Annotated in this window: 52 protein-coding genes; 21 read left to right on the forward strand and 31 right to left on the reverse strand. The window is 64.0% G+C overall.

The window, feature by feature from the left end; genetic code table 11:
* The 5 genes from KA184_01410 to KA184_01430 form a co-directional block, all read left to right on the forward strand.
* A partial coding sequence (locus KA184_01410) for a VapC toxin family PIN domain ribonuclease (GenBank protein ID MBP8128207.1) occupies nucleotides 1-407 on the forward strand: 407 nt, incomplete at its 5' end.
* A 273-nt stretch (nucleotides 408-680) separates the two neighbouring features.
* On the forward strand, nucleotides 681-1,451 hold the full coding sequence (locus KA184_01415) for a class I SAM-dependent methyltransferase (GenBank protein MBP8128208.1): 771 nt from the start codon (nucleotides 681-683) through the stop codon (nucleotides 1,449-1,451).
* Nucleotides 1,452-1,942: 491 nt separating this feature from the next.
* Entirely contained in the window at nucleotides 1,943-3,628 is a 1,686-nt protein-coding gene (locus KA184_01420; GenBank protein ID MBP8128209.1) for a hypothetical protein, read from the forward strand.
* Between the two features lie 241 nt (nucleotides 3,629-3,869).
* Complete coding sequence (locus KA184_01425) at nucleotides 3,870-4,484, forward strand: hypothetical protein (protein ID MBP8128210.1); 615 nt, start codon at nucleotides 3,870-3,872, stop codon at nucleotides 4,482-4,484.
* A gap of 428 nt (nucleotides 4,485-4,912) precedes the next feature.
* Nucleotides 4,913-6,469 (forward strand): hypothetical protein, encoded by a 1,557-nt coding sequence (locus KA184_01430; protein ID MBP8128211.1) that lies wholly within the window; start codon nucleotides 4,913-4,915, stop codon nucleotides 6,467-6,469.
* Nucleotides 6,470-6,512: 43 nt separating this feature from the next.
* Here KA184_01430 and KA184_01435 read toward each other — a convergent pair whose 3' ends face one another.
* Nucleotides 6,513-7,994, reverse strand: coding sequence for a Gfo/Idh/MocA family oxidoreductase (locus KA184_01435; GenBank protein ID MBP8128212.1), 1,482 nt, complete (start codon nucleotides 7,992-7,994; stop codon nucleotides 6,513-6,515).
* 127 nt (nucleotides 7,995-8,121) lie between these two features.
* On the reverse strand, nucleotides 8,122-9,084 hold the full coding sequence (locus tag KA184_01440; protein MBP8128213.1) for a radical SAM protein: 963 nt from the start codon (nucleotides 9,082-9,084) through the stop codon (nucleotides 8,122-8,124).
* Nucleotides 9,085-9,235: 151 nt separating this feature from the next.
* Between KA184_01440 and KA184_01445 the strand changes: the two genes are divergently transcribed.
* Together KA184_01445 and KA184_01450 are read left to right on the forward strand one after the other, a co-directional pair.
* A complete protein-coding gene (locus KA184_01445; protein ID MBP8128214.1) occupies nucleotides 9,236-9,673 on the forward strand; it encodes a thioesterase family protein in 438 nt (145 codons plus the stop codon).
* Nucleotides 9,674-10,009: 336 nt separating this feature from the next.
* Complete coding sequence (locus tag KA184_01450) at nucleotides 10,010-11,830, forward strand: metallophosphoesterase (protein ID MBP8128215.1); 1,821 nt, start codon at nucleotides 10,010-10,012, stop codon at nucleotides 11,828-11,830.
* 29 nt (nucleotides 11,831-11,859) lie between these two features.
* Here KA184_01450 and lexA read toward each other — a convergent pair whose 3' ends face one another.
* The 4 genes from lexA to KA184_01470 form a co-directional block, all read right to left on the reverse strand.
* Nucleotides 11,860-12,477, reverse strand: coding sequence for a transcriptional repressor LexA (gene lexA, locus KA184_01455; protein ID MBP8128216.1), 618 nt, complete (start codon nucleotides 12,475-12,477; stop codon nucleotides 11,860-11,862).
* 167 nt (nucleotides 12,478-12,644) lie between these two features.
* On the reverse strand, nucleotides 12,645-13,673 hold the full coding sequence (locus tag KA184_01460; protein MBP8128217.1) for a hypothetical protein: 1,029 nt from the start codon (nucleotides 13,671-13,673) through the stop codon (nucleotides 12,645-12,647).
* The gene (locus KA184_01465; protein ID MBP8128218.1) at nucleotides 13,670-14,434 is read right to left on the reverse strand and encodes an ABC transporter permease; all 765 of its coding nucleotides are present in this window, start codon (nucleotides 14,432-14,434) and stop codon (nucleotides 13,670-13,672) included. Before KA184_01465 ends, KA184_01460 begins: the two co-directional genes overlap by 4 nt.
* Nucleotides 14,431-15,363 (reverse strand): ABC transporter ATP-binding protein, encoded by a 933-nt coding sequence (locus tag KA184_01470; GenBank protein MBP8128219.1) that lies wholly within the window; start codon nucleotides 15,361-15,363, stop codon nucleotides 14,431-14,433. The genes KA184_01465 and KA184_01470 overlap by 4 nt, the downstream gene beginning before the upstream one ends.
* A gap of 254 nt (nucleotides 15,364-15,617) precedes the next feature.
* Between KA184_01470 and rpsD the strand changes: the two genes are divergently transcribed.
* The gene (gene rpsD, locus KA184_01475) at nucleotides 15,618-16,226 is read left to right on the forward strand and encodes a 30S ribosomal protein S4 (protein ID MBP8128220.1); all 609 of its coding nucleotides are present in this window, start codon (nucleotides 15,618-15,620) and stop codon (nucleotides 16,224-16,226) included.
* 100 nt (nucleotides 16,227-16,326) lie between these two features.
* Entirely contained in the window at nucleotides 16,327-17,604 is a 1,278-nt protein-coding gene (locus KA184_01480; protein MBP8128221.1) for an adenylosuccinate synthase, read from the forward strand.
* 81 nt (nucleotides 17,605-17,685) lie between these two features.
* On the opposite strand, the gene KA184_01485 is transcribed toward KA184_01480, so the two are convergent.
* Nucleotides 17,686-18,960: an L-rhamnose isomerase gene (locus KA184_01485; protein MBP8128222.1), complete on the reverse strand. Its 1,275-nt coding sequence runs from the start codon at nucleotides 18,958-18,960 to the stop codon at nucleotides 17,686-17,688.
* 238 nt (nucleotides 18,961-19,198) lie between these two features.
* Between KA184_01485 and KA184_01490 the strand changes: the two genes are divergently transcribed.
* On the forward strand, nucleotides 19,199-22,300 hold the full coding sequence (locus KA184_01490; protein MBP8128223.1) for a carboxypeptidase regulatory-like domain-containing protein: 3,102 nt from the start codon (nucleotides 19,199-19,201) through the stop codon (nucleotides 22,298-22,300).
* 103 nt (nucleotides 22,301-22,403) lie between these two features.
* Here KA184_01490 and KA184_01495 read toward each other — a convergent pair whose 3' ends face one another.
* Together KA184_01495 and KA184_01500 are read right to left on the reverse strand one after the other, a co-directional pair.
* Nucleotides 22,404-23,522 carry an IMP cyclohydrolase gene (locus KA184_01495; GenBank protein ID MBP8128224.1) on the reverse strand — a complete coding sequence of 373 codons (1,119 nt, stop codon included), beginning with the start codon at nucleotides 23,520-23,522 and terminating at the stop codon, nucleotides 22,404-22,406.
* A 295-nt stretch (nucleotides 23,523-23,817) separates the two neighbouring features.
* Complete coding sequence (locus KA184_01500) at nucleotides 23,818-24,798, reverse strand: prepilin-type N-terminal cleavage/methylation domain-containing protein (GenBank protein MBP8128225.1); 981 nt, start codon at nucleotides 24,796-24,798, stop codon at nucleotides 23,818-23,820.
* Between the two features lie 462 nt (nucleotides 24,799-25,260).
* Between KA184_01500 and KA184_01505 the strand changes: the two genes are divergently transcribed.
* Nucleotides 25,261-26,331, forward strand: coding sequence for a LacI family DNA-binding transcriptional regulator (locus KA184_01505; protein MBP8128226.1), 1,071 nt, complete (start codon nucleotides 25,261-25,263; stop codon nucleotides 26,329-26,331).
* Nucleotides 26,332-26,343: 12 nt separating this feature from the next.
* On the opposite strand, the gene KA184_01510 is transcribed toward KA184_01505, so the two are convergent.
* Nucleotides 26,344-27,159, reverse strand: a complete 816-nt coding sequence (locus KA184_01510; GenBank protein MBP8128227.1) for a hypothetical protein — start codon at nucleotides 27,157-27,159, stop codon at nucleotides 26,344-26,346.
* A gap of 303 nt (nucleotides 27,160-27,462) precedes the next feature.
* Here KA184_01510 and KA184_01515 point away from each other — a divergent pair, with 303 nt between their 5' ends.
* Complete coding sequence (locus KA184_01515; protein ID MBP8128228.1) at nucleotides 27,463-27,636, forward strand: hypothetical protein; 174 nt, start codon at nucleotides 27,463-27,465, stop codon at nucleotides 27,634-27,636.
* Nucleotides 27,637-27,695: 59 nt separating this feature from the next.
* Nucleotides 27,696-28,298 (forward strand): hypothetical protein, encoded by a 603-nt coding sequence (locus tag KA184_01520; protein ID MBP8128229.1) that lies wholly within the window; start codon nucleotides 27,696-27,698, stop codon nucleotides 28,296-28,298.
* 92 nt (nucleotides 28,299-28,390) lie between these two features.
* On the opposite strand, the gene KA184_01525 is transcribed toward KA184_01520, so the two are convergent.
* From KA184_01525 to KA184_01545, 5 genes are all read right to left on the reverse strand, one after another.
* The gene (locus KA184_01525; protein MBP8128230.1) at nucleotides 28,391-29,146 is read right to left on the reverse strand and encodes a hypothetical protein; all 756 of its coding nucleotides are present in this window, start codon (nucleotides 29,144-29,146) and stop codon (nucleotides 28,391-28,393) included.
* A 10-nt stretch (nucleotides 29,147-29,156) separates the two neighbouring features.
* The gene (floA, locus tag KA184_01530; GenBank protein ID MBP8128231.1) at nucleotides 29,157-30,176 is read right to left on the reverse strand and encodes a flotillin-like protein FloA; all 1,020 of its coding nucleotides are present in this window, start codon (nucleotides 30,174-30,176) and stop codon (nucleotides 29,157-29,159) included.
* Between the two features lie 108 nt (nucleotides 30,177-30,284).
* Nucleotides 30,285-30,776, reverse strand: a complete 492-nt coding sequence (locus KA184_01535) for a hypothetical protein (protein MBP8128232.1) — start codon at nucleotides 30,774-30,776, stop codon at nucleotides 30,285-30,287.
* Nucleotides 30,773-31,075, reverse strand: a complete 303-nt coding sequence (locus KA184_01540) for a hypothetical protein (protein ID MBP8128233.1) — start codon at nucleotides 31,073-31,075, stop codon at nucleotides 30,773-30,775. The genes KA184_01535 and KA184_01540 overlap by 4 nt, the downstream gene beginning before the upstream one ends.
* Nucleotides 31,075-32,574, reverse strand: a complete 1,500-nt coding sequence (locus KA184_01545; GenBank protein ID MBP8128234.1) for an ATP-dependent Clp protease proteolytic subunit — start codon at nucleotides 32,572-32,574, stop codon at nucleotides 31,075-31,077. The genes KA184_01540 and KA184_01545 overlap by 1 nt, the downstream gene beginning before the upstream one ends.
* 274 nt (nucleotides 32,575-32,848) lie before the next feature.
* Here KA184_01545 and KA184_01550 point away from each other — a divergent pair, with 274 nt between their 5' ends.
* From KA184_01550 to KA184_01560, 3 genes are all read left to right on the forward strand, one after another.
* Nucleotides 32,849-34,408: a trypsin-like peptidase domain-containing protein gene (locus KA184_01550; GenBank protein ID MBP8128235.1), complete on the forward strand. Its 1,560-nt coding sequence runs from the start codon at nucleotides 32,849-32,851 to the stop codon at nucleotides 34,406-34,408.
* A 140-nt stretch (nucleotides 34,409-34,548) separates the two neighbouring features.
* Entirely contained in the window at nucleotides 34,549-36,153 is a 1,605-nt protein-coding gene (locus tag KA184_01555; GenBank protein MBP8128236.1) for a hypothetical protein, read from the forward strand.
* Between the two features lie 52 nt (nucleotides 36,154-36,205).
* Nucleotides 36,206-36,964, forward strand: coding sequence for a glucose 1-dehydrogenase (locus tag KA184_01560; protein MBP8128237.1), 759 nt, complete (start codon nucleotides 36,206-36,208; stop codon nucleotides 36,962-36,964).
* 9 nt (nucleotides 36,965-36,973) lie between these two features.
* Here KA184_01560 and KA184_01565 read toward each other — a convergent pair whose 3' ends face one another.
* The 3 genes from KA184_01565 to KA184_01575 form a co-directional block, all read right to left on the reverse strand.
* Nucleotides 36,974-37,666 (reverse strand): DUF1080 domain-containing protein, encoded by a 693-nt coding sequence (locus tag KA184_01565; GenBank protein MBP8128238.1) that lies wholly within the window; start codon nucleotides 37,664-37,666, stop codon nucleotides 36,974-36,976.
* 61 nt (nucleotides 37,667-37,727) lie between these two features.
* Nucleotides 37,728-38,837, reverse strand: coding sequence for a peptidyl-prolyl cis-trans isomerase (locus KA184_01570; GenBank protein ID MBP8128239.1), 1,110 nt, complete (start codon nucleotides 38,835-38,837; stop codon nucleotides 37,728-37,730).
* A gap of 112 nt (nucleotides 38,838-38,949) precedes the next feature.
* A complete protein-coding gene (locus tag KA184_01575) occupies nucleotides 38,950-39,570 on the reverse strand; it encodes an SRPBCC family protein (protein ID MBP8128240.1) in 621 nt (206 codons plus the stop codon).
* Between the two features lie 278 nt (nucleotides 39,571-39,848).
* Between KA184_01575 and KA184_01580 the strand changes: the two genes are divergently transcribed.
* Nucleotides 39,849-41,384: a hypothetical protein gene (locus KA184_01580; GenBank protein MBP8128241.1), complete on the forward strand. Its 1,536-nt coding sequence runs from the start codon at nucleotides 39,849-39,851 to the stop codon at nucleotides 41,382-41,384.
* Nucleotides 41,385-41,400: 16 nt separating this feature from the next.
* Here the strand turns inward: KA184_01580 and KA184_01585 are convergent, their stop codons facing one another.
* The 11 genes from KA184_01585 to KA184_01635 all read right to left on the reverse strand — a co-directional run bounded on the left by KA184_01585 (nucleotide 41,401) and on the right by KA184_01635 (nucleotide 50,417).
* Nucleotides 41,401-41,994 (reverse strand): aminodeoxychorismate/anthranilate synthase component II, encoded by a 594-nt coding sequence (locus tag KA184_01585; GenBank protein ID MBP8128242.1) that lies wholly within the window; start codon nucleotides 41,992-41,994, stop codon nucleotides 41,401-41,403.
* Nucleotides 41,991-43,475, reverse strand: a complete 1,485-nt coding sequence (trpE, locus tag KA184_01590; GenBank protein MBP8128243.1) for an anthranilate synthase component I — start codon at nucleotides 43,473-43,475, stop codon at nucleotides 41,991-41,993. The genes KA184_01585 and trpE overlap by 4 nt, the downstream gene beginning before the upstream one ends.
* A 6-nt stretch (nucleotides 43,476-43,481) precedes the next feature.
* On the reverse strand, nucleotides 43,482-43,847 hold the full coding sequence (hisI, locus tag KA184_01595) for a phosphoribosyl-AMP cyclohydrolase (protein ID MBP8128244.1): 366 nt from the start codon (nucleotides 43,845-43,847) through the stop codon (nucleotides 43,482-43,484).
* A gap of 289 nt (nucleotides 43,848-44,136) precedes the next feature.
* On the reverse strand, nucleotides 44,137-44,877 hold the full coding sequence (locus KA184_01600) for a DUF1295 domain-containing protein (protein ID MBP8128245.1): 741 nt from the start codon (nucleotides 44,875-44,877) through the stop codon (nucleotides 44,137-44,139).
* Nucleotides 44,878-44,913: 36 nt separating this feature from the next.
* Complete coding sequence (hisF, locus tag KA184_01605; GenBank protein MBP8128246.1) at nucleotides 44,914-45,681, reverse strand: imidazole glycerol phosphate synthase subunit HisF; 768 nt, start codon at nucleotides 45,679-45,681, stop codon at nucleotides 44,914-44,916.
* Between the two features lie 28 nt (nucleotides 45,682-45,709).
* Nucleotides 45,710-46,612 (reverse strand): hypothetical protein, encoded by a 903-nt coding sequence (locus tag KA184_01610; GenBank protein ID MBP8128247.1) that lies wholly within the window; start codon nucleotides 46,610-46,612, stop codon nucleotides 45,710-45,712.
* A 29-nt stretch (nucleotides 46,613-46,641) separates the two neighbouring features.
* Nucleotides 46,642-46,929 (reverse strand): Asp23/Gls24 family envelope stress response protein, encoded by a 288-nt coding sequence (locus KA184_01615; protein ID MBP8128248.1) that lies wholly within the window; start codon nucleotides 46,927-46,929, stop codon nucleotides 46,642-46,644.
* A 14-nt stretch (nucleotides 46,930-46,943) separates the two neighbouring features.
* Nucleotides 46,944-48,287 carry an acetyl-CoA carboxylase biotin carboxylase subunit gene (gene accC, locus KA184_01620; GenBank protein ID MBP8128249.1) on the reverse strand — a complete coding sequence of 448 codons (1,344 nt, stop codon included), beginning with the start codon at nucleotides 48,285-48,287 and terminating at the stop codon, nucleotides 46,944-46,946.
* Between the two features lie 6 nt (nucleotides 48,288-48,293).
* Nucleotides 48,294-48,749: an acetyl-CoA carboxylase biotin carboxyl carrier protein gene (accB, locus tag KA184_01625; protein MBP8128250.1), complete on the reverse strand. Its 456-nt coding sequence runs from the start codon at nucleotides 48,747-48,749 to the stop codon at nucleotides 48,294-48,296.
* Nucleotides 48,750-48,786: 37 nt separating this feature from the next.
* Complete coding sequence (efp, locus tag KA184_01630; protein MBP8128251.1) at nucleotides 48,787-49,347, reverse strand: elongation factor P; 561 nt, start codon at nucleotides 49,345-49,347, stop codon at nucleotides 48,787-48,789.
* Nucleotides 49,344-50,417, reverse strand: a complete 1,074-nt coding sequence (locus KA184_01635) for an aminopeptidase P family protein (protein ID MBP8128252.1) — start codon at nucleotides 50,415-50,417, stop codon at nucleotides 49,344-49,346. Before KA184_01635 ends, efp begins: the two co-directional genes overlap by 4 nt.
* Nucleotides 50,418-50,738: 321 nt before the next feature.
* On the opposite strand from KA184_01635, the gene KA184_01640 reads away from it, so the two are divergent.
* From KA184_01640 to ychF, 3 genes are all read left to right on the forward strand, one after another.
* Nucleotides 50,739-51,224 carry a DUF2384 domain-containing protein gene (locus KA184_01640; GenBank protein ID MBP8128253.1) on the forward strand — a complete coding sequence of 162 codons (486 nt, stop codon included), beginning with the start codon at nucleotides 50,739-50,741 and terminating at the stop codon, nucleotides 51,222-51,224.
* Nucleotides 51,221-51,691, forward strand: coding sequence for an RES family NAD+ phosphorylase (locus KA184_01645; GenBank protein ID MBP8128254.1), 471 nt, complete (start codon nucleotides 51,221-51,223; stop codon nucleotides 51,689-51,691). The genes KA184_01640 and KA184_01645 overlap by 4 nt, the downstream gene beginning before the upstream one ends.
* Before the next feature lie 125 nt (nucleotides 51,692-51,816).
* The gene (gene ychF / locus KA184_01650) at nucleotides 51,817-52,878 is read left to right on the forward strand and encodes a redox-regulated ATPase YchF (protein ID MBP8128255.1); all 1,062 of its coding nucleotides are present in this window, start codon (nucleotides 51,817-51,819) and stop codon (nucleotides 52,876-52,878) included.
* A gap of 51 nt (nucleotides 52,879-52,929) precedes the next feature.
* On the opposite strand, the gene KA184_01655 is transcribed toward ychF, so the two are convergent.
* Complete coding sequence (locus tag KA184_01655; GenBank protein ID MBP8128256.1) at nucleotides 52,930-53,805, reverse strand: hypothetical protein; 876 nt, start codon at nucleotides 53,803-53,805, stop codon at nucleotides 52,930-52,932.
* 93 nt (nucleotides 53,806-53,898) lie between these two features.
* On the reverse strand, nucleotides 53,899-54,375 hold the full coding sequence (locus KA184_01660) for a hypothetical protein (protein ID MBP8128257.1): 477 nt from the start codon (nucleotides 54,373-54,375) through the stop codon (nucleotides 53,899-53,901).
* Between the two features lie 498 nt (nucleotides 54,376-54,873).
* Between KA184_01660 and aceB the strand changes: the two genes are divergently transcribed.
* The coding region (aceB, locus tag KA184_01665) for a malate synthase A (protein ID MBP8128258.1) at nucleotides 54,874-56,331 on the forward strand (1,458 nt) is incomplete at its 3' end.

Below are 56,331 nucleotides of genomic sequence, written 5' to 3' on the forward strand. Positions count from 1 at the left end.
TGGTCTATGCCCATCGGGAAGACGTGGACTGGCATGGCGCCGCCTACGCATGCATCAAGCAACTGGCGGAAGGCACGACGCCGTGGGCCATCCCGTGGCCATGCATCCACGAGTTTCTCGCCATTGCCACGCATCCGCGAATTTACGCGCCGCCCACGCCAACGGACAAGGCGCTCGAACAGGTCGACGCTTGGATGGAGTCGCCGAGTCTGGTCCTGCTGGGCGAAACAGACGGATATTGGCCCTACCTGCGCAAACTCGTTCAGAGCGGGCGTATTGCGGGTCCCATGGTGCATGACGCCCGCGTGGCGTCTCTCTGTATGCAACATGGGGTGCGCGAAATCTGGACTGCGGACCGGGACTTCGGCCGTTTCCCAGGGGTACGCGTGCGCAATCCATTGCTTTGAATCATGATGTTCGCCCACGCTCGAATCACGACGGAGCGCCCGCTGTATTCGCGGTTCCAAGTGCTACCTCGGCGCTGACAACCGTGATTTCCTGCTGGCGCCGGTGAGGGGGCTGACGAACTGAATCGACAAAGTGCGCATGGCCGCGCGAGTATAAGGAAGGGGTGTCGTTGCGGCTTTAACTTCCCTATTATCGGGTTGGCCCGATGCCCCGTGCGCCAACGGGGCCGCCGTCAGAAGGAAGAGCATGGAAACTTGTCTGGGAGAGAGACAATGAGCGAAAAGCAGTGGTATGAGCTCTTATTTGAAGACTACGGGCGAACGTACGACAAGGAACCCTATACGCAAGGCACGCAGGGAGAGTGCGATTTCATCGAGAAGGAACTTCGGTTTGACAAGTCGCTGAAGCTTCTCGATGTCGGCTGCGGGACCGGAAGGCACGCGATTGAACTCGCTAAACGCGGCTATCAGGTGACGGGAATCGATCTGTCCGAATCGCAGCTTGCGAGAGCGCGTGAAAAGGCCACCGAACAACAGGTGAGCGTCGAGTTCTTGCGGCACGATGCACGGGACTTGCCCTTTCACGCTGAATTTGATGCGGCCATCATGCTTTGCGAAGGTGGATTCTCGTTGATGGAAACGGACGAGATGAACTTCGAGATACTGAAGAGCGTGACACGCGCCCTGAAAGACAGGGCGACGTTCCTGTTCACCGCGCTCAACGGCCTGTTCCCGTTGTGCCACAGTATGGAGGCATTTTATGCCGAAGCGAAACTGGAGGGCACTAGCGCCTGCAGGAAGAACCGCTTTGACCTGATGACATTTCGCGATTTCAATATCGCGGAATTCGTGGACGATTCCGGCAACAAGAAAACCCTCTCCTGCAACCAGCGCTACTACGTGCCGAGTGAGATCACCTGGCTGCTGAAGACGCTCGGCTACGCCCGCATCGAAATCTTCGGCGCCAAACTGGGCGCCTTCTCCAGAGACCATTCTCTGACCCCGGAGAATTTCGAGATGCTCGTCGTCGGACACAGGCAGTGATTCGGGATACAAACCAGGCGGTAAGGAATGCACGGCGGCAGAGCGCGCGCTGGCGCCTGATTGGCAGAGGCGAAGGGATTCAAGGGAGACTCCTGGACGAGGACATTCGTGCCGAAGGATTGCTCGCGGGCAGGCCGTCCGGCGAAAGCCGGGCTTCGTTCCAGAAATGGCTCGAAAAGCGCGGAACGGATTGACCTTCTCGCTTCGCGGTGCGATGCGCCACATCAGCCCCGACATGGGGGTTTCCTCCCGGCTTTGGCGTGGGGGCTGGAGAGGTGGTTCATTGCGCTCATGGCCGCGTGAGTTGATTGTGGACACGGCATCGCCCGTGCCGGCATTCCTGCGGTAGGCGCGCGGTCTTCAGCGTGCAGCAGCATCGGGTCAACACATCACGAAAAGCGGTTGAATCTTGTCGAAAGGAATGTGTACAAGGGAGCTTCCAAAGGGACTGTTGCACGATGAGTTGAGGTTGTGTTTCCGGGAGACGGACCATGAGTCTGTTCTGGGTGCCTTTATGTCTTGCGTTTTCCGCAACTCCGTCCGTGCCGTTCTCCGGCGCCGTGGATGCCCGGACTTTCGGGGCAAAGGGCGATGGCGTTACCGATGACACGGCGGCCCTCCAGGCGGCGCTGGATGCCTGTGCCGCACAGGGCGGCGGGGTCGCGTTCCTGCCCGGCGGCGTGTATGTCGTTCGGGGCAATCTGACCGTCCCGGAGTATGTGACATTACAGGGTGCGCTGGGCGGTCCGAGCGCGATGCGCGATCCGAAAGGGACCGTGCTGCACGCGTATGCGGGGCGAGGCGATGAGCAGGGCGCGCCGTTTCTCGCCATGAAGACCGGGTCCGGCATAAGAAGCCTGGCGATTCAGTATCCGGAGCAGACCGGGTCAGAGGTCGTTCCCTATCCGTGGTGTATCGCGGGAAGCGGCGAGGATATTTCCGTCGTCGATTGCATGCTGGTAAACCCGTATCAGGGCGTGGACTTCGGAACTCAGGCTTGTCCGCGGCATTTCATCAGCCGTCTGTATGGTTACCCGTTGCGGCGCGGGATTTTCGTGGACCAGTGTTTTGACATCGGGCGTATTGAAAATGTGCATCTGTGGCCGTTCTGGCGCACGAGCGAGAATCCGAAACAGGTCATGCAGTTTGTGCAGGAACACGGGGAAGCTTTCATCTTCGCCATGACCGACTGGCAGTATGTGGCCAATACCTTCTGCTGGGGCTACCGATACGGCTATCGTTTTACGGAGAACGGGCGCGGCGTCTGCAACGGCAACTTCGTGGGTATTGGCGCCGATGCATGCCACGTGTCCGTGCTTATCGACAACAGCGCCGCCTACGGGCTGCTGATCACCAACGGGGAATTTGTTGCCCTGTACGGAGAACATCCCACGCAGATTGTGGTAGGCCCGGACAATTCCGGGAGTATCCAGTTCAACAATTGCGCCTTTTGGGGCCCTTCGTATCAATGCGCGAAAGTGTCCGGGAAAGGATACATAAGTTTCCAGCAGTGCCACTTCCTGGAATGGGATTTTCAGGAAGGCGCGGCACCCGGCGTGGACGTGGTTTCGGGCATGGTCAACATTCAGGGGTGCCGGTTTGGAAAGGGCGCGAAATCCGTGCGACTGGGTAAGGCCGTGCGCGGCGCAGTCGTGACAGGGAATCTTCTTGCCGCAGCGGATATGGTGGAAATCGAGCCGGGCGCCACGGCGACCGTGGAAGCGAACGGCGTGGAGCGCCCGCCTCAAGAGCCCATTGCGGGCTCACGCGTAATCAGCGTGCTGGGCCCGAACGTCCGTCTGACGGAAGAATGGTGGGATTATGCGGGCCGCGGCACCTACATCGGGGTCGCTTATTTCAGCGTGCACAAGGACATCACGAATTCGTTTACCTGGCTGTTGGACGTGCAAGCGCCGGGAACCCACACCCTGTCCGCGTGGGTGCCCAAATGGGTGGCGCCCGTCAGCGGGCTAGGCCGCGCCATATACCGTGTGCGGCATGCGGGCGGCGATGCGACGGTGGAAGTGAATCAATCGGAACATGCCGAGTCCTGGGTGAACCTGGGCCAATATACGTTCGATGCGGAAAGCAGGGTGACCCTGGAAAACGCGGCGGGCGAAACCGTGCTCGCCGACTGCCTGCTGCTTACCCCTGCGGTAAAATCCACAACGCTTTGAGGGGTCGGTCGACGCAGACTATCTCCTGCTAAGTCCTCCTGCCACAACATCGGGGCTACGGGTTCCTGCCATGCAAAGACACTGTCGTGAATGCTTGCCGAAACCACACAAGAGGCATAGAATGGCGCTGTGCAGCATTGTGTTCGGGGTTGCCGCAGTGGCGGGAAGCGTGCGGCGGTCCGTGCGGGACGATTCAGAGCCGGACAATACGGCCGTTGAGGCTGTCAGAGGAGGCTGGTCTATGTGGACCCACGCGCGGCGGCTTTTGTGCGGCTTTCTTGGTCTGATCGTGCTGGCCTTGACGCCGGGGTGCATCATTAAAGTGCCCATCACGGACACGCAGTCGGTGCTCCTGCCGCAAGGCACATTCGACGCGTCCATCGGCGGACCGGGTCAGCAGGTGTTTCATCTCACGGTCCCGATTACGTCGTTGTGCAGCCTGCCGACGGCAAACGACGTTATCACCGAATTCCTTGAAAGCGGGCAGGGGCTGCCTGTGGCGCGGTTCCTGCTCGAAGCGGACCACGCCTGGGCAAAATCGTTCACATTCAAGTTTGACGGCGCCAATTTCGAACACAACGCGGAATTGACCGTGCGCGTCGTTGGGCCGGACGGCGAATGGGCGCGGCGCACCGTCACGGAAATCCTCCCGATTGCCGGACTGACGCTGAGCGCCACGCCCACCTCGCAGATCGACATATTACAGGCACAATTGCCGCCCGGCGAATGTCTGGACTTCGAGTTCATACTCACCGGCAGAAACCCGAGCGCGGACGTTTCGGTCGAGGTGCGCATGGAACTGGACGTGGAACTGCACACGCGCGGCTTCATTGATGCGGGGCTGTTCCTGCAATAAGACGTTTGCGCCGGTGACGAAAAGTAAGAGGTGTTCCGAATGAACGCTTCAACCACATGAGCGTCACGATACGCAGCCTCAGTGTGGATAACAACGAGTGTCGCGTTTTGCCTGCGGGGAGGACGCAATGTCACGATGGGGAACTCCGAGCTGCAGCTGTCTTCGCGGACCCAGAGAAGCGGCGAGCGTTAATCATCGGAATTTCAAACGGTGTGGATTGGCGAACAACCGTGTTCCATGTTCCCGACAGTTTGCGACCGGAATCCTCGTTCCCGCCAATGTATCTGTCTCGACCTCTCAATTCCGTTTTCTGCTAATCTGACGCGGGCCAGGCTGACGAGAATCACCTTGAGGTGTATGGTTAAGGCGGCCAAGGCTTCGGAATCCGGTTTCTGTTGTGGGCCGGTTCACCGTGGAGAGAAGGACGCATGATTGTTGTCAACTCGAGTGTAGGACCGCGACGCGCGGTGGGCCGCATCGCGTGGGCGTTGGTTGCCATCGCCGCTCTGGGCTTGCCCCTTACCCCGCCCGCCGCCGCGCTCCTTTACCGGGCGCCGGAGGGCACCATCAAGGACAACTGCGTCGTATGGAATAATGGGACCTACTACCTGTTTGCCATGTACCGGTATGAGCAGAAAGCCCGGGACCAAGATCAATGGCGCAGCGTGTGGTTGGCAACCTCGACGGATGGCGTCCACTGGAAAGATGTCGGCCCGGTTATCAAGGATGCGCCGTTCGGCATCTATGCCATGCGGGTGTGGCGCGTTGGCGACCGCTTTGTGATGAATCACGGGAGCTTCACGGGCGAGGCGCAGGACGTCCTGCGTCTTTGGGAATCGCCGGACCTCGTCCGATGGGAGTACCTTGGGCCGGACTACGACGTGCGGCGGCCTGACGGCGGACGCATTGACCACATGGACGTGATTACGGCAGAAGAAGACGGAAAGACGGTCTACTACGGCTACGCGGTGGGCGGCGTGCTTCGTTCCGAGGATGGCTTAAAGTGGCATTGGCTTGGTGAACTGCCGCTGTCGGGAGATATTTCCTTCCGTGTGGTGCAGGAACCTGGCGGCTGCCAGCGGTTTGGCGACACGTACTATCTCCTGGTCGGCGGATTCTTGCCCGGCGGTTTCGAATATGCCGTGGCAACATACATCGCAAACCACCCCACCGGTCCTTTCTACCCCGACTACCCAGCGTTTCGGCTAAACGGCTATTCCGGACGCGAGCTCGTAGCTCTGTGGGCCGGTTATTGCCGGTTACCCGACGAGACACTCTTCACCAATTACGTGCTGGATCCGGGCGGACAATTCTGGTGGCACGCGCCGCTCAAGTCGACCGTGGTAGATGATGCGGGTCACTTGCACATGGGTTATTGGCATGGCAATGAAGCGCTGAAAGGAACCTGCCTCTCAGAGACATCGGCCAATCCTCACCGCGTCTTTCCGGACTCGCCCGGAATCACGACGTTCTCCGAGAAAGAGGTGGCCATTGCGGCCCCGGCCTTTCCCCACGTGCGCTGGATCACGCCCGACAAGCCGAACATCGTGTGTGCTTTCGCCGGTCCCGTCTTGGATTTCGACGCGGGCTGCATCGTCGAGGGGACGATGCGGGTATCCGGAACAGACGGCATAGCTTTCCCCGCAGCCGGAATCGCGTTGGAACAGACGAACCAGGAAGCCGTTGCCATCCTGTTTGGTACATGGGGACAAACGCTGATTGGCAGGCTGAGCTACCACGACGCGCCACATTTCGATCCCGCGGACATCACGGGCTTTGGCTGCGCAACAGTCGCTGGAATGCCCGCCGGCAAAACATGTTCATACCGGCTGCTCATTCGAAAAGGCATCTTCGAAGTCTATCTCGACGACCTCCTGGTTCAGACCTGCTCCGGTGACAATCTGACGGGCCGGATAGGCTTTATTGTCCAGGATGGGAAAGGAACTTTCGCCTGGCCACGGATATGGACAATGAGCCTGCCGTAGCCCAACGCTTCCAGACGTGGCGCCTATTAGAAGGATGGGAGTTCTACAGGCTCCAGCCTTCGCGGAAACTTGGGCCTATGAATCGGTTCGCTTCGGGGGCATTCGTAAACTCCATGTTGCTGAAGTTCCAGGTCAGTTTCATGTCCGCGCGAATTGCCGCAACGCCCAGCAATACGATTTCCGCGAGCGGTCCGCCATAGTCGAAGTTCGCACCCGCCGCTTCGCCGCCCTTGCAGGCGTTCACCCACTCTTTGTAATGGCCTATCGACCGCGGGAGGGTCTTGGGCGGCCGCTTGTAGTCCTTCATCCTCGATTCGGGAAGCAACTGTGGATCGCTTCCGTAACAGCCGCACATCAGTTTCCCCTTTTCACCAATAAACAACACGCCGCCATCGGCGTCGCCCATCTTCCGGCCCTGTTCCAGTTCATCGGGCCTCGGCGGCATCAGGCCGCCGTCATACCAACGCAAATCGACCGGCGGCATGTCGCCGCGCGCGGGAAAGGTCCACCGCACCAGCGCCGCGGCGGTTGCCGTTTCCGGATGCACCTTTCCTCCGGGAATCTCCGTGCTCAGCGGAGTCGCGCCAGAGTTCAATCGGACCGAACTCGCTTCGACGGTTTCGGGGGCGCCGATCTGAAGCGCCCACACGACGGGATCGAGCATGTGACACCCCATGTCTCCGAGTGCGCCGCACCCGAAATCCCACCATCCGCGCCAAATGAACGGCAGATACGCAGGATGGTAGGGCCGACTCGGCGCCGGACCCAGCCACAGGTCCCAATCCAGCCCCGGCGGAACCGGCGGCATCTCTTTCGGACGATCGATCCCGTAGGGCCACCATCCTCCCGGCCGGTTTGTCCACGCGCACACCTCGTGAACCCGGCCGATGGCGCCATCCCAAATCCATTCACAAAGCTGGCGGATATCTTCCTTGGCGTGGCCCCAGTTCCCCATTTGCGTCGCCACGTTCGCGGCCCGCGCGGCCTCCGTCATGGTGCGCGCTTCGACCAGCGAATGCGCCAGCGGTTTCTCGCAGAAGACATGTTTGCCCTTCTTGATCGCGGCCATCGCCGCCACGGCATGGATATGATCGGGCGTCGTGATCACGACCGCGTCGATGTCATCTCGCTCGTCCAGCATCTGCCGAAAATCCACGTAGGCCGCGCAGCCGCCGCTTGCGTTGCCCTTGTAGTCGTAGTAGTCGTTCACCAGTTTACGCCCCGCTTCACGTCCAGCCACACCGCGCCCGAGGTAGGGACCCTCTTCAAAGACATCGCACACCGCCACGACCCGCACGTCACGGTCCTGTAGAAACGTCTGGAGGTTGTACATGCCCTGCCAGCCCACGCCGACGAACGCCATGTTGATCTTCTCGCTGGGCGGAGTCTGGCCGAGGCCCAGAACATGCGGGGGCAATACTGTGAACGATGTCGCGGCCGCTGTGCGGTGCAAGAAACTGCGCCGCGAAATCCGTCCGTCTTTCGATAGCGCGCGATCTGCGCTTTTTGCGTCGTGAATGTACATACCCCGTCTCCTTTTTTGATGCCGCCCACGCGATTTCACAATTGCTTGTGTTCAGAGTGCATACGCCCAGTCACCAAAATCAAAAATGCGCATTCTCCCGTCAATGCTGACGGAGCCCAAGACCCAATCAGACATCGAACGGCTCGCATCTCTCAAAATCGGGCAAATAATAATCGCTGCTGTCGAGGCCTTGCACGAGCAGGTGCTCGAAGCCCAGGCCGGCGGCGTACATCACAATATCCCGGTATTCTTTGCGCGAAACCCTTGAGCGTAATTCGGGAAACTCGTCGGCCCGGTGCCGCGGTGCGTATTGGCTCATCAAACTGAGCGTCACGTTCTCCATGTGCTCGTCCTTGAGCCAGAGCAGAAATTCGTAGCTGCCTGAGATGTTCTCAGGAAGAATCAAATGACGAATGATGACGCCACGCCACGCCATGCCGCCTTCGGTCTGCAATGGCCCCGCCTGCCGGTACATCTCTTTAATGGCCTCTTTGGCCACGTCCGGATAGGCCTTCGCTTTCGAGTATTTCCGGGCGCACGCCGCGTCCATATACTTGAGATCGGGTAAATAGATATCGATGATCCCGTCGAGCAGCTGGAGCAGTTCGACGCTGTCATAGCCGTTCGTGTTGTAGACAAGGGGCAGCCGCAACCCGTCCCGGAACGCGGTGCCCAACCCCAGCAATATCGGATAGATGTAATGCGTGGGCGTCACGAGATTGATGTTCCCCGCGCCCCGCTCCTGCAATTCGAGGAACACGCCCGCCAGCGCCGTGTACGATACGTCTTCGCCCAGTCCCATCTGGCTTATCTGGTAGTTCTGGCAGAACACGCAGCGCAGGTTGCAGTGCGTGAAGAAGACCGTCCCCGACCCGCCCGAACCCACCAGCGGCGGCTCTTCGCCAAAATGCAGCGTCGCGGATGCGTACCGGACGTGGAATCGGTCGCGCGACGTCGTGCGGCACACGCCCGGCGCATTCTCCAGCCGGGCCGCTTGGCAACGATGCCCGCACAGGCAACACTCGCGCAGCAGCCCCTCGACCGCCGGAAGCACCGAGTCGATGCGCTCCGCCTTCTGGGCGCCGTCCATCGAAAACACTCCATGACCCTGACATGCCGCTGTTCAGAATAACCGAAGCGCGTGAGGGATGCATAGCCTGCCGCGTTGACGCCCGTGCCCCGCGCTGGTAGCATCGCGGCGCGGGTTCAGCCGCTGTTTCGAAACCGGACGGGGTCACATGATGAGCAGCACCTTCGAGCACGAATTCACGGCAGGCTGGGGCGACATGGACTTCAACGGGCACATGCGCAACACGGCATACCTGGACCTGAGCGGCACCGTTCGCATGATGTACTTTGAAGCTTGCGGATTCCCGATGCAGGCGTTCGAGGAACTCCAGTTCGGCCCGGTGATTTTCAAGGACGAAATTGAGTACCTCAAGGAACTCCGGCTGCTCGAGCGTGTGCGTGTCACACTCGAACTCGCGGCACTGAGCAAGAACGCGGGCCGGTTCCGCATCCGCAACCGCTTCTTCCACACAGACGGCCGCCCGGTGGCGGTCGTCACAAGCGCGGGTGGTTGGCTCAGCTTCCGCGAACGCAAACTCGTCCCGCCGCCGGACGCCCTGGCCGAGGTTCTGCGCGGCCTGCCCCGGGCCGGGGACTTCGAGGAGATATGAGGAAGTCGTTGCGCAACCGCATGCGAGGATACCTCTCCCGGGAAGCGCGACCAGGCGCGGCACTTGCCTGTGTCATATTTCGAAATACGCAAGAACGATTGCCGGTCCGCGGAAAAATGGCCCGCTTGCCATATTCCTCGTGGAAACGAAAGGCGTGCCCAGCGGATTTGCGGCCTGCCCGAGGCGTGTATGGCTGAGGTGACGGCCAAACCGCAGACCCGTATCGCGTGAGGGAAGACCGCGCAACCACCCCGATTTTCCCCACGCGTGCCGGACGGTGTAGGCTACATCTCCGGTAATGTGATTGCTGTGGCTAATTCCACGAGGCCAGAGACCATGCGTGCATCTCCTTGTCTGTACCCTGTGTTGATTCTGATCTTCGCCGCCATGTGTGCCGGCACAGCCGGTCACGCCGCGTTGATCGAGCAGTCGCTCGAGAGGTTGCGCCAATCGCCGCCCGTCTGCCCGGATGCTTTTGATTTCGTGGTCGTGGCGGACTCGAACACGCTCGAACCGCTCGAACAGGCGGAGGTGTTCAAGCAGATCCTCCGCGAGGTCAATGTCTTGAAACCCGGCTTCGTGTTCGAAGCCGGCGACATCATCCTGGGCGGCGCGGCGGAAGGCGTGCCCCCGCAGTGGGACGTTTTCGAGCAGACCATCGCGGCGTGCGAACCGCCATACCTGGCCATACCGGGCAACCACGACATCAGCGACGCGGCCACGGAGCGCATCTGGCTCGAACGCATGGGGCCGGCGCACTACACGTTCGCGTACGGCAACTCGTTGTTTATCGGATTGAACAGTGAAGAGGTGGGCGCGCTGGACCGTATTTCGGATGAGCAAGTGGCATGGCTCAAAGAGCAGCTTGCGGCGGCAACAGCCACAAACATCTTCGTGTTCCTGCACAGACCCTTGTTCGCGAACGAGGGCGACCCCGAAACGGCCGGCTCCGTGTGGGAAGCGCAGTGGGCGAATGTGGCGGAAACGTTCCGCGGCTATCCAGTCCGCGCGGTCTTTGCCGGCCACGAGCATATCTACCGCGACTGCGGCGTACGCGACGGCGTGCATTATGTAATCTGCGGCGGCGCGTCCGTGTACGGCATGAGAGGAAACGCGGACGAGGGGAAGTTCAACCATTATCTTCGCGTCCAGGTGCGCGGCGGCCAGTTCAGCTGGGCCGTCATCCAGCCGGGTTCGATCCTTCCCCAGGATGCGGTCACGAGCGAGCGCATCGACGAATTGTTCCGCATCCGCAACAAATGGCTCGTCTCGGAAGAGATCTACGCCCCGCTCGGCGAACCGGTCGACCGCGACCTGCGCGTCACAATCAGCAACCCGCACGAGCGCGTTCTGACCTCTTTCTTGCGGTGGACCGTTCCCGAAGGGTGGTCGGTCATGCCCGAGCAGAGGGACTACGAAATCCCCGCTCATAGCGCGGCGCAACTCGTATTCCATGTGCAAAGCGAAGCAGCGGGCGCCGCGCGGTTCCCCGTGCCCGTGCTGCGCACCTTATACACTCAAACGCAACACGGCCCCGCGGTCGAGGTCGCGCACGACCTGCGCTTCGTCCCCGTCTTGTCCGCGCGGCGTGCAAGCAGCCCTGTCGCCCCCGACGGCGTGCTGAGCGAATGGGAAGGCGCGCAATTCGCGCCGTCCGCGTATCCCGCCGGTTTCACCGGCGCGGCTCTCGACGACCTGGCCTGCGAAACGGCGTTCCTCTGGGACGAAGATTGGCTCTATATGGCGGTGCGCGTGCGCGACAACGAGTTTCATCAGCCCTACGCGGGCGACATCGTCTGGAAGGCGGACAATGTCGAGATGTTTCTCGACGGCTGGAGTTGGGGGCTCAGCCTGACCGCGCACGGGCCGGAAGTCTTCCTGTATCACGGCATCAACGTCTCCGCCGAGACGGTGAATACCGACGTGAAGCTAAGCGTGAAACGCGATGGAACCGGAACCTTCTACGAGGCGGCATTCCCTGAGTCGCATCTTGCGCCGTTGAAACTCGCGCCGGGCGCCAGCTTCCGGTTCAATTCGCTCATGAACGACCTCGACCCCTCGGGCCCGGAAACGGACCGGCACTGGCTGCAACTCGCGCCTGAGACAGGCTCCCCGGGCAACCCGCCGCCTCGCGTCAAGGTCGTGCTCGAACCCTGAAAACGATGAGAGGGAGAACACCGGGCCAATCAGCGCAGCTGACGCTGCAGCCCGACCGCCACGCCCTGAATCTGTACGTCGTGAGCGGGATAGCGCAAGGGCTGCATCGTCGGGTGCGCGGGGCGCAACTCCACCTGGTCGCCCGCGGGATGAAAATACTTCACCGTCGCCTCATCGCCAATCAGCGCCACGACAATGTCCCCCGTTCGCGGCCGACGCTGCTGGTCGACCACCAGAATGTCGCCGTCCAGGATACCCGCTTCGGTCATGCTGTCGCCGTTTACGCGCAGGCAGAACGCCTTGCGCCGCGCAAGCGATGACGCGACCGGCACGTAGTCTTCGATGTTCTCCGCCGCGTACAACGGCGGACCCGCCGCGACGCGCCCCACGAGCGGCAACGCCCCGATGTTGTGCTGATACAAGCCCGCCGCCGCCTGCTCGGTGACGCGAATGCCGCGCGCTTTCGAACTGCGTTCCAGGTACCCTTTTTTTTCCAGCGCCACAAGGTGGTCCCGGGCCGCATTCGTGGATGTCAGGCCGAATTCGTCGCAGATTTCCGACATCGTCGGCGGGAGCCCATGGTCGCGGACGCATTCGATCACGAACTCGAGTACGTTGCGCTGCCGTTTCGTGAGCCCTTTCGCCATGACAGGTTCCTCGATAAAGACTGAATTTCTTTACAGGGATATTCTTTCAGATTTATTCAGCGGTGTCAAGAGGCGGTCAGCAAGCTGACCGAAAAAGAGCGGCAGCAAACTGCAGTATCTCCACACGAAACGCGGCAATACGTTGGCGAAAGCAGAAAACAGCCTGCTTAACGCAGGGCCCCCGAGGCGGGCTCATATTCCCAGGTCCGGCCAGGGTAAGGGTGTTCGGGCAGGAGCGCCAGATAACCCGGCTGGACCAGTTCTTCGAGAGACGAGGCCCAGCGGCCCGTGTCGCGCCGGAATTTCTCGATGGCGTTGCGGATGGCCGTCTCGCGGCGGCGCGTGTCTTCATCAAGCAGCGTCGTATTGCGCACAACGCCGTCCGCGTCGATGAAAAAACGACCGCCCAGCGGGTCCACCGGCAATTGGGTGATCACCCCCGCGCGCAACAGCTCCTCGAGGTCCTTCACGGGCTGGCGAGTCCGGCGCGCGTAGGCCGCGGCCTGTTCCGTCAGGGCGCGGCAGTACTCGCGGATGGCGAGTTCCTCGAGTTTGCGCGCGGCCATGTCGCGGAGCAGCCGGTCTTCGCTCTGCGCCAGCTTCTCCCACATCTCGCGTTCGAGGGCCGTGTCGCTGATATCGCCCGCCGCGCGCAGCTTGTCCACCAGGTCCGCGACATATGCCGGCGCGCGGCCCGTATCGGCGCTCATGGCGAGATAGCGCCGGGCCCGTTCACGCGAACCCGGTTCGTCCTTGCGGTTGAGCAGATAGATCATCGCCATCTCGTAGGGCAATTCCCAGGCATCCGGGACCTGCACCGACCCCTTCTCCAGCAGATGCAGCCCGGCATCGTCGTCTGCGCGCAACGACGCCAGAAAGATGCCACCGTAGCGATACACGTCCTTGAAGTAGGGGTCGAGACGGACACACGTGTTCAGCATATGGTCCAACCACGTGAACGCCCGGTCCCCCTTCAACTGCGTCGCGGTGTATTGGATGCAGCGCAGCCACAGAAAATCGGCGATTATGCTGTCCATGCCGCACGTGAAATGGTTGAGCAGCTTCTCGTTCGGCAGGTAGAGCAGTTCGTCCTCGACGGACGCGCGCGCCGCGTCGATTCGCACTTGCGCCCCGACGGCCAGCGCGGCCAACAAAGCCGCGCACGCCAGCGCGGCCCATCGCGCGCCCCGCTTCATACATCCTTTTCCTTGAAGGCCAGCGCGGCCAGGATCAGCAGCACGACGGTATACGCGAGGCCATAGGCCAGCGTCCACGCCACGTACGCCAGCGAAACGGGCACGCCATTCGCCGCCTCCGCGCGGATATCGAAATTGCTCAGGTTCGGGATTACGTAATAGGCGATTTCGAGGGCCTCTTTCGCGGCGGTGCCGTCGAACTGCGGCGGCAGGTCGTGAAACACGCCCGTGGCGTGGCCGAACGCATACACCGAGAACACGATAACCGCGCCGAGTATGGGCGACGTGAGCGTCGACAACAACACGGCGAACGCCGTGACCAGCAGCAATTTCCAGTAGATAAGCAGGACGGCGAGGAAGAACATCGCGTCGAGACTGCCGCCCAGCAACAGCACATAGACCGCGGACACGCCCGTCATGATGGCTGTCACGGCCAGCAGAAGTCCCATCAATCCGAAATACTTGCCCAGGATGAACTCGTACCGGTGTATCGGCTGCGAGATGATCGTGTACAGCGTGCGCTTGTCGATTTCCTTGTAGACGAGACTGGTGCCGACGAAAATGGCGATCAGCACGCCGAACAACGAAATCGCCGCCAGCGTGATGTCCTTCACGATCTTGATGTCCTGGCCGATGCTGATCCACCCGAGCGCCTTCGACCCCAGAATCGTGACGCCCGCGAAGAACAGCAGCACGTACAGTACCTTGTCGCGCACCGATTCGCGGAACGTGTTCTGGGCAACGGCAAGGATGCGGTTCACGGCGCGTCATCCTTCTCCTGCGCTTCGATGAAGTAATCTTCCAGCGACTTGCGCACCGGGCTGTACTCGACGAGCCGCCCGCCCGCCCCGTGCACGGCCCTGACGAGGTCATTCGCGGCGTCCTGCCCGTCCACAACGAAGATGTGCAGGTCGTCAATGGTCCGGTGCGACACGGCGCGCCCGGCCTGCGCTTGGGCCGCATCGGCGCTCAGTCCTGAGACAACCACCTCGACCTGGTTCAACCGTTCGCCAAGCAGTTCATCGAGCCGGCCCTCGCGCGTGAGCCGTCCGCGCACGAGGATGCCGGCCCGGTCGCAAATCTGTTCAACGTCGCCCAGCACGTGCGAGCTGAAAAAAAGCGTCTTCTTCGCGTCGCGCATCCGCAGGATCAACTCGCGGATCGAGCGCCGGCCCAGCGGGTCCAGCCCGCTCATCGGCTCGTCCAGGATCAGGATCGGCGGGTCGCCCACCAGCGCCACGGCGAAGCCCAGCCGTTGCCGCATGCCTTTCGAGAACCCCTTGACACGCCGGTCGGCGATGCCGCGCAACTCGAGCAGGTCCGCGAGCTTGTCCCATTCGCGCGCGCGGGCCGGCGCATCCAGCCCTTGCAGCCGGGCGTAGAAATCGATGGTCTCGCGCGGCGTCAGGTACTCGTAAAAATAGGGCTGTTCCGGCAGATACCCGATGAGGCCCCGCGCCTTGCGCGTCCGCGCGTCCTCGCCCAGCACGTGCGCCGTGCCCGACGTAGGCCGCAGCAGGCTGCACAGGATCTTGATGGTCGTGGTCTTGCCCGCGCCGTTGCGCCCCAGAAAACCGTACACCTCCCCCTCGCGCACGTTCAGGTCCACGGCGTCCAGCGCACACACCCGCGATTTCCCCACTGCACGGTAGACCTTGCCCAATCCTCGCGTCAGAATCGCCGGCATCATCCTTTGACTCCACTACGTGCCTCCGCAGGCCCGCTGGTCCCGTTCAGATTTTATCCAGACCCGCCGCGCTTGTCCAGAGAGACGAAATGTTTGACACGGGCCGCGGCCATATACTAGGATATAGCGCCACGTGTCCGTGGGGCATGTGTGTCTGTTTTTCGCCAACCCGGATAGGTGCAGGCCGTTCCCGTGACGTGCGCGGCGCGTGCGGTGCGTCCTGATGTCAACGACAAGAGAGAAAGAGAAGCGGATTTATGGCCAGGTACCTTGGACCAAAACACAAACTGTGCCGCAGGCTTGGTTCCTGCATCTGGGGCAGCCCGAAATGCCCTTCGGCCAAGCGGGCATACGGGCCCGGCGTGCACGGGCCGAACAAACGGGGCAAACTCTCCGTATACGGCCAGCAATTGCAGGACAAGCAGAAGATCCGGCTGCATTATGGCCTGCTGGAACGCCAGATGCGCAAGACTTTCGCGGAAGCCCAGCGCATGGGCGGCGTCACCGGCACGAATTTGCTGATGCTGCTCGAATCGCGGGCGGACAGCGTGGTCTACCGGATCGGTTTCGCGCCGACCATGTCGGCGGCGCGCCAATTGGTGACGCACGGACACATCCTCGTGAACGGCAAGAAGATCAGCAAACCGGCTTTCCAGGTGAAACCGGGGATGACCATCTCGGTCCGCGAGCGCAGCCGGAAGATGCCGATGATTGCCGAGGGCGTCGAGAACCCGCCCGTGCAGATGCCGGAATACCTCGAACGGGCCGCCAAGTCCTTCGACGGGCGCATGATTGCCGTGCCGAACCTCGAGACCATTCCGTTCAAGGCGGACACGGCGGGCGTAATCGGGTTCTACTCGCGGTAGAACGCCCCGTATAGCGCGCAGCTTTTCGGCGGGCCGTTTTCACTTTCGGCCCGCTTGTTTTTTGCGGACGCGGCCCGGCCGCGCAATGAGGGTGCAACATATGAGCATCGAGGTCGTAGTGGGTGCAAACTGGGGCGACGAGGGCAAGGGCCGCATGGTGGACTACCTCGCCCAGAGCGCCGACATTGTCGTGCGGTACCAAGGCGGCAACAACGCGGGGCACACGGTCGTCAACGAATTCGGCGAGTTCAAACTGCACCTGCTGCCGTCCGGCGTATTCAACCCGAAAGCACTGAACATCCTCGGGCCGGGAATGGTAATCGACATCGAGGCGTTCGCCGACGAGATCGACGTCATCCGCAAACGCGGTATCGAGCCGAACCTGCGCGTGTCCGAGCGCGCCACCATCTGCTTCCCCTTCCACCGGCTCCAGGACGGCTGGGAAGAAGAACGCCTCGGCAAGAAGGCCTACGGCTCAACCCGGCGCGGCATCGCCCCCGCCTACGGCGACCGCACCATGAAAAAAGCGATCCAGATAGGCGAGCTGCTGTACCCCGACTGGCTCGAACAGCACCTGCGCGAAATCGTCGATTGGAAGAAGCTCACCGCGACCGGCGTGTACGGCAAAGACGACTCCTTCACCTTCGAAGAAACCATCGCGTGGGCGCGTGCGCACGGCGAACGCATCCGTCCGCTCATCTGCGACACTTCGGCCATCCTGGACGACGCGGCGCACGCAGGCAAGCATATTGTCTTCGAGGCCCAGCTCGGCACGCTGCGCGACCTGAACTTCGGCATCTTCCCGTTCACCACGTCCTCCTGCACGCTCGCGGCCTATGCGCCCATCGGCGGCGGACTGTTCGGCTTCGCGCCCGACCGCGTCATCGCCGTGATCAAAGCCTTCTCGACCTGCGTCGGCGAGGGCCCCTTCGTCACGCTCATGGACGAACACGATGCCAACGACCTGCGCGAAGTCGCCCACGAATACGGCGCCGCCACCGGCCGGCCCCGGACCATCGGCCATTTCGACGCCGTCGCCTCGCGCTACGGCGCGTGGGCCCAGGGCGCGACCGAAATCGCGTTGACCAAGCTCGACAGCCTCAGCGGGCGCAAAACCCTCAAGATTTGCGTCGATTACGCCTGGCGCGGCCAGCCCGTGGGCCGGTTCCCGCTCAACGCCGTGCTCGAAGAGGCGACTCCCATCTACCAGGAAATGCCCGGCTGGATCGAAGACATCAGCGGCGTCCGCCGGTTCGGCGACCTGCCCCCGGCGGCGCAGGAATACGTGCTCGAGATCGAGCGCCGCGTCCAATGCCGCGTCCGCTACGTCTCCGTCGGCCCCGAACGCGACGCGCTCATCGACCGCGGCCCGGCCTGAACCCCGCCGTGGCATGGGCATCCTGCCCATGCTCTTGGTCCCCTGCGTTCGCCCCGCACGGGCGGGACGCCCGTGCCACATTCACCGCTTCCCCAGCACGTCCTTTTCGTAGACCTTGACGGCGTTGATCCAGTCCGTTCCGACGGGAACGCCTTCTTTCATGCAGTAGTAGTCCCAGACGGCGTTCGAGGGCAGGGTCTTGAACTCTTCAAGCAACGCCAGACGCGACGTGTGGTCGCCGGAATCTTCCGCGGCGCGCAACAGGTACGTGGGTTCGAGCAGGGCAATGAGCAGCGCCTTGACCATCGCGCGCGTGCCGGTGACCCAGGCCGCGATGCGGTTGATGCTCGCGTCGAAGAAATCGAGGCCGATGTGAATGCGTTTCTCGAAGCCGTGGCGGATGACCTCCTCGGCGGTGGCGCGCAGGTCGTCGTTTAGGATAACGACGTGGTCGCTGTCCCAGCGCACGCCCCGGCTCACATGCAACAACAGTTCCGGCACGTAGGCTAGCACGCTGCAAATCTTGTCCGAGATCGTTTCCGTCGGATGAAAATGCCCGGCATCGAGCGTGAGCAGTTTTTTGCGCGTGATCGCGTAGCCGAGATAGAACTCGTGCGAGCCAACGACGTAACATTCGGAACCGATGCCGAATAATTTCGATTCGACCGCGTCGAGGTTCAGTTTCGGATCGATCTCTTCCTTAAACACCGCGTCGAGCGCTTCGGCCAGCCGCTGCCGCGGCGCGTTCCGGTCGACCGGAATGTCCTTCATGCCGTCCGGAATCCACACATTGGTGACCGCCGCCGAGCCGAGCGCCTTGCCGATGGCCGCGCCGATTTTGCGGCATGCGATGCAATGGTCGACCCAGAATTGGCGTATGCCCGCGTCGGCGCTTGAAAGCGTGAACCCGCTGTCGGCCTTCGGGTGCGCAAAGCACGTCGGATTGAAGTCCATGCCCAGTCCGAGCGCCTTCGCCCAATCAATCCAGCGCGTAAAATGCTCCGGCGCCAGTTCATTGCGGTCCACCTTCTTGCCGCCGGTCTCCGCGTACATCGCGTGGATGTTGAACCGGTGCTTGCCGGGGATGAGGCTGAGGGCTTTTTCCGCGTCCTGACGCAGTTCGTCCGCCGTGCGCGCCTTGCCCGGATAGTTGCCTGTCGCCTGGATCCCGCCGCCCGACTGCGCCGCGACGTTTTCAAAGCCGCCCACGTCGTCGCCCTGCCAGCAATGCAGCGAAATCGGAATGCCCGCGAGCCGGCACATCGCCGCCGGCACATCCACGCCGTACGCCGCGTAGACATCCTTCGCAATGGCGAAACTCTGCTCAATCTGCGACTCCGAAGGCTTGGGGAACATGGGTGATACTCCTCTCTTCGTTCGTAGTTCAGGCTTCAGCCTGTCTTCCGGGTCTCGCGGGCATCGTAGCGAGTTGGGCACTTTGGCCGCAAACATCCGAACGTGAATGATCGCTTTCCGCAAGCGCGGTCATTATGCTAGGGGGTATTCAGTTCTTCGGTATGCAGATGCGGCGTTCCAGGATCATCTTTTTGCGGAGCGATACCGGAAAACGCCGTCGGGGAAAGGAGAACGCGCCATGCGTTTGCCTGTGACCGTTGCCGGGAAGTCCGCCGCCCTTTGGAGCCGTCTTGTATGCACCGTGGCATTGTTGGGTACGATTGCGGCATTGGCCGCAGCACTCGCAGTCGCGGACGCGATTACGGGCAACGTTACGACGTCGTCTGGCGTGCCCGCGGAAGGTGTCTATTTCGGCACGCGCCTCGACCCTAAGATTCTCTATAAGGGGCCCAAATCCGCGGCGGATGGCGGATTCTCTCTCGAAATCGCCTCCCCGGAACAGAGGCACTGGCTTGCCATCTCCCCGCAACTGGGCCGCATGGCCGTATTCGCCATTCCGGAAGCGCTCTCCGGTCCGATCTCTGTTTCGCTCGATTTCGCGGCGGGGGAAGTTTATGGCCGGGTCGTAGATGCCGCGGGGCGGCCCATGCCGCGCGGGAAGGTCGTCCTGCGGGTTAGGGGACCCGGCGGCGACGAGTTCATCTCAAATCCGGTCTCGACGGACGCGCAAGGCTGCTACCAGACCGAATACTACATCCCTCTCGGCGACGGCATCCGCGTCGAAGCAGGCCTCGCCGGTTCGCCGGAACAATGGGGTCCGGCCGTGGCCGCGGGTCCGTATACACTTCCCCTGGAGATGCCGGACCTGACCGCGTCCGGCGCCGCGCCGGCCGGAACGCGCGAAGACACGGCGGAAGACAGCCCGAGAAGGCTTGTTCGTTACGCGGGGACCGTCCGCGATACCGGCGGCGCGCCTGTCGCCGGGGCCAGACTTCGCTTCCTCTACGACCACGAAGGGGCTGGCATGAACGTGAAGTGGGCCGTCAGCAACGCGGAGGGACGCTGGGCGCGCCTGCTGCCGGCGCAAATGACCGGTTTCCAGATGAACGTGGAGCACCCGGAGTACATGGGCAACTGGCAGGACCGCTCCATCCTCATGCCGTCCATGGATGACATGCGGGCCGGAACCGGCGTCATCACGCTGGCAAGGGGCCGGGTGCTCGAGGGCCGCGTCGTTGCGCCGGACGGCGCGCCCGTTCCCCATGCCTTGGTCAGCGCCGAGGTGACCATGGAAGAGGGGCCGGCCTGCGTGGCCTCGGGGCCGGACGGCGCGTACCGGCTCGCGTGCCTGGCGCGGGGCTTTGTCGAGGTGGTGGCAATGGCGCCCGGGTATGCCGCCACGCCGATCCAGGCCGACCTCCGGGAAGCGGTCACCACGCGTGATATCGTCCTCGATGCCGGCGGAACCATTCGCGGGCGGATACGGAATGACCAGGGCGAACCCGTCGCGGGCGCGAAGGTCGAACTGCACGAGTGGCTGCTGAACCGGCAGCATTGGCTGCGTACCGAGGTGCAGTCGGACGGGGACGGCGCTTTCGCGTTCGAGCACGTGCCGCTGCAAGGGTCGTTGCGCTTCTATATCGGCGCAGGGCCCTATCAGGGCGTTTCGACCGAGGCGCTCTATTGCCGCGAAGAACCCTACGAGATTGTCCTGCACAAACCGGCGACTGTCGAGGGAAGGGTCACCGACGCGGAGACCGGCCAGCCCGTCCACTATTTCAAGATGCGCCAGGGCTTCCTCCAATCGGACGGTACCGTGAGCTGGAACGAATGCGCGGGCGACAAGCACGTGCCCTCGCTGACCGGCGCGTTCCAGTGGGAAGCCAAGAACGTGATCCTGAGCTGGCCGGACGAATCCGCTATTGTCTTCGGCATATTCGCGCGCGGTTACGTCCCGGCCGTAACGCCCAAAGTAAGCTACGGCAACGACGCCGGTCCCGTACAGATTGCCCTTGTCCGGGGCAAGCGCCTTGCGGGCACGGTCGCGGACAGCACGGATGCTCCGGTCAAGGGAGCGGACGTCATCTGGGTCGGCGAGAAGACACGGGTATGGATTCAGGACGGGCTGCTGCAACCGAACAGCGCGACCGTCGAAGGGATTCGCGACAAGACCAACACGCGGGGCCTCTTCGAACTGCTGCCCTGCAACACCCCGGGCACGCTGCTCGTGCTGCACGAAACGGGCTGGGCGCAAGTGCCCGTCGACGCCTTCGAGCCGGACTCGACGATTACCCTGCGTCCCTGGGCATGCGTCCAGGGCGATTGCTACGCCTCGGGCAAGCCCACCCCCGGGGTCACCGTCCGCATGGAACCGCTGCGTGAGGACCCGGATCGCGCGCAACCAATCGTCTGGAATCTGCACACCACTTCCTCTGAGACGGGCCATTACGTCTTCAACAAGGTGCCCGACCTGCCCCTGGTTCTGGGGTATTCAGGGCCGGACTTCGAAGTTTCCCACACTCAACGGGTCGCGCCGGAACCCGGCGAAACCGTGACGGCGGACGTCGGACACGCGCCTGGGCGCGTCGAAGGCCAAGCCGTTTGGGACGCGGCGCTGCTCGAAGGCCTTCCCCCGTCGAGTGAACCGGTGCTGCTCATGGCGGTCCTGGACGGGAAGGCGGAAGAAGGAGGCTACACGCCGCACTATTGCGTGTCCGCGGACCTGACCGGCGCGTTCTCTATCGAGAACGTATCGCCTGCCCCCTACGACTTGACCGTCGAACTGCACGCGCCGCGCCCGCCCATGGCCTGCGGCAACGGCATGCTGCTCGCGCAGGCCACGGCGCAGGTGACCGTACTCGACGGCACGCTCACGCTCCCGCCGTTGCGTCTCGACCGGCCCGACGCGCCCCTGCCCGGCGCGGCCGCGCCGCCGCTCGAAGCGAAAACGCTGGCGGGAGATGCCTTTTCCCTCGCCGCGCTGCGCGGCAGATGGGTCGTGCTCGATTTCTGGGCCAGTTGGTGCGTGCCGTGCCGCGAGGAAAGCCGAAAGTTGAAGGGCCTCTGGCAGCAATATGCCGGCGACGCCCGCGTCGCGTTCGTGGGCGTTGCATTCGATTATGATGCCGGCCGCGCTGCCAGCAGCGTGAAGGCTGGCGGCTACGGCTGGACACAGGTCTGCGGCGAAGGCTGGGGCGAGGATAATCCAGTCATCACCGCTTTCCGGATCGCAGCGATCCCGTCGATCTGGGTAATCGACCCGCAGGGTGCCGTGCTCGCTCGCGACGTGCGCGCGGAACGCGCCGAAGAAATCCTGCGAGAAGCCCTCGCCGCGCCGTGAAAACACTCCGCGCGGCTCCGTGGCTGTCCGTGCATACCGCCGCGAGGACAGGCACGCCTCCCCCGCGAGGCGCGGGGTCGCTTGTGCCAGTCTCCGGAGTCATTCAATGATGCGAAAAGCAGCGCTCCATGCTGAACACCATAGCCGCGCCCGCCTCGTTGCACGCCTCGATCGCCTCGTAATCGTTCACGCTGCCGCCCGGCTGCACAATCGCGCTCACGCCCTCGCGCGTCGCCGCGTCCACCGCGTCGCGGAACGGGAAGAAGCCGTCCGACGCCATCACCGCGCCATCGAGCGATTCCCCGCCCTTGTATTTCGTTTTCGCCTTGTGGATCGCCTGCTGCACCGCGCCGACGCGGTCCTGTTCGCCCGTGCCGACGGCGAGCGTCTGCCCGTTGCGCACAATAACGACCCCGTTCGAGCGCACGTGGATGTTGATGTGCCACGCGAAGAGCAGGTCGTCCAATTCGCGCTCGGTGGCCGCGCGCGCAATGTCGATCCGCCCCTTCTTCGCATGCTCATTGTACGCGGGCACGAAATCCGCCGCCGTCCTGATGCGTGACAGGTAGGGCTTTGCCAACACGACGCTGCCGTCGTCGAACACCTTCATTTCGAGCACGTCCGTGCCGTCTTCGAGGTACTTCGGCAGCTTCGAGAAATCCGGCAGCCGCACGACGCGGATATCCTTGTTGCGCTTGAAGCGGTCGAAATCGTTGAAAGCAGCCAAGGCCTCGGCGCTGAACGCCGGCGCGGCCACGCCCTCGATGATCGTCTGCATGATCGCTTCGGCTGTCGCCAGGTCGACCTCGACATTGAACACAACCACGCCGCCGAACGCCGCCTGCGCGTCCGCGTCGCGCGCGCGCAGATAGACATCCGCCAGCGCCTGATCGCCCACGCGAATCGCAACGCCCGAGGGGTTGCAGTGCTTCATCACGGCGCACGCGGCGCGCGGCATGTATTTCAGGATGCCCACCGCGTGGTGGATGTCTTCGAGGTTTGTCTGCGACAGGCCGCTCTTGCCGGTCTTCAGCATCTCATAGCGGCCCAGTACAAGGCCCTGTTTCTCCACGGGCCGGTAGAACGCGGCGGGCTGATGCGGGTTCGTGCCGTAGCGCAGGTCCTCGGCCTTCTCGTAGGCGCGCCCGAGCACCTCGATGCGCTCCGGGAAATCGCCCGTCGTCTTCGTTCGGTACATCTTCTTGAGATCGGGTTCGGCCATGGGTAGTTCTCCCCAGCGTTGATATTGCGGCAGCGGGACGCACCCGCTCATCCGTGCCCAGGCGAACGGCAGACCGCGGCGCCGCCGCTTCCCCGTGGTCGATTCCACGCTGCGTCGCCAGTCGCGACTGCCCCGTCTTCACGCCGCTGATTCTGCCACAGAAGGAACCGCGAAGGCGAATGCCTCAACGGCGAAATACAAGGCCCGGAGCGCCGCGCAAGAATGCGCCCCGGGCCTGCTATCGGCTGTAAGCCGATACTGCAAGAGCGTATGTATATGCCGTAAACGCTTCGTTCTAGAAGCTGGTCAGCAAGCCGGCCAGCACAGCCATCGGTTCATTCGACGGGCCCTGACCTTGACGAATGTAACGCAGGAAGTCCACGTGACCGTCCATGTACAGCACATTCGCGCCGCCAGGGACGTGGTTGTATGCCGAGGCGTTCGTCGCCAGCTGGTCGAACATGATGTAGACGGTGCTCTGCGCCTGGGCCGTCGCCGCGGGGTTGTTGATGTCCGTGATCAAGAACCGCTCGATGCCTTCACGCAGGCGGTATATCGTCTCGCCGCCGCCGTTGCCGTTCGGCGCGCCAACGGTTACGTCGCCATCGGCGGCTTCCATCGCGCCGGACGGCGGATTCGTCCCCAGAAATGGCGCCAGGTTCGCCAGAGTGAGCACGTTCGACAGCAGCAACCCAAACTGGGTGGACACGAGCACGCTCAGGTCGACGCCGGAAATGTCCACACCCGCCATCGTCAGGACGGATATGATGGGCAGACTCGAGAACGTGACCTTCGGGTCATCATAGTCGGTCTGGTCCAGCGCCCAACCGAGGTAGCCATAGCTCATGTCCACCGCGCGTGCGCACTCGCCGCCGTCGCTGCGCATGTAGCCGAAACACCAATCGCCGTCGTCGTACTGCGCGTCTTCGATGTTCTGGCCGAGTTCCGCGTCGGACGGACAGAAGGCGATCATCGGATCATTCAGATATTCCGGATAGATGGCCACAACGCTCGGTCCGACATCTATCGCGCCTTCCAGGTTCCCGTTCTCATCCGGCCATGCGCCGATTTGAATCGGGGGAAACCGTTCGCCGGGGTCTTCGTTCGAGTACATCTTGAAGACGAGGCCCCATTCCTTCAGGTTGTTCTGGCAGCTTGCGCGCCGCGCCGATTCGCGCGCGCGCGCCAGCGCCGGGAGCAGGATGGCCGCCAAGATGCCGATGATGGCAATGACGACCAGCAGTTCGATGAGTGTGAATCCTTTTCGCTTCGTCATGAGTTCGTCTCCTTATGACTTCTACTACCTGACCTGAATCCAAGGGAAGTAAACAATTACCTTCGTATGGTAACGCGTTTCTGCAAGGAAGTCAAGCCTTTAGTTTTTTCTGGATTCGCCTACGGTATGTGCGCGGATAATGCCCCGCCAGATGAATCCATTAGAATTGCGAACAATGCGCAGATTCCTTGAAATCTTCCCTTTTCCCTTGAGGAACAGGCCGGTAAGTAACGCTTTACTTTCGTACAGGTAATATGTTACCATATGGGCATGTTCCAAAGCATCCCGAGAGGATGTCGAATTCTCGTGGACATGTTGTTATAGTAGTTCCTGGCCGGGACAGCGGGTTTCCCGCAAGTCGGAGACGCGCCATGCGGCCACAAGTCCGCAGCGAGGGGGCGTCCTGTTGGTGCCGCGCTGCGGTTCCCTGGAAGCTGATATGAGGTCTTGAGGAGGAACGGCGTGTCTGTTTCGCCGGTAAAGTGGACCTTGCGCGAGCTCGCGGAAGCTTGCGGCGTTTCGGCCAAGACGGTCAGTCTCGTGCTGAACGGGCGGCCGGGTGTCAGCGCGGAAACCCGGGCGCGCGTGCTGAAACTGGTCAACGAGGTGGGCTACCACCCGCAGACCGGGCCGCATCTGATGCCCGGCGCGGACCTGCGCTCGGTCGGGGTGACGCTGCCCGCGCCGCTGGATACGGTGCCCCTGAGTCAAGGGTTCTTCCTGTGGCTGTATGAGGAGCTCTACCGCGTTTTTGGCTCTCACGGCTACTACGTGACCTTCGACATCAACCCGTATGCGGCGAGTCTTTCCGGCGACTACGCGCGGGGCGTGTGGGAGCAGGTCTTCCGGGCATGCATCCTGGCGGGGCCGCTCGCCGTAAACGATACGACCGTGCAGCGAATTCACGAGACGGGCATTCCCTATCTCGCGATGGGCCGCCTCGACGGGCTGCCCGACCTCAGTTTTGCCACGGTGGACTACGACGAGGGGACATACCTGAGCGTGCGGCTTCTCATCGAGCGCGGCCACAAACGGATCGGCATGTTAAAGGCGTTCTCGGGGTACACGCCGGGCGCCGAGCGCGTGCGGGGCTACCGTCGCGCCCTCGAGGAAGCCGGCCTGCCCTTCGAGGAAACCCTCATCCGCGCGGTGGATTTCCAGGCGCGCAATATCGCGAACATGGTCCATCGGATTCTCGATGACGACGAGGTGACCGCGCTGATCGATTGCAGCGGCACGGAAGACGCGCAGGCCTTGCGCGAGGGTGCCCGGCGCGCCGGCCGCACGCCCGGAAAGGACTTCGAGGTCATTGTCTGGACCTACGTCAACGACGCGGCGGTGTTGTCCGAGGCGTGCGCGCATCTGTGGCTGCCCGTGCGCGAGGCCGCCGCGGACGGGCTGGAACAACTCGCCGCGTGGATCGAGGGCGAGCAGGAAGGGCCCATCCAGGTGCTCTACTCTCCCACGCTGTATGCCACCGCCGCCAAGGGCGAGATCTCGAAGCCGCGCCGTCTGTTCGAAACGCTTGATTGACCCGGCGCGCACTCAAGGCGCGGACGGAGGCGGAATGCTGGGAGCCCCCCTTACCGTGGCCATGGGGCCTTGCCACATGGGCATTGTGCGAAACATGGGGTTTTCCATCAAGCTTTGCAGGCTCTGGATGAACGCATCCTGCTGCGAAGCGCTGATGCCATAGGTCTGCGCGAGTTGCGCCATCATGCCGTGCTTCTGGTCTTCCATCAGCTGCCGCGCTTCGCCCATGGCCGTGATGAACTGGTCGCGCAGGGCATCGCGCGCAGCGTCGTCCTCGGCGTTGCGCCACTGCTCGCGCAAGTCGAACAGATAGTCCGCATATTCCGAGATCGCGCCAAGGCGGTCCTGCTCCGCCGGGTCCGTGCTTTGCGCGGATTGCGCGCTCAGAAAGTCGCGAAAGTCCTCGCGCATCCGCGAGGGCGAGAACCCGCCGCGCCAGAAACGCGGCCGCCGCTCCTCTTCGCGGCTTTCTGCCTCGGGCGGCGGTTCCGGCAGCGGCAGTTCCGGGAACGCGAACGCGTCCGGCCCGGCCTCGGGCTCGGGCGATGGCGGCGCCGCCTCCGCCCGGACGGCCGCCTCGCGCAACCCTGATACCTCGCGCTCCAGCGTTTCCACCCGCTCGGCATGGGCCGCGTTGTCCCGTTCGAGGGCTTGACCGCGCTCCCGCGCGGCATCCGCCTGGCGCTTGAGAATGGCCGCCTCTTCGAGCGCCGTGTTGCGCGTCTGCCGCAGTTCTTCAAGTTCGGCGGCGGCACGTTGATGCATCACCGCCATACCCAAGGCAACGCCGCAGACGGCGGCGACTACTGCAATGATGACCGTGCGCATGGGCATCCCTCCTGACCGCCGGAACCCGTCACCGGCGCGTTGTGCGGCCCTGATTATGCCACGTTCCGCGCGCGGAAGAACATGGGCGCGGGGACGTGATGGCGCAACGCCTGGCTTGAACGCCAGGCTTGGGGGGTGGAGCACTCCCGGCCGGTCTTTCTCGACGAGACGGGTGCCAAGTCGAACATGACGCGGTTTTGTGCGCGCGCGAAAGGGAAGCCGTGCGCTCGACCAAACCCCGCGCGGGTACTGGGAGTGCGGCGACCCTGATTGCGGCGCTGACGGGTGAGGGGACATGGCCCCATGGCGCTTGACGGCCCCATGGGTGGGCTTGCTTTCGAGGCGCATGTGGGGCAGGCGCTGGTTGCGGTCTTGGCGCCGGGCGCCATTGTCGTCATGGACGACCCGGCCGCGCCTCCCCGTCCCATGCGCCCCCCGTTGCGGGGCCTGCGTAACACTTTCCCCGGCGCGGGGTAGTATCGACGGCGCACATCTGGGAACGTTTTCGGGCGCGCGTGCGCCGCTGGGAGTTTGCCGTGCCGTTTGCATATCTGACAAAGGGTTTCCGAGGCGTTATCTTCTGCCTTTCCGTGACGGCCCTCTTGCCCGGGTGTTTCGGCTGGGTGGAATTGCCTCCGGTGACGGCGCGCGCCGCCGTCGCCTCCGGCGCGGCCTTCGGCCCGACGCCGGAACGGCCCGCGGGAACAGCCTTCAGCAAGGCCGCCATGGTCGAGGGGCTGACCTGCAACCTGCCCGGCCGCGGCGAAATGGAGGAGATGGTGCGCGCAAACGCGCCCGGTTTTGCCGGCGGGCTCATTCACCTGCGCCATGCCTACCTCGAGGAAGTGGTCGTGACCGCAACGCAAGGCGATTTCGCCTTTCTCACCGCATTGAACCTTTTCTACGTCACGGTGGGCGGCAACGGGCTTGAAATGGCTTATCTCGGCGGCGCCGGCGCAGCGGAGGGGTTTGGCGGCGCGGTCACGATTACGCCTTTGGACCGCGTGGACCTGCTGGACCTCATGGAAGGCCAGCTGTGCGGCGCCGTGGTCGTTGTGGCAGACGGCGTTTCCCCGGAGACGGAAGTCATCTTCGACGCCGAGGCCGTGCTTACGGTACATGCGGAGGTTGGTTTCTGACACCGCCGGCCTTCGGGTCCCCGCCCAAGGCCGCATCTACATACAGCCGCGCTTGAGGCGCCCGGACCCGCGTCCGGACGCCTCAGTGCTATTTACGGCCAAGGCTCCATCGCGCGGGGAGGTCCGAGCACCTCGCGCAACATGATGGCGCGGCGGACGTCGTCCAGGTTCGTGAAGAGCGCCGTGCCGCGCGGGCGCGGCGCGGGCGCGCGGCGCTGCGGAGCGGCCGCCGGCGAGGCCGGGGCGGTACGCGGTCGCTGTTGCGCCGCGGGCGCCGCGGGCCGGACGTGTTTCTGCTTATGCCGCTGTTGCCGCGGCCGTTGTTGCGCCTGTCTTGGTGCGGCCGGGGCCGCCGGAACTTGCTGATGCACCGGCGCCGGAGGCGCGGCCGCGGGCGCGGGCTGCATGCGCCGCTGCACTTCCCGCTGCATCTGCTGCCAAAGGTCATCCAACGATACCGGTCGCGACGCGGGCCGCGGGGCCGCGGGCGGCACGCCGGCCACGCGCTGCGGCGGCGTCTTTCCTCCGGTGGACTGTGCCGGAACGTTGCGAACCTGTTCCGTGGCGACCCGCCGCTGACCGGTGGAATCCAGCTTATCGAGCGGCCCTGCCTCCGCAGCGGGCCGCGGCTGCGTGACAGGAGGCGCCTGCCGCGGCTGCGCGACGGGCGGCCCGCTCTCGCCGTACAGCGTCCGGCGCGTGGCCTCGGGCAAGTCAATCTGTTCCTGGGACTTTTCCCGCGCGCGCTGGGCGCGGCGTTCCTCCTCGGCGCGCTGTTCGCGCACCTTGCTGACCATGCTGAACGCGGCCAGGACGAGGAAGATTACAAAGCCGATGAGTTCTTCCATGTCCGGCTCTCTATTCCGGGCGCCGCTCTTCATGCTGCCCGGGCGTGCCCATCTTCGCGATCGAGTCGCGCATGTCGGTATCGGCCATCACGTTCTTCAGCCGGTAGTAGTCCATGATGCCGAGATTCCCGCTGCGGAACGCCTCGGAAATGGCCCGCGGGATTTCCGCTTCAGCCTCGACCACGCGCGCGCGCATTTCGACGACCTGCGCCTTCATTTCCGCTTCGCGCGCGAGGGCCATGGCACGGCGTTCCTCCGCGCGCGCCTGGGCGATCTGCTTGTCCGCTTCCGCCTGCTTGATCTGCAGTTGCGCGCCGATATTCTCGCCCACGTCCACGTCCGCGATGTCGATGGACAGAATCTCGAAGGCCGTTCCGGCGTCCAGGCCGCGATCGAGCACCACCCGCGAAATCGAGTCCGGGTTCTCGAGCACTTTCTTGTGCGATTCGGCGGAACCGATGGTCGTCACAATGCCCTCGCCCACGCGCGCGATGATGGTTTCTTCCGTGGCGCCGCCGACGAGCCGCTGGATGTTCGTGCGCACCGTCACGCGCGCCCGCGCAAGCAACTGGATGCCGTCCATGGCCACCGCGGCCACCATGGCCGCCCCCTTGGTCGGGTCGGGGCAATCGATCACCTTGGGCCGCACCGAGGTCTGCACGGCGTCGAGCACGTCGCGCCCGGCGAGGTCAATGGCCGTAGCGCGCTGGAAATTCAGCTCGATATTCGCCTTGCTCGCGGCGATCAGCGCTTGCACCACGCGCACCACGTTGCCGCCCGCGAGGTAGTGCGCCTCGAGTTCGTCCGTCATCAGATTGATGCCCGCCTTCACCGCCATGATCCGGCTGTCCACGATGACGGCGGCGTTCACGCGCCGCAGCGACATGCCCACCAGCCGCCAGAGCCCCACGTGCGCGCCCGACAGCCACGCCCGCAGCCACAGGCGGAAAAAGCTGAAGAGCACGACCAGGAAAATGAGGCCGAATACTCCCAGCACGACAAGCACGATGAGCAGGATTGGGTTTTCCATGAATGTTCCCCTTCTTTTTCTCTCTGGTCCTTCCGGTTATTGCGATTCTCAAGGGCGTGCTCGCGGTATGCCCGCGAAACGCCGCTGTTCCCGTCGCGAAAACCGCGTCTACGCGCGCGGCTCGTCCCAACGCTCGACCACGATGCGGTTGCCGTGCACCTCGACGACACGCACCGTGCCGCCTTTCTCGATAAACGCGCCCTGAGCGACCGCGTCGAGGCGGCGCCCATCCACTTCGATCGTGCCCGCCGGGCGCAGCGCCGTAAGCACCGTCCCGGACGCGCCCAGAAGCGTCAGGTCGTCAGGCATGTTCGTATAGCCGTCCTCGATTCGCTGCTGCGTTTCAAGCGTCAGAAACCGCGCGGCGCGGGTCTTCGTCAAGAGCAGCATCGAAAGCGCCACCGTCGCGAACGCGCCGATCGCCTCGAGCACCACGATAATTGCGATATATTGGCCGTCGTAATGGTATATCCCGACGCCCGCGCTCAGACATACGAACACGAACCCGGCCGCACCGCAGATGCCGCCGGGCAGAATCGCCTCCGCGAGAATCAGAACGAGCCCCGAGAAATACAACAGCGCCATCCACAGGGCGGTCATGACGCGCCCCCCTCGCGAAGAGATTCGAGCAACGAGATCAACTGCCCGATCTCGATGCGCAGGCCGAGCAGGAACTTGCTCTTCATGCTCGGGTCCTTCGGGTCGTTCTCATCCTGCTGAGCAAAGGTGCCGATAATGCCGTCGCCCGCCGGGAACAGGCTGCGCGCCTGGCCCAAGAGCTTGTTGTACCGGCTCGCGAAAGGCGAACAGGTGTAATAACCCGCTCCTTGCGACGTGACGATTTCCATCTCTTTCAACAACTGCCGCAGCATGTTCAGCAACGTCTGTCTCGTGTCCATCAGCCTGTGTTCTCCTGCTCCTCCGTAACCACAATCCGGTTTCCTTCCGCCATGATGATCGCGACGGGCCTGCCCTTGTCTATGAATTCGCCCCGGGTCATCACGTCCAGCGTCTTGTCGCCGAACCGGGCGCGCCCGGCCGGGCGCAGCATCGAGACGGCAACGCCGCGCATTCCCGTGAGTCCGACCGTCTCCTGCGGCGCCTGCACCGTATACCCGGAATGCGCCGCTTCCACCTGCTCCAGGACAAGCCAATTCAACACCCGCGTGCGGGGCAGATAGTACCAGGAGAGCAGAATGATCACGGTCAACGCAATGGCCGTAGTCGCCAGCGTCGTCACGGCATCGCTCAACCGGATAAAATCCCAACTGTACTCGGGCACAGGCACGCGCGTCAGCGACAGATACAGCCCGGCAAACAGGCACGCAATGCCTGCGACGCCCGCCGCGCCAAACCCGGGCAGCACGAATATCTCGATGCCAATCAGGATGACGCCGGCAAGCACCAGCAGCACGTCGAGCCAGTCCGCCAGTCCAATCACGAATTGCGACCCGAAGAACAGAGCCAGGCAGCTGAGCCCGATAATGCCCGGCAGGCCGAACCCGGGCGTTTTCACCTCGAAGTAGAGTCCGCCTATCCCGCACATGAGCAGCAAGCCCGAAATCATGGGGCTCGTGAGGAACCCGAACAACGCCTCCGCCCACGTCGGCGAAATCGGCACGCGCCGCAGTTCGGCCCATCCGAAATGCCGGAGCACGTCCTCCTCATCGCGCGCTTTGGCCTCGATCAGCCCGTATTCGAGCGCCTCTTCCGCCGTTAGCGTCAGCAGTTTGCCCTGTGGCGAGATGAGTCTTGCCTCCGGCGGCAGGCCCGGCGGCGGGCCTGCGTCCGCCCCGTCCTCGCCGGCGTCCGGCCGCGTGTCCTTTTCCACCACATAGCGCCCGTCCGCGCCGCGGTAGCCATAAAGCACCACGTCCGGGTCCACCATGGCCTCGCCCAGCAGCGGGTTATGCCCCTTGGCCTCGGCCAGCGCCCGGAATTTCGCGCGCACAAACGAGCGCGACTTCTCGTCGAGGTCCTCATTCGGCTCCATGCCCGGCGCAAACGGCAGCGCCGCCCCGATATTCGTCGCGGGAGCCATGACAATCTCGTCGCACGCGAAACTGATCAGCGCGCCCGCGGAAATCGCGCCCATGCTGCGCACAAACACCACCGTCTTGCAGCGCGCTTTCATGATGTGTTCCGTAATATCGATGGCCGAGTCGACGCGTCCGCCCGGCGTATTCATCAAGAAGATGATCGCGTTCGCGTCCGACGCCTCGCGCACCGCGCGCTCGACCACCACGGCCACGCCATCGTCAATCTCGTCTTCGATAGGGCAGAGAACGACGAATTCCCCGGCCTCGGGCGGCGCCTCGGGCGGCAGAGCGCCCGTGTTGTCAAGACCCGCCTGCCCCAGGAGCGAAAGGGCGCCCAGTATCAGAAAAACACGCTGCATGGTCTCACTCAGTAGGACAGGGCTGACTGGTATGCCCCGCCATTGCGAATACTACAATCGTGACCAGCGTTGTATTCTACACGGCGTGCGAGGGGTGGTCAATTGTCCGCTCCCGCGTCTTGTACCGTTTCGCCCTGCAGCAGCGGCTGGGGATGCCGCGGCGCGGGGCCGTGGTGGCACCCTGTCCTCTTTCCCCACGCGCGAGTGAAAACGGCGGGCTGTGGTACACTTGGGCCCCGTCCCTCACGGTGAGGCAGGTATAAGGAGCAAGACAATGAGAACATGCCTGATGCTGCTGGCGGTCCTGGCCGGCGCGAGCGCCGCGGCTGAATTCGCGGACTACGTGTACGTGCCGCCCGTCAAGGCGGAAATTGACGCCGTTTCGAGCGCCGTGGTGCAGACCTGGCTCGCGCAGCCCGGCCCGCGCTACGTGTTCGACACTTTCGCGGGCCAGAACGATGCCCTGAAAGCCAGCAACGCGGACGGACCGCCGCTTTGCGTGGCGGATGGTTTCGCGCTGGACCTCGACGAAGCGGCGCTTTTTGACGAAGCCATCGACGACAACGGCGCGCGCGTCTTCACCGTGACCATTACCTCGCTGGACGCCGTGGCGGTGCGTTTGCTCGCCGATATCAGCCAACTGCAGGACGGCGACGAACTCTGGGTCGTGGCGCCGGGCGCCGCGCGCGCCTTCGGTCCGTTCACGGCGGCGGACGCCGCCGGGGGCGGCCGCTGGCTGAACACCATCTTCGGGGACACGGCGGTATTGGCCGTCCGCACGCCGTACGACACGCCGCCGCCCCTGACCGTGCTGGGGCTCTCCCACTTCTTCGTGGACGCGGCCAAGGGCGTGCTCTACCCGTGCCCTGTCGAGGCGGACTGCGTCAGCGACACCGTTTTCCAGGAAATCTCGACGGGGATCGGCATGCTGTACATCCCGTACAAGGGGTACAAGCAGGCGCAATGCAGCGGCGCGCTGCTGCACAACCCCGACACGGCGGAGAACGAAGGCTTGGTCCTGACCGCGAACCACTGTTTCCCATCGGGCAGCGTGAATGCAGCCGGTATCGAAGTGGTCTGGGACTACCGGGCCGCGGCCTGCGACGGCAGCGGCGTGCAGGATCCGGACACCGCGCCGCGCAGCACCGGTCAGGAGGTGCTGGCGCGTGACGACGTTTACGACGGTGCCTTTTTCTCCGTTCAGTCCGTGCCGGTCGGGGCCCGCGGCCGCGCGTGGCTCGGCTGGGACACACGGGAGCCTGCGTTCAACGACCCGGTCGCGGGATGTCATCATCCGATGGGCGCGCCAATGAAGTCCTGTTTCGGCACCGTAACGGAAGTGAATGTCTCGACATTCCTTGGCGAGAGCCAGACGGAAGTGCACTGGGATGAGGGGATAACCGAGCAAGGCTCGTCCGGGTCGCCGCTGATGTTCTCGACGCTGAATTATCGCGTCTTTGGCATGCTCAGCAACGGCCCCGCGCATGACTGTTACAACCCGCCCCAGAACAGGGACAATTTCTCGTCTTTCCGCCACTTCTTCCCGGAGATTCAGTGTTATCTGCTCGCCGGACGCGAGTGCGCCGAAGGCCCGGACCGTCATGGCTGGTGCCCCGCCAAGGCTGCATTCCGCGGGAATCCCGAGGCGCTCGCGGCCCTGCGCGCGTTCCGGGACAAGGCCCTTGCCCCGACCGGGATAGGCCGCAGCCTTGTCGCCGCCTATTACCGGAATGCGCCCCGGCTTGCCGCGCTCGTAACCGCTTCGCCTCGCGCGCGCGGTTTGTTCATGGCTTCGGCGCGGCCTTTTGTCGCGTTGGGCCGCATGATGGAATAGGCCGCGGTGCCGGCGTAAGCGGCCTGAGGAGCCACGAGAAAAAGCGCGCCGGGCCCGGCAGGTGAAACTAAGGCGGCGGGGAGCGTAGTCTGTAGTCATACGACCGCCCAATTCCGACCGGGCCCGAGGAGAACCATGCCGTGTTTGCGTTCCTGCGCCGTCATAAGATCCTGACTGCTTTGCTCCTGATTGTGTTGCTGTGCGGTGGTTGTCTCTTCGCCCGTACCCGGGGACCGCACCACGGCTATACGCTGGATTTCCTCGAACCGGCGCCGGGAACCGGGCCGCAGCCGGGCCGTCTCGACGTGGGGGTCGCGAAACGGGAAATCACCGTAAACATGGATAATTACGACCCGTGGGTCGACGTAAACGAGAACGGCAAGTACGACCCGGATGCCGACACGTACACGGACCGCAACGGCAACGGCAGGTTCGACGGCATCTGGATCGCCGGATTCGGCACGAACCGACCGGCCAAGGCGGTCAACGACCCGCAGTGGGCGCGCGCACTCGCTCTCCGCAACAACGGCGTCACTGTCGTGCTCGTATCGGTGGACGCGATCGGCCTCTTCCACAACGACGTGATCGACATACGCGAACTCGTGGACCCGGGCCTCAACATCGACCATATCGTCGTTTCCTCGACGCATTGCCATGAAGTGCCGGACACGATGAAAATCTGGAGCTTCTGGAAGCGCGTCAAGGGGCTGGACATCCCCCTCTTCGGCTTTGACCACCGCTACATCGACAACCTGAAGCGGCAGGCCGCCGCAGCCGTCGAAGAGGCGGTCCGCGGCCTGCAGCCGTGCGACATGTATTGCGCCACGCTGGCCCTGCCCGAGCAAGGGTTCATCGAGGACACGCGCAAGCCGCATGTCATCGACACGAACGCCTATCTCTGGCGTTTTACCAAGCCCGGAACGGAAGAGACCATCGCCACGTTCGTCAACTGGGGCAACCACCCGGAAACGCTCGGCGGGCGGAACTGCATCGTGTCCTCCGATTTCTGTCACTATCTGCGCGAGGGCGTCGAAAACGGCGTCCCCGAGCCGAACGGCGTCGAGGGGCTCGGCGGCACCTGCGTTTATATGCAAGGCATGATTGGCGGGCTGATGACCCAGCTGCACATCGAGGTGCCGCACCGCGACGGCGTCCGCAAGTTCAAGGAAGACGGCTTCGAGAAGACCGAGGCGCTCGGGCAAAATGTCGCCATCGAAATCTGCAAAGCCCTGCGCGACCCCGCGCAGGTCTGGAAGAACGAGAGCCCGCTGGTCGCGGTCGCGGCAAAGACGTTCCTCGCGCCCATGAGCGGCCACTTCAAGTGGGGAATCATGCTCGGCCTCATCCATCGCGGCTACTACGCGGGCGGCCGCGCCAAGACCGAGGCCAATCTGGTCCGCATCGGCGACGTGCTCGTGCTCACCGTGCCCGGCGAACTCTACTCCGAGATTGTCCAGGGCGGCGTCGAGGCGCTGCCCGGACGCGACTTCGAGGTCAAGCCGCTCGAGAGCCCGTCGCTGCGTTCGCTCATGGCTGCACGCCAGAACCTGGTCGTCGGCCTCGCGAACGATGAGATCGGGTACATCATCCCGAAGAGCCAGTGGGACGCCGAAGCGCCGTTCGTCTACAACGGCAAGGACCAGTACGGCGAAGAGAATTCGCCGGGGCCGGACGTCGCGTTTGCCTGGTACAGTGTCGCAAAGGAACTCTTGAACCGCATGTATCAGGCGCACCCGTTCTCGTGATTGGCCGGAATGCGCGCGGCATATCCCGGGGCGGCAGCAAGGAGAAACGAGCATGGCGATGTTTGGTCTTACAGGCAAGACGGCGCTGGTGACGGGCGCAAGCCGCGGCATCGGCGAGGCAATCGCGAAGGCGCTGGCCCGGCAGGGCGCCTTCCTCGTGCTCTGTTCGCGCAAGCAGGAAGGCGTCGACGCCGTGGCGGAAGCGATCCGGGCCGAAGGCGGCCGGGCGCTCGCCATCGCCTGCCACGTGGGCAAGCAGGACCAGGTCGACGCGCTCTTCGCGCGGGTCAAGGCCGAGTGCGGCCGGCTCGACGTGCTCGTCAACAATGCGGCCACGAACCCCTACTTCGGCCCCCTTATCACGGCCACGGAAGCCGCCTACGACAAGACCTTCGAGGTCAACTGCAAAGGCTACTTTCTCGTGGCGCAGCGCGCCGCGCGGATGATGGTCGAGCAGGGCGGCGGCTCGATCATCAACATTGCGTCGATCGAGGGGCTCAGCCCGTCGCCGATGATGGGTGTCTATTCCATGACAAAGGCGGCCGTGATCATGCTGACCAAGGCGCTCGCGCGGGAATTGGGCGGCTCGAACGTCCGCTGCAACTGCGTCTGCCCCGGCCTGACCGAGACGTACTTCTCGAAGGTGCTCATCGACACGCCGGAAATCCACGATCATTACCTGCAGCGCGCGCCGATGGGCCGTCACGCGCAGCCCGAGGAAATCGCCGGCGCGGTTGTCTACCTGGCCTCCGGCGCCGCCAGCTACACCACCGGCGCCGTCATTACCTGCGACGGCGGCACGGCGGCCTGACGGCCCCGGCTACAGTCTGCGCACGAGGATGTTGCGGTACCAGACCTCGCCGCCGTGGTCCTGCAGCGCTATCAGCCCCTCGAGCGGCAACTCCGCGAAGGGCGTGTCGAATTTCCCGATCGGCATGGTCATCTGCGCGAAATCCGTGTCAACGACTCTCCAGCCGTTCATGGTGACGGTCACCTGGCGTCCCTTGACGGTGATGTCGTAGGAATTCCATTCGCCGCGCGGCCGCGCCATGTTGAACATCGGCGTTACTACATCGTAGACCGAGCCGCTGCCGTTCTTGTTCGGCGCCTGCGTGTGGTCGTCGAGCACCTGCACCTCGAAACCGCGGTGCACCGGGTCCTCCGGATGCACGCGCAGGAACACGCCGCTGTTCGCGCGCCACGAGACCTTGAACTCGATGTGCAGTTCGAAATCGGAAAAGCGTTCGCCCGTGTATCCGGCGTAGCGCAGCGTCGTGCCCCAGATGCCCGGAATGTGCAGGACGCCGTCGCGGATCTCGAAGATATCGCGGCCGTCCGTGAGGTTCTTCCACTGCGGCGCATGGGCCGCGTCCAGCAGGTCGATCCAGCCCTCGCCAAAAGGACGGGGCGTGGGCTCTCCCTGCGGCGCGGGCCCCGCCTTCCAGGACAGCGTCAGGAACACCAGCACCGCGGCCGCGGCGACAGCCAGCAAGACACCCACAACCGTGCGCATAGGCCTCCCCATTCTGTGTTCCGTCCGGCCGCTCCACTTACCGCCGCGGCAAGACGCCGGTTCACTCGTTGACTCCGCTCACCTCCGGCAGCTTGTCTTCGTAGACCCGGACGCCGTGCTCTTCCCGGAGTCTCTCCATCATCGCGGCGGTATACAGCGGCACCAGCAGCGCCGGCTTCGCTTCCTCGAGCGTCATGGGCCGCGCCGGTCGGGAATCGAGCACTTCCAGCACGAGATACGCGTCCGGCATTTCGGCGCTTGCCACCTGGTCGCCCACGATCCGCTGCTGCGTATACGAAGGCAGATAGACCGGCCCCACCACGGCGCCCGGCGCCGCGCCGGACGCGTTCTCCCAGAACCCGCGGAATTTTTCGAGCGCGGGGTTGTTCTCGATTTCGCTCTCGACCACGTATTGCTGTCCCCGCGCCGCGAATTCCTGGAAAAGCGTTTCAAAAGGCGTCCCCTGGTCGATGCGGCGCCGCACTTCCGCGCTGGCGCTGATCCCCTGAGGCGTGGCCGGGAAACGCATGGCCCGGAAACGCATCCACTCGAACGTGAGATACTCGGTCTTGTGCAGTTCATACTCGCGGTCGATGGCTTCCTGCCCGACTACGATTTCGCCCGCCTCGTAGGCCGCACGGCCGCGCATGCCGAGCGCGAGGTTGCCCAGCAGCTTCCGGTACACTTCTTCCGTGTTGTTGTCAATGAGGTCTTTCATATTCTGCAGCCCGCGCGACGTGATGTTATACGTCTGCATCGCGGGCGTGGCCTGGTCGTCCGGCGGCACTTCCATCGCGTAGATTTCGCGATAGTTGTAGTCCTCGTAACGGCGGAACACCTCCTCGCGCGCCTGCGAGCGCAGCAGTTCGCGCGCGGCCTCATCGAGCTGCTTGTCCAATCCCGCCGCGAGCGGACCCTTGATCTCCTCGTCGATGTAATTGTTGAGCACGCGCAGCAAGTCGCCCCGGTTCCGGATCTGCGGCCGCTCGTCGTCCGGCATCTCGCGAATGATGCGGAAGAGGTCTCCCCGCGTGACCGGCTGGCCATCCAATTCCGCCACGACGATCCGGTCCTTGTCCGCGATCCAGCCGCATCCCGGCGAAAACATCAGCGCGGCGCCGCATCCCGCAAGAGCCACACACCGCGCAAAACGCCGCGCAAACACCCGCATCTCTTCCGAACCTCCTCTGCACCGCCCATCGGGCCTTCTTGCGAAGCCATGGTACCACGCCCTCCGCCCCGAGGCGAACTGGCTCCGCGCGGCCCACATGCGACCCATAAGCCTATTTCCGGGCTGCGTCGTCCTTGCGGGCCTCCAGGTATTCCTTCATCGACTTGACGATATCGGGCAAGTCCCGGTTGAAAAGGATGTTCTCAATGAATTTGGGGAAGGCCATGCCGCTATCCACGGAGATGGTGTACATCACAATGCAGCGCCCCTCGCCATGCGGGCGGACTACCCAGCTCCCCACGGTGTCGGCGATACTGTTCTCTTTGGATTTGTCGAGCCGCCACGCAATGACGCCCGCCGCCTCGTCGTGGTCCTCAATGATGTGGTACACGAAGGTCTTGAAGGCGACGCGAACGGTCTGTTTGAGGCCTACATCGCCTTCGCCGGGCGTGTAACGCTCGACGGAAACCAAGTGCGGCTGAAAATTGACGTGCTCTTCGTCATGAACGAGCAGTTGCCAGATATCCTCTTTCGACCGGTTAATGATCGCGACCACGCGCCCGAATGCGCGTGAAACCCCGTCGTCGTCCTTACCGCCTTTCTTATAGACGACCAGTTCGCCCCGCTCGAGCCGCTCCAGGTTTTCCGGCGTGAGACAACCGTCCAAGTCTTCCGCCGGTCCCGCAAATACGGCGGACGATACAAGAAGCACCATGGGCAAGAGTCGAATCATGCGTTGTGTTTCCAGGGACTTACATTGCATCAATTGCCGGACGGTGTTCAACCCGCGCAATTGCGGCCATACGCCGTATTGGCCTCACGAGCGCGCGGCGCGCGCATGTTCGGGCCGAAAGCGCGGATGGGCTTCAAGCAGGCCGGCCCCGGCGTATCGCGACAGCGATGGAAACAGGTATATTGTGAAACGGAGGGAGTCACGCGCGTTCCCTGTGACCAGTCTGTCCCGGGGGCGCCCCGCGCTGACGCATCCCAGCCCCGGAGAAGCCGTCACGAATGCCGAACCCCCTTGACAGCCCGGAAATGAAGCGCGGCGCGCAGGAAGACGCTTGCGCGGAGACCCGCGCGCGAGAGCCGCGCGCCGCGCGCCGGTTCGAGGCCGGCGCGGGACTGCTGCTGCTCGCCGGAATCGCTTTCTTCTGGGCGTTCGCCGGCCTCGAGGCCTACCGGCCCCTCTTCCAGACCGTCCACGGCAACGACCCGGTCGGCTACTATTCGTGGGTGCACTCGCTGTGCTTCGATGGCGACCTCGATTTCGAAAACGAGTACCGGGCCTTGAACAGGGGCCGGCCTCTGGCCGCCATCACATGGGCAAACCCGGACGCCCCGCGCACGCGCACCGGGCGGCTGCCCAACTACTTCGCCATGGGCCCCGGGCTTCTCTGGGCGCCGTTTCTGGGGGCGGCTCATGTGCTGGCGCGCGACCTGGGCGGCGCGCGGGACGGTTTCTCGCAGCCGTATCACATGGCCGTCTTCCTTGCGCTCACCTGCTACGGGCTCGCGGGGTTATTGCTCATGTACGCGGCGCTCCGCACGTGGTTCGGGCAAATCGTGAGCGCTGTCGCGGCGCTGGGCGCATGGGGCGCTTCGCCCGCGCTCTACTACACGTTCCCGCTCACCGCCAGCGGGCATGCCTGCTCCCTGTTTGCCGTGTCGCTCTTCCTGCTTGCCTGGGCGCGCCTGCGCGAGCGCGACGGCGCCTGGGCATGGGCCTGCATCGGCCTGACGCTCGGAATCGCCGCGCTCGTGCGCTGGCAGGATGGCGCTTTCGCCGTGCTGCCCGCGCTGGACCTCTGGGCGCGGCGCGGCACGAAAGGCGCGCGGCAGACCCTCTGGCTGGCGGCGGGCGCGGCCGCGGGTTTCGCACCGCAGATGATCGGGTGGTTACTCGTCTTCGGAACGCCGCTCATATTGCCGCAGGGCCGCGGCTTCATGCACTGGACCAGCCCGGATGTGCCTGCTTTCTTCTTCTCCCGGGCGTACGGGCTCCTGACGTGGACGCCGTTCTGCGGCGTCGCGATGGCCGGCCTCTTGTTCGCGCCCAAAGGACGCCGCGCCGCATTCGCGGCGATGGGCGCGGCGCTGCTGGTTCAGGTTTACGTGAACGCGTGCCTGTATGAGACCGGCTGGAGCTTCGGCATGCGGCGCATGGTCAATTGCACGCCGGTTTTCGCCGCGGGTTTCGCCGCATTGTTGAACCGGTTTCCGGGGCGGCGGCTCAGCCTGTCGCTGGCCATTGTGTTCGCCGTGGCCTGGAACGCCCTCACCATTCTTCAGTACGCGGGATTCGTAGACGGCGTCTACGTGAACCGCGCGTTCCGCGAAGTGGCCCGACAGCAGGGAGTCGCGGTGGAAACCTTGAAGGACGGCGCCGTACTGCCGGACGGCACGCGCTTCGATGCGTTCGCCGTGGCTCTGCGGCACTGTTTCCCGCGCGGCGGCGGTCCCTCGTTGCGCCAGCTGTACTGCGACAAGGGCCTTGTCCTTCACGCGCTCGCCAGCCGCATGCTGTCTCTCCCGCCGCCTGAATGAACCCGTCGCGCGGCCTTTACGTGCGCGCCGGCGCATCCGGCTTCCGCATGCTCAGGAAATTCCGGATCATCTGCTTGCCGTTTTCGGTCAGAATGCTTTCCGGGTGAAACTGAACGCCCCAGACGGGATGCTCCCTGTGCGCCACGGCCATGATCTCGCCTTGGTCCTCGGTCTCGGCGGTAATTTCGAGGCAGGCCGGACAGGTCTCGCGCTTGATGATGAGCGAATGGTAGCGCGTGGCAATGAACGGCGAGGGCACGCCCTTGAAGAACACGTTGCCGTTATGCCGTATGGAGCTGACCTTGCCGTGCATGATGCGGCCCGCGCGCACGACGTCGCCGCCGTACGCCGCGCCGATGCTCTGGTGGCCGAGGCACACGCCGAGCACCGGGAATTCCGCGCCCAATTCCCTGATGACCGGGACGGACACCCCGGCCTCGTTCGGCGTGCAGGGGCCGGGCGAAATGACAATGTGGTCCGGATTCAGCGCGCGCACGCCCGCCACGTCGATCTTGTCGTTGCGAAATACGCGGATGTCTTTTTCTATTTCGCCGAAGTACTGAACGAGGTTGTAGGTAAACGAATCGTAGTTGTCGATGAGCACGATCATGATTCGAGCCCTTTCTCTGCGAATTCGACGGCCCGAAACAGCGCTTTCGCCTTGTTGACCGTCTCCTCGTATTCGCGGTCCGGGTCGCTGTCGTAGACGATGCCCGCGCCGGCCTGCAAATGCGCCACGCCGTCCTTGACGACCATCGTCCGGATGAGGATGCACGTATCCATGTCCCCGCCGAAACTGATATAGCCCGCGCCGCCCGAATAGGGGCCGCGGCGCACGTTCTCGAGTTCGTCAATAATCTCCATGGCCCGGATTTTCGGCGCGCCGCTCACGGTGCCCATCGGGAACGTGGCTTCGAGCGCGTCGAAGGCCGTGCAGCCGCCTTTCATGCGGCCCGCCACCTCGCTGACGATGTGCATCACGTGCGAATACCGCTCGACGGCCATGAACCGGCTCGCGACCGGCGCCACGGTGCCCGGTTCGCTTACGCGGCCCACGTCGTTCCGCCCGAGGTCGACCAGCATGATGTGCTCGGCGCGCTCCTTTTCGTCAGCCATGAGGTCTTTTTCGAGCACGGCGTCTTCAACGGGCGTGGCGCCGCGCGGGCGCGTCCCCGCGATGGGCCGCACCATGCAGGTCTCGCCTTTCACCTGGGTCATGACCTCGGGGCTGGACCCAACCAGAGCCGCCTCGGGAAATTGCAGGAGCAGCATGTACGGCGACGGGTTGATGCACCGCAGCGCGCGATAGAGATTGGCGGGGCTCGCGCTCACCGGGCGCGCGAACCGCTGCGAAAGCACGACCTGGAAAATATCGCCCGCGCAGATGTATTCCTTTGCCGCACGCACCGCGTCGCAGAAAGCCTCGCGCGAAAAGTTGGACGCAATCGCCGCGCCTTCACCGGAATGCACGCGCTCGGTGGTCACGGTGAGCGGTCCGCGCAGCCGCGCCTCGAGTTCGTGAATCTTGCGCACGCCCTCGTTGTAGGCCGCCTCCGCGTCGCCGTCCACATGTACGTTCGACACGATCTGAATCTTGTTCTTCACGTGGTTGAACACGAGGAGCGTGTCCGTAATCATGAAATAAAGGTCCGGCAGGCCCAGCGCATCCGGGTTCTTGTCCGGCAGCTTCTCGAAAAACCGCACCTGGTCGTAGCTCATGTAGCCCACCGCCCCGCCGTGAAACGGCGGCAGGCCGTCCATGGCCACCGGACTGTAACCCGACATGAGCTTCTCAAGTTCGCGCAGCGGATTATCCGATGCGAACCGCTCCTCGACGCCGCGCCGGATAATCGACACGTCGCGGCCGCGGCTCCGGAAAAGGACCGTCGGGTTCGCACCCAGAAACGAATACTGGCCGATCTGGTCCGCCTTCTCGACGCTTTCAAGCAGGAAGGAATACTGCTGTCCCCGCGACGCTTTGAGATACGCCGTGACCGGCGTCTCGAGGTCGCCGAGAATCTCCTGATAAATGGGCACAAGCGCGCCCGGGCGCGCCAATTGTTTGAACGTCTCCAGGTCCGGACGAATCATGACGTATTACTCCCCGGCGACGCCGTCCCCGTCGAGGGTGAGCGTCCCGTCGTTTTCCACGCGCCGGTAGAAACAGCTCGTTTCGTTCGTGTGGCACGTCGGACCGATGGGGTCGCACTTCACGAGGAGCGCGTCGCCGTCGCAATCGATCCGGATTTCCTTTACCTGCAACACGTGGCCGGAAGTCTCGCCCTTGAGCCACAATTTCTGCCGCGAACGCGACCAGAAACAGGCCTTGCGCTCGCGCAGCGTGATGCCGAGCGATTCCCGGTTCATATAGCCGACCATGAGCACTTGGCCGGATTCAAAATGCTGGATCACGGCGCAGATAAGGCCTTTGTCATCGAATTTAAGCAGATCATCCAATTTCACGCAATACACTCCTTTTTCCGATTGCGCCCCACAACACAGACTTCACGGGGGGATGGTACCTGGATTCAAAGAAAGGAATCATTCGGCGCGGTGCGCGCCGTCGATCAGGCAGAATGGGGGTGACGCCATCGACAAGCCTGCAAACTGGCTATCGGCATCACCGTTCCTCCATGCGGCGCAACCATCCGCGCCGCATATCACTTGCCCCTAGTATACGGGGTCCGAACCCCGATAGTCCACACCAATATGCACACCAAGATCCCTGCGCCGCTGATGAGCCGTGGTCCGGTCAGCGCCCCTTTACGTGCAACAGGCGCGTCCATTTCTTGAGCACGCGCACCACCAGATAAACAATCGCGCTGGCGGCCAGAATCACGCCCCAGATGGGGTCCACTTGAAACCGGCCTGAGACGAGAAAGTCGCCCGAGATTTCGAGCGCGCCGAAAACAACAATGATGGCCAGGAATGTGGACTGCTCCCGGCGCAGCAGCGTCCGGAAGGAAAAGGGCAAGTCGGGGGCCCGCCACAGGCGGAAAGAAGGAATCACGGCGGGCGTGCGGCGCGCCCACTCCTCAAACTGAACGCCAAATCGCGCGCGCAGATGCGCCTCTTCGGCCAGCATGATCCGCTCGTAATAGAGTGAGAAGGCCAAGGTAATCAACAGGCTGAACCACCAGACCCGGGGGAACAGGGCCACGCCCAGCCACATGAGGAAATTGCCGAGGTAGAGCGGATGGCGCACGACGGAGTACAGGCCTGTGGTATTCAGAGCCGCGGCGACCTGGTCTTTCGTGTTGCGGCCCGACGTGCCAGCGGGCTTATGCCCCACCACATGCGCGCGGATGCCAAGGCCGAGAAACGATACGGTAAGGCACGTGAAATCCCAGAACTCGTCCAGCATGTGGCTGCCGAAAGGATAGTGGAAACCCTGCATGGCCGGCAGAAACAGGGCAACGACCGCCAACGGCAGATAACTCCGATACCGGAAAAGCCATCCGCCAAGATACTCCATTTCATCGCGAAGGGTCATGGCCTGAACTCTCTGTCCGGCGGGCTTTCGCCGCTCTTACAGCCGCACGGGCACCCCGTGTATTGCGAGATATTCCTTCGCTTGGCGCACGCTGTATTCACCGTAGTGGAAGATCGAGGCGGCGAGCGCGGCATCGGCCTTGCCCTCGACGAGCGCCTCGCGCAGGTGTTCCAGATTGCCCGCGCCGCCGCTGGCGATGACGGGAATGCTGACCGCCTCGGCCACCGCGCGCGTCAGGGGAATGTCGTAGCCAGCCTTGGTGCCGTCCGCGTCCATGCAGGTCAGCAGGATTTCGCCTGCGCCGCGTTTTTCGGCCTCGACTGCCCACGCGACCGGTTCGAGAGGCGTGGGCCGGCCGCCGTCGCGGCCGCCATGGCTTTTCACGATGTAGGCGCCGTTTTCCGTCCTTTTCGCGTCGATGGCGACCACAATACACTGTGCCCCGAAACGGGACGCGGCCTGGGTGATGAAATCGGGGTTCTCTATGGCGGGCGTGTTAACCGAGACTTTGTCCGCGCCCGCATTCAGCAACCGGCGGATGTCTTCGACAGTGCGGATGCCGCCGCCGACGCACAACGGCATGAATGCCTGCTCGGCGGTGCGTCGCACCACATCGAGCATGGTTTCCCGGTTGTCGGTGGAGGCGCGGATATCGAGAAACACCAGTTCGTCGGCCTGTTCCTCGTCGTAGCGCCGGGCGATTTCGACCGGGTCGCCCGCGTCGCGCAGCCCGAGAAAGTTCACGCCCTTCACGACGCGGCCATCGGCCACGTCCAGGCACGGGATGATGCGTTTGGTCAGCATGGGTCTTTCTGTCAGGCGCGGCCGGGCCTCAACACGGCCAAGGCCCCTTGCCGCTGTCTTTCTCTTCTTTTTCAGGTTCGGCGGCGCTGTCGCGCAACGGCGGCAACTCGCCCGCGTCAAAAGTCATTTCCGCGAATTCCTCGGGGGCGCTGGCGCATTCCGGCTCGAACGGGCGCAGTGGCGGCAATGTCTCCACCCCCGCCGGCGGTTCCGCTTCGGCTGCCTCTTCCGCAATCGGCACGGCCTCGGGCAGGTCTGGCTCGAACGCGGGCGCTTCCGCTTCCACCGCCGGTATGCGCACATCGGGCGTCTCGGCAAACACGGGCCCCAGCGCCTCGACGCTTTTCTGCGACGCATCCTCCATGAGCGACTTGCAGCCTTCCTCGATGTCAATCGTGAAATCCTGCACGTTCAGGTCCACGGACACGACCTCCTCCATCCCCAGAAAGTTCATGGCCGCGTCCGCGATATATTCGCTCACCCGCTGCGCAATGGCGCGCGCGCGCTGACGCGGCAGCTTGTTCAGCCGCGCATCCGCCTTGATGACCATGTGTTGCCCGTCGGCGGACGGCACGATGTCGATCGTGCATCTATCCACCTCTGGCATGCGGTTCAGCATCCTGGTGATCTTGTAGTACGTCGAATCCAGTTGAATCGTGACGTTGCCACGCCCGCTGAAAAACGTGATAGAGCGGCGCGGCCCCACGCGGGGCGCCGGGGCCAGTCCGATCAGGCCGAGTATCGTAATGGCGCCGCCGATGATCAGGCCGAACAGCCGCTTCTCTTCCGGCGCGTCCGGCACGGCCGCCCAAAGGCTGTTGAACGTATCGCGCACTTGCTGCACGCCGAAGTTGTAGGCGAGGATAAGCGCCCCGCCCACCACGATGAGCAGCAGCAGCAGCCGGGCCACCGACCATTGCAGCGTTCTCATGGCCGTTCTCCTTCAGGTTCGCCGCGACGTCATCCCTTGGGTTGGATGCATACGTCGACGGTCTCCACCACGCTTTCGGGCCGGTCCCCGACAGTTTCCACCACCACGTCTTGCACGCGCCCCGCCAGCGCCAGCACGTTCGCGCCCGGTTCCGTGATGAGCCGCACGTCAAAATGCAGCCGGCCTTCCCGGGCCGGCCGGACACGCACGCCGGGAACGCGCCGCCCGAGCAGCCACCAGCGCCGTGCGCCGCCGAGCCGGGCCACGCCGTCCAGCTTCGTCAACCGGGTCCGAATACGTTTCAACAGTATACGCATCGCTTGCCGCCGTCCTACCGGATTCCGTTCAGGTGTTCGCCCACGAGGTCGGGCCCCAGGTCGCCGCGCCGGAACCGCTCGCTGCGGATGAGCCGCGCGCAGAACCGGGCCGTAGTGTCGATGCCTTCCGTCTCGAATTCGCCAAGCGCGCCGCTCAGCCGCGCAATGGCCTCGTTCCGATCGCCCCCGTGGGCTATGACCTTCGCCAGCAGCGCGTCATAGTAGCGCGGAACCTCATACCCCGCGAAGATGTGCGTATCCACCCGGATGCCCGGGCCGCCGGGCAGCCGGCATTGTCTGATCTTGCCCGGGCTCGGGATGAAGTTCATGTCTGGGTTTTCCGCATACACGCGCGCCTCGATGGCCGCGCCCCGCGGCCTGACCCCGTCATGACCGAGCGGTTCGCCCCGGGCAATGCGGATCTGTTCGCGCACCAGGTCGATGCCCGTCACTGCTTCCGTAACCGGGTGCTCCACCTGGATGCGCGCATTCAGCTCGATGAAATAGAACGTGCCGTCCGGGCTGAGCAGGAACTCGACCGTGCCCGCGTTCGTGTAGTCGACCGCCCGCGCAGCGCGCAGCGCCGCAGCGCCCATCTCCGCCCGCAGTTCAGTCGTAAGCACGCTGCACGGCGTTTCCTCGATAAGCTTCTGATGCCGCCGCTGGATGGTGCATTCCCGCTCGCCCAGCTGGATAATCTTGCCATACTCGTCGGCCAGCACCTGGAACTCGACGTGGCGCGCCCCCTCGATGTACTTCTCAAGATAGACGCCGCCATTGCCGAACGCCGCCTGCGCCTCGGTCGCGGCCAGGTCCAGCGCTTTCTTCAGGTCCGTGTCGTTGCGCGCCAGGCGCATCCCCTTGCCCCCGCCGCCCGCCGCCGCCTTCACCAAGAGCGGATACCCCACCTCCTTCGCAATCTCAAACGCCCGCTTCGGGTCATCCACCGTACCGTCGCTGCCCGGCAGGATCGGCGTGCCCGCCGCACATACCACCTGGCGGCAGGCGGACTTGTCGCCGCTGAGCGTGATGGCTTTCGCGCTCGGGCCAATGAACCGGATATTGCACTCACGGCAGATGCTCGCGAACTTGGCGCTTTCGGACAGGAACCCGTAACCGGGATGGATGGCGTGCGCGTCCGTCACTTCCGCCGCCGAGATGATACTGGGGATGTTGAGATAGCTGTCCGCCGCGGAAGCGGGACCAATGCACACGGACTCGTTCGCCAGATGCGTGTGCAGGCTGTCGCGGTCCGCCTCGCTGTACACCGCGATCGAGGTAATACCCATCTCGCGGCAGGCGCGGATGATGCGGACGGCGATTTCGCCGCGATTGGCTATGAGTACGCGCGTAAGCATCGGGTGTCAGGCTAACGGCCGCACGGCAAACAAGGGTTGTCCGTATTCGACGGGATCACCGTTTTCGACCAGGATTTTCTCGATAATGGCAGGGAATTTCGCGGTGACTTCATTCAGGATTTTCATGGCCTCGACAATACACACGACTTGGTCCGGCTCGACCGTGTCGCCGGGCAGCGCGAAGGGCGGTTCGCCTGGCGCGGGCGCATTATAGAACGTGCCCACCATCGGCGAATCAATCGTAACGAGGCCCTCTTCGGCCAGCACCTCCTCAGGAAGAACCGGGCCGGGCCGGGCCGCCTTGTCCGCGGGCGCCACGCCCTCATGGGGCGCGGCATGAACCACCGGCGCAACGCTGCCGCGCGCGAGCCGGATGCGGCGCCCGTCCTCCTCCACCTCAAGCTCCGTCAAGTTCGCCGCGTCGAATACGCGGATGAGCTTTTCCAGTTCGTCAAAATCCACCCGAGGTCCCTCCTTACGGGGGCTGCGGCGCCGCCGTTCAGGCGACGCGCTCAATATACGCGCCCGTCCGGGTGTCCACACGCACCACTGCGCCTTCATTAAGGAACAGCGGAACCTGAATGACCGCGCCCGTCTCGAGCGTGGCCGGTTTCGTGCCGCCTGCGGCACGATCGCCCTGGACGCCCGGGTCCGTTCGGACGATGACCAGTTCAATGAATGTGGGCGGCTCCACATGGAGCACGCGCCCATTGTGAAAACTCAACGTTACGTCGGTGTTTTCCTTCAACCAGCGGCTGACGTCTCCCACCGTCCCCGCGTTCACCTCCATCTGCTCGAAACTCTCGCTGTTCATGAAATGGAACAAGTCGCCGTCATTGTACAAGTAATGCCAGGTTTGTTTCTCGATTTCCGCCTCTTCGAATTTCTCGCCCGAGCGGAACGTCTTCTCGATGACCCGGCCCGTGCGCACGTTCCGGAACCGCGTCCGCACGAACGCACCCCCCTTGCCCGGCTTGACGTGCTGGAATTCAACTATTTCCAGCAGATCGCCGTCCAGTTCAATGGTCAACCCGTTCCTGAAATCCGCCGTCGATATCATCCGTTCAACACCTCTAGCCGCTTCGGCGTTCGGCTTAGAATATCACAGCCCTCGCCCGTGATGACCACCAGGTCCTCGATGCGAACCCCGCCCCGGCCCGGCAGATAGATGCCCGGCTCCACCGTGATGACCATCCCTTCTTCCAGCGTCACATCGGACTCCGCGTTCAGGCGCGGGGACTCGTGCACCTCGATGCCCACGCCATGCCCGAGGCCGTGCCCGAAGTGCGCCCCATACCCCGCCTCACCAATAAGATTCCGGGCAATGGCATCCGCCTCACGGCAGGGCACGCCCGGACGAAGTGCTGCCAGCGCCGCCTCTTGCGCGGTCAGCGTGACGCTGTATATCTCCTCAAACCACGCATCCGGCATCGTACCGTATGCATAGGTGCGTGTCAAATCCGAGCAGTAGCCCACGCATCGGCACCCGCAGTCGATCAGCACGATATCCCCCTTCTCCAGACGCTTTTCGCACGGCATTCCATGCGGCAGCGAACTGCGCGCGCCAAACAGCGCGATCGTGTCGAACGACGGCCCCTGCGCGCCCCGTTCCTTGAACGCAAACTCGATGCGCGCCGCCAATTCCCGCTCCGTGACCCCTTCCTGAAGAGCATCCGCCACTTCCAGAACCACCTCGTCCGTCAGCTCCGCCGCCGCGCGGATGAGAGTCACCTCCTCCGGGCTCTTGACCCGCCGCAACCGCGACAACAGACCCGGCTCCGAGCATAACGCGCCGTCAAACGCCTTGCCGACCATGTCCGCCTGCCAGACCGAAAGCACCGTGCCGTCAAACGCCGCGCTGGCGACCCCGAGCGCCTTAAGCCGTTCCCCCACGCGGGTTTCCAGCGTGCCCGCCACCTCATGCACCTCATAATCCCGTACTTGCGCGCCCGCCTGCTCCACGTACCGGAAATCACAAAGGAACAGCGCTTCCCGCGCCGTGATAATCACCGCCGAGGTCGTGCCCATGAACCCGGTCAGATACTGGTTCGCTGGGGGCGACAGGCTGAAAAACGCCTCGTAATGCTCCTCCGCAAGCCGTTTCCGAACCGCTTCGCACCGGTCTCTCATCCAACGGACCTCACAAACGCCATGGCCGCTCCTGGCCGCCGTTCACAACCATCCCGAAACCGCGATCATACGTGCCACGACGCCCCGACACAAGCCCCGCGTATCTGACACTCCCCAGAGTCTTGACCGCCCCTTTGGACTGCGTCGGCTTGCTGTCCCTTTCCTTCCCGGGCGGCTTGCTGCCCTGCTGCCGGCGGGCGGCAGCACGCTGCCCGCCATCAAAGCGCAAGCAGGCTTGCGCGCTCCAAGGCATTGTCTTTTTCGCCAAATGGCAGTATAATAGGTGCAATTTGGCGGTACTTGAGCGAAGAAAGGGCGTGTGTGATGAAGAAGCGGCGGGCGGGCAAGGCAAGACGCGCGCGCATCGTCAGGAATACGGCCGTGAAGCCCGCGCGGTCCGCGGGCGGCAAGAGTCTTGGGCTGCGGCTGTCGGGCCGGGCGGACGCAGTTGTCGTCGTGAAGCGGGGCATCCCGGTTGCGGCCGTTGAGCGGCTCGGGCAAAACCTCGGGGTAACGCTCGAGACGCTGGGGCGGCTCACGAACATTGCGGAACGGACGCTGCAGCGCCGCAGACGGGACAACGCAGGCCGCCTGAAGGCGGACGAGTCGGAGCGGGTGCTGCGCGTGGGGTTGCTGCTGGACCGCGCGGTCGTGGTGCTTGGCGGCATCGAGAACGCCCGCGCGTGGCTGAACGCGCCGTGCGCCGCGCTGGGCGGCGCCGCGCCGCTGTCCTACGCGGATACGGAGCCGGGCGCCCGCGAGGTCGAGGACTTGCTGGGCCGCATCGAGCACGGGGTCTTCTCGTGACGGTCCGCGCGTGGCGAATCGTACAGGCGCATCTCGCGGATACGGCGTTCTCGGGCGAGGGCGCGCGGCTCTACGGGGGACGCTGGAACCGGCCCGGCGTCGCAGTCGTGTATACGGCGGGCAGCCGCGCGCTCGCTCTGCTCGAATTGCTGGCGCACGTGGGCGCGCTGCGCGACCTGCCCGCGTACGTGTGCATTCCGGCGGATTTCGACGAATCGCTCGTCCGCGCGCTCGACACGGCGCGCCTGCCGAGGCTGTGGCGGGCGAGCCCCGCGCCGGACGCGACGCGCGCGCTCGGCAGCGTATGGGCGCAGCGCCTGGAGTCCGCCGTGTTGCGCGTGCCGTCGGTGCTCGTGCCGGAGGAGCACAACTACCTGCTGAATCCGCGTCATCCGGACTTCCGCCGCGTCCGGGCCGGTGCCCCCGTACCCTTCCACGTCGACCCGAGGCTGCGCAGGGCACCCTGACCGCCGCGCGGGCGCTTGTTGAACCCGACATGGCGTTGGTAGGATAGTGGAACCTTGCAAGACACCAAGGAGCGCGCGGGGGAATCCCCTCTTCGTTCTCTGACCACAGCAAATCGAGGCAGGCCATGAAGATCGGCATTATCGGATACGCGCGGTCGGGCAAGACGACCATCGTAAACGCCCTCACGGGCAGCCACGCCGCCGTCGGCGCGTTCGGAAACCGCGACGCGAACGTCGCGGTGATCAAGGTGCCCGACCACCGGGTGGAACGGCTCGCGGAGGTATTCAAGCCGCGCAAGACCGTCCACGCGGAAATCGAATTCGTCGATATCGCGCCGAACGAGGCCGGCGGCGAACAGAAAGCGCTCGATAGCAACGCGCTGACGCTGCTGAAGAACGCCGACGCACTCGTCCACGTGGTGCGCGCCTTCGAGAATGACGCGGTGATGCACCCGCGCGGGTCCGTCGACCCGGTCCGCGACTGCAAGGGTCTCGAGGAGGAACTCCAGCTCAGCGACCTGATCATCATCGAGCGCAAGCTCGAACGGCTCGCGAAGGAAGGCCGCCACGACAAGGAATACGAGTTGATGCGGCGGTGCGCGCAGCACATCGAGGGCGGCGCGCCGCTGCGCGCGCTCGAATTCGCGCCCGCGGAATTGAAGGCGCTTCAGGGCTACACGTTTCTGTCGATCAAGCCGCTCATGATCGTCGGCAATTACGGCGAGGCGCGGATCGGCCAGGATGACCCCGCCGCCTTGCGCGCCCATGCCGCCGCGAACAACTTCACGCTCGTCGAACTCTGCGGCGAGATGGAAATGGAAATCAGCGAACTGCCCGAGGAGGAGCGCGCTGCCTTCCGCGAAGACCTCGGCCTGGGCGAAGAATCGCGCACGCGCTTCATCCACGCCGCATACGACATGCTCGGCCTCATCAGTTTCCTCACCGCGGGCGAGCCCGAGGTCCACGCGTGGACGATCCACAAGGGCACAAAAGCCGTCGACGCCGCGGGCGTCATTCATTCCGACATCCAGCGCGGTTTCATCCGCGCCGAAGTCGTCGCCTACGCCGACCTCATGGATTGCGAAGGATCCCTGCACAAGGCCAAAGAACACGGGAAGATGCGCCTCGAAGGCAAGGAATATGTGATGCAGGACGGCGACGTGGTCCTGTTCCGCTTCAATGTGTGAGCGCCGTCGGCGCCGGCGCGCATCCGCACCGCGCCGTCTCGAACTCCGCGATCAGTACCGGTCCCGCAGCACGCGCGCAACGTCCTGTTCGCCGCCGGCAAAGGGTCCCGGCGTCTCCATCTTGAGCGAGGTGAGCGCGGCGGCAAAACGGCACGCTTCCGCCGCGCTGTGGCGGATCCGCCAGAAGCAGTACGACGCAAAGCAGGTGTCGCCGCGGCCCGTCCGGCCCGAGAGGTTGCGCGGGGTGAAGGGCGCGCGATGGAGGTGCCCCTCCGCGCAGACCAGCACTTCGGTGTTATGCGTGAGCACGACTTCCCGCGCGCCCCACGCGCATAGCGTGCGCGCCGCGCGGTCCCGGTCGGCGAGGCCGGTCAGCGTTTCCGCCTCGACCGCGTCCACCTTGAGATAATGAATGATCGGGATCAGCTCCCGCTTCTGACCCCAGTCGCGGAACGTCATTGTGCCGCCCTCGTTCACGCGCAGGAAGCCTTGCATGTCCGCCGCGACCAGTCCGCGTGCGGCAATGTCACGGACAAACGCCTCGGGAAACTCGCCGCGCATCAATCCGCCCAGATACCAGCAACGCGCGGTCGCGCCCTCCGGCACGTCATCCGCCGCAAACGGGTCGGCCTGGCTGATCGCCTCGCAAGTGCGCCGTTCCCGGTCCGCCGCGTGGTAGGTGTTGCGGATGGACGTCGTGCTGACGCTGGGCCGCGCGACCACGGGCACGTCATGGCGGGCAAACACGCCGAGCGCGGCTTGGTCCGCCTCGTTCAATTTCGTGACGGCGAGCACGCGCGCGCCGGCACGCCGCGCGGCGATGGACCCGTATACGACCGCGCCCCCGGTGGCGTGCTCGGTCTGTTCGGGCGTGATGTTTTCATCCTTGGAGAGATGCCCGAACACAATCAGGTCATACGCATCCATGGGAATCCCTTTGCTGCGAGCGGGAGAAGAAGGCCGACGGCGCGCCATCCCCTCACGAAGATGCGCGCCGCCGGGAACATGCTCGCCTGACCACTACTCGACGAACGTGATTTCCTTGATGACTACGCGAAGCTGCTGCGCACCTTCCTTCGTCGGGACGGTGAACGTCAGGCCGCCGATGGGGCCTTTCCATCGCGGATGCCCCGCAAGCTGGAATTCCCAAAGATACGGATTCTTCTCGTCGGGACGGCCAGCCCGCACCCGGTTACGGCCCGTCATCCATGCGTCGCCTGCCTGGACATCCTTCGGGGTCGCCCAATACAGCATCGGCGCCGCGACCAGGTCCACCGGATCGCGCCCCTTGCCGTCCGCCTTGGGGCTGGTGACCATCATCAGCACGCGCAACTTGCCATATTTCGCGGCGTCCAGCGACCCACCCGCCCAGCGCGGTCCTGCGCCCGCCTGAGCCCCCTCATACCAGGCGCCCTGGAACGTCTTGTTCTTGGCGCCGCCGGGGAATATCCACTGCCACTGCTCGACGGCCAATTTCGAGAAATTCCAACTATTCATAGCAGCCGGAGCGGCAGCGGTTGCACCCTGCGCCGACGGGCCGGGTTGAGTGGGCGTCGCAGGCGCAGGCGCAGGCTTGGCGGGGGCAGGCTGCGCGGGCTCGGGCGAACTGCACGCGCCCAGCGCGAGGGCGCAAGCGACAACGAAAACCATCAAGAAACCCATTCTGTGGAACATGGTGCTCGACTTTCTCCTTATCCGGTATAACCCATGCTACGGCGGAAGCCCGTGCGGGTATTGCACCAACGACCGCCATCGCGCGTCCGTTGACGCCGGCGAATCAAGTATAGCAATTGGGCCGGCATACCTTCCAATCTGCCCGGATTCCCGGGAAAGGGGAATATTAGGGCGTCGGCAGGTTGTTTTCGGGCTAGATTGAGCGCAATCGGGGGAAAAACCGCCACGATGGCCTTCTTAACCCGCTGTCCGCGGCGGTGTTTTTTCTGCGAATGCCGCAAGCCGGACTATAGGACAGGCCACTGGAAGGGAGAAGAGACAATGGCACCGTTGACCCCACCGAAAGGTATCGAGATTCTCGCGCCGGTTGCGCCGGCTCACAAGTCCATCGTGACCCGGGACGCGCTCGAGTTTTTCGGGGCATTACAGCGCGCGTTCAACCCGCGTCGCCTCGAACTGCTTGAAGCTCGCAAGCAGCGCCAGGCGGCCATTGATGCCGGCCACCTGCCGGACTTCCCCGCCGAGACCCGGCAGGTTCGCGAGAACGACTGGCGCGTGTCGCCCGTGCCCGCGGACATGCAAGACCGCCGGGTCGAGATCACCGGCCCGGTGGACCGCAAGATGGTCATTAACGCGCTGAACTCGGGCGCGAAGGCGTACATGGCCGATTTCGAAGACGCCCACACGCCCACGTGGTCCGGCACGCTCGACGGGCAGGTCAATCTGTGCGACGCCGTGCGCGGCGCCATTGCGTTCGAGAGTCCGGAGGGCAAGCAATACAAGCTGAACGAGAAGGTCGCGACCCTGCTCGTCCGCCCGCGCGGCTGGCACTTGCCGGAGAAGCACGTGCGCGTGGACGGCGTGACGGCGTCAGGCAGTCTTTTTGATTTCGCGCTGTACTTCTTCCACAACGCGCAATACCGGCTTGAACACGGCAAGGGCAGCTATTTCTATCTGCCCAAGCTCGAGCACTACCTGGAAGCGCGGCTGTGGAATGACGTGTTCGTGATGGCCCAGGAACTGCTCGGCATCCCGCGCGGCACGATCAAGGCCACCGTGCTCATCGAGACGATTCTTGCCGCGTTTCACATGGAAGAGATTCTGTACGAACTGCGCGACCACAGCGCCGGTCTGAATTGCGGACGCTGGGACTATATCTTCAGCTACATCAAGAAGCTGGGCAAGAAGCCCGAGTTCCTGATGCCCGACCGCGGCCAGGTGACCATGACCGTGCCGTTCATGCGCGCCTACACCTTGTCGTGCATCCGCGTCTGCCACAAGCGCGGCGCGCACGCCATGGGCGGCATGGCCGCGCAGATTCCCATCAAGAACGACCCGGCCGCGAACGAGGCGGCGCTGGAAAAGGTGCGCAAGGACAAGGAGCGCGAGGCCCGCGACGGCCACGACGGCACCTGGGTCGCGCATCCCGGGCTGGTGCAGATCGCCATGGCCGAATTCGACAAGGTGCTGGGCGACAAGCCCAATCAGATCGGCAAGCAGCTTGAGGATATCCCTGTGACCCCCGCCGACCTCGTGCAACCGCCCGTCGGCACCATCACGGAAGCCGGGCTGCGGCAGAACATCAGCGTCGGCATTCAGTACATCGAGTCGTGGCTGCGCGGGACGGGCTGCGCGCCGCTCTACAACCTGATGGAAGACGCCGCCACGGCGGAAATCTCACGCACGCAGGTCTGGCAATGGGCGCACCATCCGGCCGCCAGGCTCGAGGACGGGCGCGCCGTCACGCTGGACCTCGTCCGCGCGCTCACGCAAGAAGAA

The organism is Candidatus Hydrogenedentota bacterium (genome assembly GCA_018005585.1).
In the GTDB taxonomy this organism is placed as follows: domain Bacteria; phylum Hydrogenedentota; class Hydrogenedentia; order Hydrogenedentales; family JAGMZX01; genus JAGMZX01.

Excerpts from the sequence above, each read along its gene's own strand:
- KA184_01450 (MBP8128215.1), top strand. The coding sequence starts at position 10,010 with ATGCGTGCATCTCCTTGTCTGTACCCTGTGTTGATTCTGATCTTCGCC.
- KA184_01655 (MBP8128256.1), bottom strand. The coding sequence starts at position 53,805 with ATGGATGCGTATGACCTGATTGTGTTCGGGCATCTCTCCAAGGATGAA.
- KA184_01635 (MBP8128252.1), bottom strand. The coding sequence starts at position 50,417 with ATGAGAGACCGGTGCGAAGCGGTTCGGAAACGGCTTGCGGAGGAGCAT.
- KA184_01415 (MBP8128208.1), top strand. The coding sequence starts at position 681 with ATGAGCGAAAAGCAGTGGTATGAGCTCTTATTTGAAGACTACGGGCGA.
- KA184_01445 (MBP8128214.1), top strand. The coding sequence starts at position 9,236 with ATGAGCAGCACCTTCGAGCACGAATTCACGGCAGGCTGGGGCGACATG.
- rpsD (MBP8128220.1), top strand. The coding sequence starts at position 15,618 with ATGGCCAGGTACCTTGGACCAAAACACAAACTGTGCCGCAGGCTTGGT.
- lexA (MBP8128216.1), bottom strand. The coding sequence starts at position 12,477 with ATGGCGAAAGGGCTCACGAAACGGCAGCGCAACGTACTCGAGTTCGTG.
- KA184_01525 (MBP8128230.1), bottom strand. The coding sequence starts at position 29,146 with ATGGAAGAACTCATCGGCTTTGTAATCTTCCTCGTCCTGGCCGCGTTC.
- KA184_01610 (MBP8128247.1), bottom strand. The coding sequence starts at position 46,612 with ATGAGAACGCTGCAATGGTCGGTGGCCCGGCTGCTGCTGCTGCTCATC.
- KA184_01480 (MBP8128221.1), top strand. The coding sequence starts at position 16,327 with ATGAGCATCGAGGTCGTAGTGGGTGCAAACTGGGGCGACGAGGGCAAG.
- KA184_01600 (MBP8128245.1), bottom strand. The coding sequence starts at position 44,877 with ATGACCCTTCGCGATGAAATGGAGTATCTTGGCGGATGGCTTTTCCGG.
- KA184_01430 (MBP8128211.1), top strand. The coding sequence starts at position 4,913 with ATGATTGTTGTCAACTCGAGTGTAGGACCGCGACGCGCGGTGGGCCGC.
- KA184_01515 (MBP8128228.1), top strand. The coding sequence starts at position 27,463 with ATGGCGCTTGACGGCCCCATGGGTGGGCTTGCTTTCGAGGCGCATGTG.
- floA (MBP8128231.1), bottom strand. The coding sequence starts at position 30,176 with ATGGAAAACCCAATCCTGCTCATCGTGCTTGTCGTGCTGGGAGTATTC.
- KA184_01660 (MBP8128257.1), bottom strand. The coding sequence starts at position 54,375 with ATGAATAGTTGGAATTTCTCGAAATTGGCCGTCGAGCAGTGGCAGTGG.
- KA184_01575 (MBP8128240.1), bottom strand. The coding sequence starts at position 39,570 with ATGATTCGACTCTTGCCCATGGTGCTTCTTGTATCGTCCGCCGTATTT.
- KA184_01585 (MBP8128242.1), bottom strand. The coding sequence starts at position 41,994 with ATGATCGTGCTCATCGACAACTACGATTCGTTTACCTACAACCTCGTT.
- KA184_01500 (MBP8128225.1), bottom strand. The coding sequence starts at position 24,798 with ATGACGAAGCGAAAAGGATTCACACTCATCGAACTGCTGGTCGTCATT.
- KA184_01485 (MBP8128222.1), bottom strand. The coding sequence starts at position 18,960 with ATGTTCCCCAAGCCTTCGGAGTCGCAGATTGAGCAGAGTTTCGCCATT.
- KA184_01540 (MBP8128233.1), bottom strand. The coding sequence starts at position 31,075 with ATGGACACGAGACAGACGTTGCTGAACATGCTGCGGCAGTTGTTGAAA.
- KA184_01560 (MBP8128237.1), top strand. The coding sequence starts at position 36,206 with ATGGCGATGTTTGGTCTTACAGGCAAGACGGCGCTGGTGACGGGCGCA.
- trpE (MBP8128243.1), bottom strand. The coding sequence starts at position 43,475 with ATGATTCGTCCGGACCTGGAGACGTTCAAACAATTGGCGCGCCCGGGC.
- ychF (MBP8128255.1), top strand. The coding sequence starts at position 51,817 with ATGAAGATCGGCATTATCGGATACGCGCGGTCGGGCAAGACGACCATC.
- efp (MBP8128251.1), bottom strand. The coding sequence starts at position 49,347 with ATGATATCGACGGCGGATTTCAGGAACGGGTTGACCATTGAACTGGAC.
- KA184_01425 (MBP8128210.1), top strand. The coding sequence starts at position 3,870 with ATGTGGACCCACGCGCGGCGGCTTTTGTGCGGCTTTCTTGGTCTGATC.
- KA184_01470 (MBP8128219.1), bottom strand. The coding sequence starts at position 15,363 with ATGATGCCGGCGATTCTGACGCGAGGATTGGGCAAGGTCTACCGTGCA.
- KA184_01435 (MBP8128212.1), bottom strand. The coding sequence starts at position 7,994 with ATGTACATTCACGACGCAAAAAGCGCAGATCGCGCGCTATCGAAAGAC.
- KA184_01580 (MBP8128241.1), top strand. The coding sequence starts at position 39,849 with ATGCCGAACCCCCTTGACAGCCCGGAAATGAAGCGCGGCGCGCAGGAA.
- KA184_01565 (MBP8128238.1), bottom strand. The coding sequence starts at position 37,666 with ATGCGCACGGTTGTGGGTGTCTTGCTGGCTGTCGCCGCGGCCGCGGTG.
- KA184_01460 (MBP8128217.1), bottom strand. The coding sequence starts at position 13,673 with ATGAAGCGGGGCGCGCGATGGGCCGCGCTGGCGTGCGCGGCTTTGTTG.
- KA184_01490 (MBP8128223.1), top strand. The coding sequence starts at position 19,199 with ATGCGTTTGCCTGTGACCGTTGCCGGGAAGTCCGCCGCCCTTTGGAGC.
- KA184_01550 (MBP8128235.1), top strand. The coding sequence starts at position 32,849 with ATGAGAACATGCCTGATGCTGCTGGCGGTCCTGGCCGGCGCGAGCGCC.
- KA184_01615 (MBP8128248.1), bottom strand. The coding sequence starts at position 46,929 with ATGCGTATACTGTTGAAACGTATTCGGACCCGGTTGACGAAGCTGGAC.
- KA184_01545 (MBP8128234.1), bottom strand. The coding sequence starts at position 32,574 with ATGCAGCGTGTTTTTCTGATACTGGGCGCCCTTTCGCTCCTGGGGCAG.
- KA184_01420 (MBP8128209.1), top strand. The coding sequence starts at position 1,943 with ATGAGTCTGTTCTGGGTGCCTTTATGTCTTGCGTTTTCCGCAACTCCG.
- KA184_01495 (MBP8128224.1), bottom strand. The coding sequence starts at position 23,522 with ATGGCCGAACCCGATCTCAAGAAGATGTACCGAACGAAGACGACGGGC.
- KA184_01440 (MBP8128213.1), bottom strand. The coding sequence starts at position 9,084 with ATGGACGGCGCCCAGAAGGCGGAGCGCATCGACTCGGTGCTTCCGGCG.
- KA184_01510 (MBP8128227.1), bottom strand. The coding sequence starts at position 27,159 with ATGCGCACGGTCATCATTGCAGTAGTCGCCGCCGTCTGCGGCGTTGCC.
- KA184_01570 (MBP8128239.1), bottom strand. The coding sequence starts at position 38,837 with ATGCGGGTGTTTGCGCGGCGTTTTGCGCGGTGTGTGGCTCTTGCGGGA.
- KA184_01535 (MBP8128232.1), bottom strand. The coding sequence starts at position 30,776 with ATGACCGCCCTGTGGATGGCGCTGTTGTATTTCTCGGGGCTCGTTCTG.
- hisF (MBP8128246.1), bottom strand. The coding sequence starts at position 45,681 with ATGCTGACCAAACGCATCATCCCGTGCCTGGACGTGGCCGATGGCCGC.
- accC (MBP8128249.1), bottom strand. The coding sequence starts at position 48,287 with ATGCTTACGCGCGTACTCATAGCCAATCGCGGCGAAATCGCCGTCCGC.